Source organism: Actinoplanes awajinensis subsp. mycoplanecinus (genome assembly GCF_001509495.1).
GTDB lineage: Bacteria > Actinomycetota > Actinomycetes > Mycobacteriales > Micromonosporaceae > Actinoplanes > Actinoplanes palleronii.
This window is the reverse complement of the sequence record NZ_LLZH01000234.1, coordinates 1-52,644: the sequence shown is the minus strand read 5'-3', so window position 1 is coordinate 52,644 and position 52,644 is coordinate 1. Positions and strand designations below refer to the sequence as shown.

Sequence of the window (52,644 nt, the reverse complement as noted above, 5' to 3'; positions counted from 1 at the left end):
CTGGCTGCGCGGGCGGGAACGATAGATCGTCGACGGTATGAGCGACAAGAGCAGACTCGTGGTCATCGTCGGTAGCGTGCGTGAGGGCCGGTTCGGTCCGGTCGTCGCCTCCTGGGTGGCGGATCAGATTCAGGCACACGGCGGTTTCGACGTCGATCTCGTCGATCTGGCCGGCGTGGACCTTCCGCTGGCGCTGCCGGCCGCTCCGCCGAAGTTCGCCGGGGACGACTACCCCCGTCCCGAAGGCATGAAGGACCTCACCAGGAAGCTGTCGGAGGCCGACGCTTTCATCATCGTCACTCCCGAGTACAACCACAGCTATCCGGCGTCGCTGAAGGCGCTCATCGACTGGCACTTCACCCAGTGGACCGCCAAACCGGTGGCGTTCGTCAGCTACGGCGGTGCGGCTGGTGGTCGGCACGCGGTGCTTCACCTGGAGAACGTGCTCACCGAGCTGCACGCGGTGACCATCCGCGACGGACTGGCCTTCCCCAATTACTTCACCGCCTGGCAGGACGGCGTCCCGCTGGACGCCGCGGCAGCCGGCTACGCCAAGACGCTGCTGGAACAGCTTTCCTGGTGGGCGCAGGCATTGCGTGCCGCCCGTACCGCCGCCCCGTACCCGGGTGGGGCGTGACGATTCATGGACTACACCAGTCTGGGCTCGTCGGACCTGCGGGTGAGCCGGATCGCGCTCGGTTGCATGGGTCTCGCCCAACCCACCGACAGGCACCCATGGACGCTCGACGAGGACACCGCTCAGCCGATCTTCCGGCGAGCGGTCGAACTCGGCATCACGCTATGGGACACCGCGAACGTCTACGGGCACGGCACCTCCGAGGAGATCCTGGGCCGGGCTGTGCGCCGTTACACCCGACGTGAGGAAGTGGTCATCGCCACGAAGGTCGGCCTACCGATGCACGAGGGGTTGACCGGCTCCGGCCTGTCCCGCCAGGCGATCATGGAGCAGATTGACGCCTCGTTGCGCAGGCTCGGCACCGACTACGTCGACGTGTACCAGGTCCACCGCTTCGACCCGAAGACCCCCGTCGAGGAGACGATGGAAGCCCTGCACGAGGTCGTCGCCGCGGGCAAGGCGCGTTTTCTCGGTGCCTCGTCGATGGCTGCCTGGCAGTTCGCCAAAATGCAACACGCTGCCCAACTACAATCCTGGACCGCGTTCGTCTCGATGCAAAACCAATACAGCCTCGTGCAACGCGAGGAGGAACGGGAGATGTTCGGGCTCCTCGCCGATCAGGCCGTATCAAGTCTGACCTGGTGCCCACTCGCCTCCGGCCGCCTTGCCCGCCCCTACGGCCAGCAGACGTCACGCTCGGCCAACGACCAGGTCGGCAAGCACTTCTTCGACGACGCCGACCACGCCATCATCGACGCGGTACAGACCGTCGCGAACGCCCATGACGTCACCATGGCGCAGGTCGCGCTCGCGTGGATCCTGAGCAACCCGGTCGTTGCCGCACCCATCGTGGGTGCCACCGCACCACACCACCTCGACGACGCCGCTGCAGCTCTGAAGGTCACCCTCAGTGGGCAAGAGCACGTCATGCTTACCGCTCCCTACACTCCACGGCAGCCGACCGGCTACTGAAGCGCCGGTGGTCGGAGTCCCCAAATTCGAATGTGTCTCGCGAGTAAGGCTGAGGGCGCAGCGACTCGGTCGCAGCGCCCTCAGTCCAATGTCCCCGCGCGTCAGCCCACCACAAACGATCGTCTGCGATAGACCCCATCCGGGTCATTCGCCGTCGAGCATCAGCCCAGCACCCATGCCTACCAAAACGCATAGCGAAAACAACGCATCACAACCCTGCTCCGCAGGTGACTTTCGATAGATTGCGACGGTGGGACACAAGATCGGGTACGCCCGGGTCAGTACGGCCGATCAAGATCCGCAGCTGCAGCTTGACGCGCTCGCCGCCGAAGGCTGCCTCAAGGTCTACAAGGACGTGGCCACCGGCACCAAGGCCGACCGCCCACAGTGGCAGGCGTGTCTGGAGGATCTGCGCCCGGGCGACACCCTGATCATCTGGAGGATCGACCGGCTCGGCCGAAGCCTCCGCGATCTGGTCGACATCGTCGCCGCCCTCGAAGCCCGCGGGGTCGGCGTTAAATCGCTGACCAACGGCATCGTCGACACCACCACCGCGCACGGCAAGCTCGTCTTCGGCATGTTCGCCCTCATGGCCGAATACGAAGCCGCCCTCATCAAAGAACGCACCCTAGCCGGCCTCGCCGCCGCACGCGCCCGAGGCCGCACCGGCGGCCGCAAACCCAAGATGACCTCCGCTCTGATCAACAAGGCGCAACGCATGTACGACAGCCGACAGTTCACGATGGCCGAGATCGCCACTTCCTGCGGCGTCACCCCTATGACGATCTACCGCAACATCGCACCGACCGCACGGCCGCGTCAGAGCCGTCGTCGCGAGGCTGACCAGGCACGCTATGGCTTAGCGCCGGATCCACTGCCATTGGTCCCCATGGGCCGGTGTGTCACCGGGTCTGAGGCACCGCTGGGAGCCAGCCCGGGGGTGGGCGTTGGTTCTCGGCGGTGCCTCGAAGCGTGAAGCCCGCGCCGGATGTTTGAAGGTTCGTACGAAAAATCCCGGGTTTTGACCTGAAAAGCCTCAACGGGACGTTAACTGCCGGGTTTCGCCGATCGGGAGGTGCGGAGCAGGAAGCCGGGCATGGTGAGGCGCTCGCCGCCGACGGTGGCGAGCACGTCGACGTCTTTGATGCTGTTGTTGGTCCAGGTGGGTGCGGCGAACCATGCGGTGAGCAGCTCCCGGGTGACGCCCCAGTCGCCGCCGGCCGCGGCGGAGATGGCCAGCACGTAGAGGAAGCCGCCGGGTTCGACCAGGGTGGGCAGCTGGGTGAGGTAGGCGTCGAGGCCGCCGTGGCGTTGCAGGTTGTGCAGCAGGCCGCAGTCGAAGACGGTGTCGTAGTGGGCCTTGGGCAGCGTCAGCGCGGTGGCGTCCTGGACCTCGAACTTGGCGGTCAGGCCGTCGGCTTTGGCGCGGGCCTTCTCGATCGCGACGGGTGAGATGTCGACGCCGGTGACGTGGTAGCCGCGGCGGGCGAGGATGACGGCGAGGTCGCCGGTGCCGCAGCCGAGGTCGAGCACCCGGGGTCCGCGCACGCCGTGTTCGAGCAGCGCGGCGATGGCGGGCTGCAGCCGGCCGATCTCCCAGGGCGCGGTGCCGGTGCGGTACAGCTCGTCATAGTCGATCATCGGTCTCCCCCGTCTCGGTGTTGCGGGCATTGTCGCCGACGGCGAGCAGGTACTCCACGGCGAGGGTGACAACCTGGTCGCCGGTGACGCTCAGGACCCGCCGGGTGTCCGGGTGCAGGGGGAAGGTCCGGATCAGTTGCCCGGTGCGGAGCTCCCAGATCCGCAGGGTGCCGTCGGCGCAGGTGGTGGCGACGGCCGGTACACCGTGGCCGGCGGCCGGGCAGAGGTCGGTGACGGTGCTCGGATGGGGCAGGGCCGGTCCGGCCGGGTCTCCGGTGGCCAGGTCGTCGATGGTCACTGTGGTCCCGACGGCGGTGAGCAGGGTGGTGCCGGTGACGTGCAGGGCGCGGACGGCGTGCGCGCCGAGGATGTCGGCCGGGTCGGTGGTGACCCCGGTCGGGTGGGCGCGGGCGGCGAGCGGCCCGGGTGGGGTGAGTGCGGTCAGGTCGGTGCCGTCGTACCAGCGGATGCTGCCGTCGGTGAAGCCGACCAGGACGACGGTGCGGCCGTGCCGGTCGGCGAGGGCCACGTCGGTCGCCCGGCCGGTCTCCGCGACGGAGGTGCTGGCGCGCAGGGTGAGGGTGGTGGCGTCCCAGACGGCGACGGTGCCGCCGATGGTGACGGCGGCGATGAGTCCGTCGTGGGCGGCGAGCCCCCACAGGATCGAGCGGTCCGGCAGCCGGTCGGCGGTGGCGGTGCGGGTCGCTCCGGTGACCGGGTCGACGACGGTGGGCACCAGGTCGGTCATGACGACGAGCTGGGTGCGGCCGCTGACGGTGACGGTGGCCAGGTGCGGGTGCCCGCCTACGGCCTGGTACCTGCCGGTCGGTGTGCCGGCCGGGGCGGCGAGCGGCTGCCCGTCGTGAGTGGCGTACCGGTGCACGAGGCCGTGCGTGTCGAGCGCGACGAGGGTGTCCTGGCCGTCGGTGGTCGCGGTGAGCAGCCGTGGGTGGTGGCCAGGATCCGGAGCCGGCCGGTCGGTGAGGTCCAGCAGGTTGGTCCGCCCGCCGCTGTGCAGGCCTTGGACGGCGAAGGCGGTGCTGCCGTGCACGGCGACGTGCTCGATCCGGGTGGTGAAGTCGGTGCGGGCCGTGCCGTGCCGGGTGCCGTCGCGCACGTCGACGACGTGCAGCGTGAGGCCGTGGCTGCCGACGACCATCCGGGTGCCGTCGGGGGTGAACACCAGGTGCTTCCCGACGGAGCCGCCGCCGATGGTGACGCGCCACAGCGGCGCGGCGGCCGGGATCTCCCATACCGTGAGCAGTCCGTCGTCGTCGAGGGTCACGGCCCGCGGCTGCCCGTCCAGGACGGTCCAGCCGGCTGCGGTGATGCTCTGCGCGATCGGTTGTGCCGTGCCGAGTGGCCGCAGGCCGTCGAGGTGGTGGAAGTGGACCGTCTGGTCGTCGACGTAGTCGCCGCCGCTGCTGACGACGGCCGGGGTGCCGGTGGTGCCGATCGCGACGAGGTGCACGAAGCCGGTGTGCGCGGCGGTGCGGGCCAGCAGCCGCCCGTCGGTCAGGTCCCAGTGCAGCAGGTAGCCGGCGCGGGTCCCGGTGACCGCGGTGCCGGCGCCGACGGCGAGGCTGACCAGGTCACCGGCCGGGCCCGGGATGTCGTCGGGGTCGGTGGCCAGCAGCAGCCGGCCGGTGGTCATGTCCCACACGTACACGCGGGTGTCGTCGATCGCGGTGACGGTGCCGGCGGTGAACACGGCGTCGCGGCGGTAGCCGTCGCCGGGGATGGTCTGCAGCGGTGTCCGGTGCACGTGCCCGTCGGAGCGGGCGATCCGGAAGATGATGTCCGAGCTGAAGGCCCAGGCGTGGCCGGCGTCCAGGTGGGTGCCGTGCAACGAGTCGCGCAGTTCGTGGATCTGCCGCAGGTCCGGGCTCAGCGGGTTCCCAGCGGTCCAGCGGGGCAGCCGGTCTGGCGGGTTGGCGGCGCGCAGCCGGGCGGCGTCCGCGGTGCGGCCCTGGCGCAGCAGCATGGTGATGCGGTCGTACCGGTCCATGGGGTCCTCCTGGCGCTTTCTACGGCAGGGTAGTTTCGCCGTCATGGCGCGGATCGTGATCGTCGGGGATGTCGGGGGTTGTGCGGAGCAGCTCGAGCGGGTGGTGCTGCCTCTGGCCGACGATCCGGACACGGTCGTGGTGCAGGTCGGTGACCTGGTCGATCGGGGTCCGGACTCCTCGGCGGTGTTGCGGCTGGTCGAGGAGTGGTTGCCGACCGGCCGGTGGATCCAGCTGCTCGGCAACCACGAGGCGCAGTATCTGGGCGGCAGGAGGTTCTGGCCGCAGGAGCTGGCCGTCGACGACGCGGCGCGGTTGAACAGCTGGTGGTTGCGGGAGTGGCTGCGGGTCGCCGCGGCGGTGCGGACCGCCGACGGTGAGGAGTTGCTGCTCTGTCACGCCGGGCTGACCCTGGACACGTGGCGGGAGCTGGGTGCGCCGGTGACCGCGGCGACCGCGGCGGGGCTGTTGAACACCCGGCCGGAGCCGCTGCTGTGGGGTTATGACGGGCCGTTGTGGGCCGAGGCCGGGTCGCGGTTGTACCCGTCCTGGTTCGACGACATCGAGGCGTTGCCGTTCTCCCAGGTGCACGGTCATTCCTCGGTGGTGGACTTCACCACCGAGGGGTACGTCTGCGAGGAGCGGATCCGGGCCCGGACGACCGTCGACTGGGCGGCCCGGCACACGGTGACCCGGGTCAGCGGTGGCCGGTTCGTCGGTGTCGACCCGAAGCACGGCACCAGCGGCGCGCCGCGGTGGGCGCCGCTGGTGCTGCCGGACGCGGAGCTGATCGTCTAGTCGAGGCGGCCGACTCCCCCGTAGATGGCCACGTCGTGCGCGCTGGGCCGTTCACCGGCGGCCGGCTGCCCGTCGGTGACCGGGACGATGCCGGGTGCGAGCAGGTGCAGGCCGGTGAAGAACGCGGCGATCTGCTCGTGGTCGCGGGTGTACAGGTCGGTGCGGCCGCGGGCCTGGAGGTCGCGGGCGAACGCGGCTTCCGGCGCGGTCGCGAAGTCCAGGGTGGCGTGGGTCAGGGTCAGGTGGCTGCCGGGCGCGAGCGCGTCGCGATCCCCCGTATCGATGGTGGTGGAACTGTCCGGGGGCGACGGTAGCGCACCGGAAACCGGTTTCCCCGCGTCGTAGGGTGATCGCATGCGACTCGCGGTGATCTCCGATGTGCACGGCAATCTGCCCGCTCTGGAGGCGGTGCTGGCGGCGATCGCCGGTGACGGCGTCGACCTGACCGTCAACCTCGGTGACCTGTTGTCGGGTTATGTCCAGCCGGTGGAGACCGCGGACCGGCTGATCGGGCTCGGTCTGCCGACGGTGGCCGGTAACCATGAGCGGCAGGTGCTGACGCTGCCCGAGGACGAGCTGGGCCTGGCCGACCGGATCACCCGTTCGCTGATCGGCGCGGAGCACCGGGCGTGGATGGCGGGCCTGCCGAAGACCCTGACGCCGGCGCCGGGTGTCCTGGCGTTTCACGGCACGCCCACCGACGACCTGCAGTATCTGCTGCACACCGTGGATGCGGCCGGTACCCGCGACGCGACCCTGGACGAGGTCCTGGACCGGCTCGGTGACGCGCAGGCGCGGCTGTTCCTGTGCGGGCACACCCACCTGGCCGGGCAGTTGCGGCTGGCCGACGGCCGGTTGATCGTGAATCCGGGCAGTGTCGGCTGGCCCGCGTACACCAGCGACGAGCCGTTGCCGCACGTGATCGCGGCGGGCACCCCGCACGCGCGGTATGCGCTGGTCGACGACGTGTCCGGGCGGTGGGAGGCGGAGTTCCGGCAGGTCGTGTACCCGTGGGACGAGGCCGCCGCGCGCGCCGAGGGTTTCGGGCGTCCCGGGGTGGCGCACGCGCTGCGGACGGGGACCAACTGATGCTGCGGGTCCGCTCCTATGCCCCCGGTGAGCTGCGTGTCGAGGACGCGCCGGAGCCGGTGCCGGGTGAGGGTGAGCTGCTGATCCGCGCGCACGCGATCGGGGTGACGCTGCCCGCGGTGCGCCGGGTCGACGCCGGTGCCGGGCCGCTGCCGGCTCTGCCGGGCGGGGAGGTCGCCGGTGAGGTGATCGGTGTCGGTCCGGGCGTGTCCGGCTGGGCCGTCGGTGAGCGGGTCACAGCGCTGCCGTTCGGTGGTTCCTACGCGCAGGTGGTGACCGCTCCGGCCATGATGGCCGACCGGATCCCGGCGGGCGGGGACTTCACCCAGGGTGTCGCGCTGGTGCCCTGGAGGCCGCGAACGTACAGAAGAATGAATCGGTCCTGATCACCGCGGCCGCGAGCGCGTCGGACATCTGCTGGTCCAGGCCGCGCGCCACCGCGGCGCCGGCCGCGTGGTCGCGGCAGTGGCGGCGGCACGGTCCCCGCCCACGACCTCCTGGCCGGCGCGAAGACGATCACCGGTTTCGCGATGGCGCACTTCGCCCGGTCCCACCCGCAGCGCTACGCCGAGCACGGCCACGAGCTGTGGCAGCTCGCCCTCGCCGGGGCGCTCACCCCGCGCGTGCACGTGGCGGTGCCGTTGGCGCAGGCGGCGCGCGCCCATACGATCGTGGCGGCCCGCGAGAACTGCGGAAAGGTGGTGTTGTTGCCGTGACGGTGCACTGGGTGACCGGTTTCCTGGACACGCCGGCCGGGGACGCGCCGGTGTCCGAGCGGTTCTGGCTGGCGGTGACCGGCACGAGCCTGTCGGCGCGGCGCGGTGACGGCGCGTTCGCGACCCTGGTGCCGCCGTCCGGGGACGCCTGCCTGCGGGTGCAGGTGGTCGGCGACGCCCCGGCCCGCGGGCATCTGGACCTGCACGTCACCGACCTGCCCGCGGACACCGACCGGCTGGCGGCGCTGGGTGCGACGGTGATCAGCCGCGCGGACGACGTGGTGGTGCTGCGCTCCCCCGCCGGGATCGTGTTCTGCCTGGTCGCCTGGCACGGCGAGCGCACCGGTCCGGCCGCGCCGGTGTGGCCGGGCGGGCACAGCAGCCTGGCGGATCAGCTGTGCCTGGACATTCCCGGTGCCGCTTATGGCGTGGAGGTCGGGTTCTGGCGCGCGGTGACCGGCTGGGACCACGACCCGATGCCGGACTGCCCGGAGTTCGAACGGTTGTTCCCGCCGGGGCCGATCCCGGTGCGGTTGCTGCTGCAGCGCCTCGACGGCGCTGGTCCGGCGGGGGTGCATGTGGACCTCGCTTGCTCGGATGTGGCGGCGGAGGTGGCCCGGCACGTGGCGCTGGGCGCGACGGTGGTGCGGGAGGTCCCCGGGGACTGGACGACGCTGCGGGATCCGGCGGGCCGGGAGTACTGCGTGACCGCCCGGGCGCCTGGCCCGTAGCGCGCATCGCCGTCGGTGCCCGCCGGCGCGGCGACTCGATCCACGAGCCTCAGCCCAGCAGCCACCCGTTGTCGACGGCGAGGCGGACCGCTTCGGCGCGGGTGCGCGCGCCGGTCTTGCCGATCGCCGCGGACAGGTGGTTGCGTACCGTGCCGTCGGACAGGCGCAGCTCGCGGGCGATGTCGGCGACCGTGCCGCCGTCGCGGGCGGCACGCAGCACGTCGGTCTCGCGTTCGGTCAGCGGCGAGTCGCCGTGCGCGAGGCTCTGCGCGGCGAGGGCCGGGTCGACCACCCGCAGGCCCTGGTGCACCCGGCGGACCGCGTCGGCCAGCTGCCGGGCCGGGGTGTCCTTGACGACGAATCCGCTGGCCCCGGCGGCCATCGCCTGGCGCAGGTAGCCGGCCCGGCCGAACGTGGTCACCATCAGCACCCGGCACTGCGGCAGCGCGTCGGCGAGCAGCCGGGCCGCGGAGATCCCGTCCAGGCCGGGCATCTGCACGTCGAGCAGCGCCACGTCGACCTCGTGGGCGCGGGCCTGCTCGACGACCTCGTCGCCGCGGCCGACCTCGACGACCACCTTCAGGTCGGGTTCCAGGTCCAGCAGGGCGGCCATCGCGCCACGGACCAGGGCCTGGTCGTCGGCGAGCAGCAGCTTGATCACGGGACCTCCATGCGTACGCGGAATCCGGGCTCGTCACCACGGTGCCCGGCGGTCAGGTGCGCGCCGAGTGCGTCGGCGCGCCGGCGCAGGCCGACCAGGCCCTGCCCGGCGCCGGGGGCGGTGGCGGCGCCCGGGCCGTCGTCGACGATCTCGACGCTGTCCGGGCTCAGCCGGACCTCGGCGTTGCGGGCCCGGCTGTGCCGCACGATGTTGGTGACCGCTTCCCGGATGGTCCAGGCGAACAGCTCCCGGTTGCGGGTCGGCACGTCGTCGGCGGCGCCGGGCAGGTCGGCCTTGACGTTCGCGGCGGCCAGCGCGGCCCGCGCGGCGGCGATCTCGCCGGGCAGCGAGATGCCGCGCATGTTCAGCGCGGTGGCCCGCACGTCGGCCAGGGCGTCGCGGGCCAGGGCCTCCAGGTCGCGCAGTTCGGCGCGGGCCCGCTCGACGTCGACGTCGAGCAGCCGCTGGGCGAGTTCGGCCTTGACCGCGACCACGGTCAGCGAGTGCCCGAGGATGTCGTGCAGGTCGCCGGCGATCCGGGAGCGTTCCCCGGCGACGGCCAGCTCGGCGATCTCGCTCTGCGCCTGGATCAGCCGGCTCTGCCGTTCCAGGGCCAGCCGCATGCCCCAGGTCGCCGCGGCGGCGAGCACGACGGCGAGCGCGTAGCCCTGGCTGCTGCCGTGCCAGCCGGGCACGAACCGGATGGCGGTCTCGACGCTGACGGCGACGGTCAGGGCGACCGGCAGGCCCTGGCGCAGCGGCAGGCCCATCACCGCGGTGGCGCTGATGTAGACCGCGCAGGTCAGGGTGTGCTGTCCGGCGGCGGGCACCTGCAGCAGGGCCAGGACCAGCATGGCGAGCAGGCCCAGCCAGATCGGCAGGGCCCGTTCCGGGTACGCGATGTCGCGGCGGGTGCGGCGCATCGTGCCGAGCAGCACCACGTAGGTGATCGCGAACAGGGCGAGGGCGGCCAGGCCGGTGTCGCGCCAGGCGCCGTCCGGGTGGTCGAGCAGGGCGGTGAGGTTCTCGCCCAGGTAGAACAGCCAGATCGCGCCGAACACCCAGCCGCCGCGGGAGCGGCGGCTGAGCTCGTCGGAGGGTGTCGCGGTCATGAGGGGAAAGGTACGGGTCAGACCCGGGCGGTGTCGCGGCGGAACCGCCACATCGCGCCGAGGGCGAACAACGCGGTCCAGACCACCACGTTGAGGATCGCCACCCACACGTCACCGTCGTGGGTCAGCGGGTAGCGGGCCAGCTCGCCGACGCCGTACACCGGGGTGAACTTGGCGACCGTGGCGAACGTGTGCCCGAGCGTGTCCAGCGGCACGAACAGCCCACCGGCGAACGACAGGATCGCCAGGCCCGGGCCGAGGATCTGCATCACGTTCTCGCTGGGCAGCAGGTAGCCCATGAACAGGCCGAACGCGGCGAAGACCAGCGCGCAGACCCAGGCCAGCACGGCGCAGGCGATCCACGTGCCGACCGGCATGTCGGCGCCGAAGAAGATCCCGACGACGTTGACGGCGAGCACCGACACCGCGCCGATGATCATGGCGAGGGTGAGTTTGATCGCGACGTACGCGGCCGGTTTCAGCGGGGTCAGCCGCAACTGCCGGCTCCACCCGGCGGCCCGTTCGATCGACACCATCGCGCCGCCGGACGTGGTGGCCAGCATCGCGCCGTAGACGGCCATGCTGATCAGTATGTACGCGGTGACGTTGCCCTCGCCGACCCGCTCGGTCTTGTAGTCGCCGGAGCTGCCGAACAGCAGGAAGAACGCCGGCGGCATGATCACGCTGAAGACGACGGTGCGTTTGTTGCGCAGCAGCCGGCGCAGCTCCAGGGCGATCATGCCCAGGGAGAAGCCGCCGAACCTCGGCAGCCGGCGCTCGGTGCCCGGGATCGTGGTGGCGGTCATGCCGGGGTCTCCTCGTCGGCGGTCAGGGTGAGGAACGCGTCCTCCAGGTTCCGGGAGGTGATCTCCAGGTCCCGGGCGGCCGTCTGGTTGAGCAGGTAGCGGGCGATCGCGTCGGTGTCGCGCCCGTGCAGGTAGACGCTGTCCCCGCGGACCTCGGCGGACTCGACGCCGGGCACCCGGGTCAGGTCGGCCAGCTCGGCGTCGGGCAGGGTGGCGCGCACGGTGCGGCCGGCGGCCAGACTCTTGACCTCGCTGGCGGTGCCGTCGGCGACGATCCGGCCGCGGCGCACCAGCACCACCCGGTCGGCGTACGCGTCGGCCTCCTCCAGGTAGTGGGTGGCGAAGATGACCGTGCGCCCGCCCTGGGCGTCCTCGCGGATCGCGTCCCAGAACTCGCGGCGCCCGCCGACGTCCATGCCGGTGGTCGGCTCGTCCAGGATCAGCAGCTCCGGGTCGGGCAGCAGGGCCATCGCGAACCGCAGCCGCTGCTGCTGCCCGCCGGAGCACTTGCCGACCAGGCGGTCGGCGATGTCGGCGATCCCGGCCCGTTTCAGCGCGGTGGTCACGGCGCTGCGCGGCTTGCCGAACAGCACCGCGGTCAGCCGGACGGTCTCCTCGACGGTGTAGTCCTTGAGCAGCCCGCCGGACTGCATCACCGCCGACACCAGGCCCAGCGCGACCGCGTCCTGCGGGGAGCGCCCGTACACCTGGACCGTGCCCTCGGTGGGCTGCGAGAGCCCGAGCAGCATGTCGACGGTGGTCGTCTTGCCGGCGCCGTTGGGCCCCAGCAACGCGACCACCTCTCCGGGGCGGATGCGCAGGTCGATCCCGTCCACGGCGGTGACCGTGCCGAATCGTTTGACCACGCCGTCCAGGTGCACGGCCGGCTGCCCCGTACCGGCGGCCGTGACATCGGTTGAAGCGGTGAGCGTCATGCCATCAGTGTCGGGTCCGCCGGGGGTGGTGTCCCGGGCTAGGCGTCACGGCTGATCCATGACATCCGTCAGTATGTGCTTTGCCCGTTCGCGTGCATCCACCACACTTCGCGGATGGAGCCGACCCAGAGTGCCCTGATCGTCCCGATTCCGGAGGCCGAGCCGGCTGTTGCCGCGCTGCGGGCACGCCTGGACCGTTCGGCATCCTGGGGCGTGCCCGCGCACATCACGGTGATCTTCCCGTTCCTGCCGCCGGATCAGCTCAGCCCGCAGGTGCTCGCCGCGGTCGGGCTGATCGCCGCCGGGGTGCCGCGGTTCTTCCTGAGCCTGGACCGGGTGGGCTGGTTCGACGAGCGGGTGCTGTGGCTGTCGCCGAACCCGGCCGAGCCGTTCCGGGAGCTGACCAACCGGCTCGCGGTGCGGTTCCCGGCCGCGTTGCCCTACGGCGGGCAGTTCCGCGACGTGGTCCCGCACCTGACCGTCGGGCACGACCGGCCCGGGCTGGCCGAGGCGGCCGACGCGGTGGCGCCGGCGCTGCCGATCCGGGCCCGGGTCACCGCGCTGCGGCTGATCACCGGGCGGCCCGAGGCCGGTGACTCGTGGCAGACCCTCACTGACTTTCCTCTGGGCTAGCCGCCAGGACGGTCTGCTCGGCGGCGGCCTTGTCCAGGCCCAGCGCGGCCAGGCTGCCCTCCTCCAGCAGGGCGAGCAGCACGTCACCGGTGGTGATGTCGTCGTGCGACAGGCGCAGCGCCTCGCGGAAGGTGAGCTCCAGGGCCTTGCGGGAGCGGGCGTCGTAGGGGATCAGCGCCGGCACGTCGCCGCCCGGGGCGGGCAGGGTCGCGGTCAGCGCCGCGCGGACCGCGTCGACGGTCCGGTCCTGCGCGACGATCGCCGCGGTGGCCTGGTTGTCCGGGTTCTCCAGCAGCCCGAGCAGCAGGTGCGCCGGGGTGATCTCGGGGTTGCCGTGCGCCTTGGCCAGGTTCATCGACGCGACGAGCGCGCCGCGGGCCTGCGTGGTGAACCGGTTGAAGCCCTGCGACGCGTCGAGTTTGTCCTTGGCCACGAACCGTTTCTGCACGGCCTGTTTGCTCACCCCCATGCTCTGACCGATCTCGGTCCACGAGGCGCCGGAGCGGCGGGCCTGGTCGACGAAGTGCCCGATCAGGTGGTCGGCCAGCTCCCCCAGGTGGTCACTGAGCAGCACCGCGTCGGAGAGCCGGTCCAGTGGCTGGTCGGGGCGGTTCTTGGTGATCGCGGAGATCAGGTCGTCGAGGCGTACCGGTGGGGTCATCTGCGTCATGCCGTCAACCGTAGGTTGACGATCCGGGTTCGTCAACCTTGAGTTGACGCTCTAGGGTGGGTGCCATGGACCTGACCTTGCGGGCGTGGCAGCCGGACGACGCGGACGCGCTGCGGCCGCTGCTGGACGACCCGGAGATCCGGCGCTGGACCCGCGCCCTGCCCGCTGCGGCGTGGATCGCCGCCCAGCAGGACGGCAGCCGGCACAGCTTCGCGGTGCTGCGCGCCGGTGAGCTGGTCGGCAACGTGGCACTGAAGACGCCGGGCGCAGGCCTCGCCTACTGGACGGTCGGGTACTGGACCGCGGCGCACGCCCGCCACCAGGGTGTCGCCTCGTGGGCGCTGCGGGAGATCACCGCATGGGCGTTCGGCGCGTTCACCATGCCGTCGCTGTCGCTGCTGCACCAGGTCGACAACCCCGGCTCGTGCGCGGTCGCGAACCGCGGCGGCTACCGGCTCGCCGAGCAGCTGCCGCCCGGTGGCGGCTACCCCCGGCCGGGCCACCGGCACGTCCGCGATCGGGCATGATCACCGCCATGACCGTCAATCCGATCCGGCACATCACCGTCGACGCCCACGACCCCGTCACGATCGCCCAGTTCTGGGCGCAGCTGACCGGCTACGTGCTCGACGACGAGTCCGACGCCGAGGAAGCGCTGCTGGTGTCCCCGTTCCCGGCGTCGCCCGGCATCCTGTTCATCGCGGTCCCGGAGAGCAAGACCGTCAAGAACCGGCTGCACCTGGACATCGAACCGCCCACCGGCACCCGCGACGAGCTCGTCACGAAGATGCTCGGCCTGGGCGCCACCGTCCACGAGGACCACCGCAAACCCGACGGCGGCGGCTGGGTCACCCTGCGCGACCCGGAAGGCAACGAGTTCTGCGTCGAGCGCAGCGCCGCCGAGCGCCCCACCCCTTAACCCCTTCTCCGGTACGACCACCCGGCGCCCGTCCGCAGGCCACGCGCCGCGTCCCGCCCGTGAGGCCGCGCGCCACGCCGCTGCCACTGCGCGCCTCCCGCCCCCGGCTGGGCCTGACGGCCCGTAAGGCGGTCGGATAACGGCCGTCAGGGCCAGCCGGGGCCTGCGTACACGTACGAGAAAAGGGTTAACCGGAAGTTTTGGCAGCTTCCTTCTTGCCGCGTTTGCCGAGCGGGACCTCGGACATGTCCACGGTCTGCGAGGTCAGCTTCTTGTAGGCGTAGCCGTGCGCGTCGAGCCAGGCCACCGTCTTGGCCTCGGCACGCGCGGTGACCTGCGGGATGTCCGTCTCCGAGGTGACCTGCTCGGCGAAGCGGTACGTGAAGAACGGCCGGGCCGCGATGTCGTAGCTGAGGTGACCCTGCTCGGTGTACTGGACGGTCAGCAGGTCGTCACCGCCGTCGGCGGCCAGGGCGGCCTTCTGGGCGTCGGTCAGGGCGTCGAAGGCGCCACGGACGGTCACGCGGATCGTGCGGGTCTCGCTCATCCGGCCAGTATCGGCGCGCCCGCCGGTCCGGGGCATCCGATTATCGCCAGCAGGTCCAGGGGTGTGGCCAGCCGGAAGTCGGCGGGTTCGGCCGGGTCGTGCCGGTGTCCCCAGCCGGCCGCGGCGCTGCGGCTGCCGGCCGCCGCGGCCGCGCGCAGGTCCAGGAAGGAGTCGCCGACCAGGATCAGCCGGCCGGCCGTGGTGCCCAGCTCGGCGGCGGCCAGCAGCATCCCGTCCGGGGCGGGTTTCGGGTGTTCCACCTGGTCACCGCCGATGATCAGGTCGGTGTCGAGGCCGGCGGCGGCGAGCAGGATCCGCGCCGCACGGGTGCTGGCGCCGGTGAACACGGTGACCGGCAGCGCCGCGGCGCGCAGAGCGGCGAGGGTGGCGGCGACGTCCGGGTACGCGGTCACCGGCACCCCGTCGAGGTGCCGGTAGTACACGTCGTGCTCCGCGGCGCTCAGCGCCCGGCCGGTCAAGTGGTCGAGGATCACCTCCGGGGTGCCGCGCCCGTACGCGGCCACCACCTGCTCCGCGGTCACCGGCGGCGCGCCCAGCTCGGCGACGGTGCGCACGAACGCCGCCGGGACCACCCGCGACGAGTCGATCAGGGTGCCGTCCATGTCCCACACCGGCAGCATCAGGCGGCCAGGAACTCGTGGGCGCCCCGCAGCCGGGTCTGCAGCACCTGCGCGGCGCGGTCGATGACCAGCCGCACGTCGGTCGGGCGGTGCAGGCCCAGCGCGGCCAGCGAACCGGCCGGGATCGCGCCGGCGTCCAGGCCCTCCCGGCGGGCGACCAGCACACCCAGGTCGTAGCGGCTGACCGGGTCGGCGCCGGCCACGTTGAGCACCCCGGCGTAGCCGCCGGCGGCCAGCTCGAGCAGCGCGTCGGCCAGGTCGTCGACGTGCACCGGGGTGCGGACCTCGTCGGTGAACAGCGCACCGGTGGCCCGCCCGGCGATCAGGTCCCGGGTGAGGATCTCGTGGGCGCTGGTGCCGTCCCCGAGGATCAGCGACGTGCGCACGATCGCGGCGGTCGCGTCGACGGCGCGCACCGCGGTCTCCGCGGCGGCCTTCGCGGCGCCGTAGCGGTAGATCGGGTCGGGCAGCGCCGCCTCGTCGTAGTGCACCTCGCGGCCGGAGAAGATCGCGTCGCTGGACACGTGCACCAGGCGGATGCCGCGGGCCGCGACGGCCAGGTGCGCGGCGCCGTCCGCGGTCGACGGCCAGTCGTTGCGGTCCCGCCCACTCGCGGTGTGCACGATCGCGTCCGGGCGTACCTCGTCGAGGACCCGGCGGATGTCCGCGGGGTCGCGGATGTCCAGGCACACGTCCGCGGTCGCCGCCGGGGCGTGCAGGTAGGTGCCGATCGGCTCCCAGCCGGCCGCCGCGGCCCGGGCGAACACCCGCCGGCCCAGGGATCCGCTACCACCGGTGATCAACAGACGTCCCGTCACGCGGCGCACTCTATCCGGCGAATCTCAAAGCGGCCGCCAGGGAGGCGGGGGCGGCCGGGAGCAGCGGCAACCGTACGGATGGGGTCGGGATGCGGCCCTGCGCGTGCAGCACCGCCTTGATCACGGTGGGGTTGGGTTCGGCGAACAGCGCCGCGGACAGCGGGGCGAGCGCGTGCCCGAGCGCGCGGGCGGCCGGCACGTCGCCGGTGCGCCACGCGGTGGCCAGCGCGGCGAACCGGTCGGTGGCGACGTGCGCGGACGCCGTGATGCCACCGGCGGCACCGAGCGCGAGCAGCGGGGACAGGTACAGGTCGTCGCCGCCGAGGATCGCGAACCCGGGCGGCGGATCGGCGAGCAGGCTGATCATGTCGGCGTCCAGCGCGCCGGTCGCGTACTTGATCCCGATCACGCCGTCGATCGCGGCCAGCCGGCGCAGGGTCGCGGCGTCCAGGGCCTGACCGGTGCGGGCCGGCACGTGGTAGACGACCAGCGGGACGTCACTGGCCGCGGCCAGCGCGGTGAAGTGCGCGACCACACCGTCGGGGCCGGGCCGGACGAACGGCGGGACCAGGCTCACCACGGCATCGGCGCCCGGACAGGAGATCGCGGAGATCAGCGGGGCACCGAGGCGGGACAGCGTGGTCAGCACACCCTGCTGCTCATCGGGGCGGAGCGCGGACGGCTCGCCGGTGGTGCCGAGCGCGACCAGCCCGGTCGCGCCGGCGGCGAGGACCTCCTCGGCCAGGCGTTCCAGGGCCGGATAGGCGACCTCGCCGGCCGCGTCGAACGGGGTGATCATCGGGACGAAGATGCCGGTCAGTTCCATGACCATCAGGGTTCCCGGCCGTGAGCATCAGGTCCAGTTCACGTTTCTGGCGGTACTCGTAAGCTGAGCTGATGCTTGATGTGCGCCGGCTGCGGCTGCTCTGCGATCTGGACCGGCTCGGCACGATCGCGGCGGTGGCGCTGGCCCGGTCGTACACGCCCAGCGCGGTGTCGCAGCAGCTCGCCGCGCTGGAACGCGAGGCCGGGGTGGCGCTGCTGGAACGCAGCGGCCGCCGGGTCGCCTTCACCGCGGCCGGGCGGGTGCTGGCCACCCACGCCGCCGGGGTTCTCGCCGCGCTGGAGCAGACCGAGGCGGCCCTGGCCGCGGCGCGCACCGGGCCGGCCGGGCCGCTGCGGATCGGCGCGTTCCCGACCGCGGTGCGCACCCTGCTGCCGGCCGCGCTGGTCGCTCTGGGCCGGGCGTACCCGGCGCTGGAGCTGATGGTGACCGAGCTGGACCCGGCCGACGTGCCGGCCGCGCTGCGCGAACGGCGCCTGGACGTCGGGCTGCTCAACGACTACGACGCGGCGCCCGGCGAGGTGCACGCCGACCTGGACTCGGTGCCGCTGCTGGACGAGCCGGTGTTCCTGGCCGTGCCGGCCGGCACGCCCTGCGCCGGCCTGCGCGCGGCCGGCGACCTGGACTGGATCCTGGCCAGCGCCGGCACGCTGTGCCACGAGGTGACGCTGCGGGTCTGCGCGGCGCAGGGTTTCACCCCACGGGTACGCCATCGCGCCGACGACTTCGCGACCGTGCTCGCCCTGGTCGGCGCCGGCCAGGGCGTGTCGCTGGTGCCGCAGCTCGCGGTGCCCGCCGCCCCCGCGACGGTGCGCCTGATCCCCCTCGCCCTGCGGCGGCGGACCCGGATCGCGTACCGCCGCGGCGCCGCGGCCCACCCGGCGATCAGCGCCCTGATCGCGGCACTGACCTAGCTCTCCTGGTCGCGGCGGTCCAGTTTGCGTTCGCGTTCGTTGGCCAGGTCCTCGCGCAGGTCCTCCCACACCTGGTGCGCCTCGACCCGGTCGCGGCGCTCGTCGAGCAGCCGGTCACGTTCGTCGGCGAGCAACTCCCGGTCCCGCAGGCTCTGCTCGCGCTCGGAGATGTTGTCGGTCACCGAGCGCAGCAACCGGGTGGCGCCGGCCAGCCCCAGCAGCCAGCACAGGTGGTCCGGCGGGTTGCGCAGCGTGAACGACGCGCCGTGCTCGCGACTGACCGTGAGGGTGTGCGCGAGCAGGCGCAGCCCGGTGGCGTCACAGAAGCCGACCTCCGCGACGTCGAGCACGACGTGCCGCACCTGGGCGGTCAGCCACCGGCCGGGGATGCCGTCGAGCACGTCGCGGGCCTCGAAGGCCAGGTCCCCGGCGACCGCGATGTGCAACGTGCGGCCGATGACCTGGGCGCTCACCGTCACCGAACCTGCCGGCGGCGCCGGGCCGTCGTCCGCGGCGCTCACCGCGCGTCGACCGCCAGGGTGGCCCAGACCACCTTGCCGGCCCGGCTCGGCAGCGAACCCCAGGCGTGCGCGATCGCCTGCACGAACCGCAGCCCGGCGCCCCGCTCGATGAACGCCGCCGGCGGATAGCGGTACGGGTCGATCAGCTGCGGCATCGCCGCGTGCTGGTCCTGCACGGCCAGGTGCAGGTAACCGCCGCGGCTCGACACCGCGGCGCGCAGGTCGGAGCCGGCGTGCCGGACCGCGTTGGCCACGAACTCCGACATGATCAGCTGGGCCGGGCCGCGGTGCCGGGGCAGCCGCAACAGCTGGCAGGCGTCGTCGATGAGCAGCCGGGCCCGCCGCGCCGAATCCGGGTGGGCCGGCAGGTCGAGGTGCTCGTGGTACGCCCACGCCGGCCGGTGCAGCCGGGCCCGGGCCTGCGGGATGCTCATCGCCAGCCCGATCGCCCGCCCGGACGGGGCGCCCTGCAACCGGTGCAGCACCGCGGCCGGTGTCTCGCACAGGACGAGCACCGAACCGGGGCTGCGCGAGGCCGCGAACCGGTGCCCGGTGCACCAGGTCGCCGCGGAGTCGCCGTCCGGATCGGACAGCTGCGCCAGGTCCACGATCACCGCCTGCGGGCTCTCGGCGAAGCAGGCCCGTAACGCCCGCGCGGTCGCGGCGCGCAACTCACCGCCCCACCGGCCTCGCACCCGCACCTCGGTCACCCCTGTCGCTACGTCGTTGCTGACCACCAGCTGCGTGGTGTTCACGACGAGGAACGTGTTGTCCGCGCCGGTGACGGGCTCCATGCGATGCTCCTGGCTCGGGCCAGGCCGCGATGGCAGCGTGGCACCCACCCGGGGGCCCGGCTTCCTGAGCACCACCGTGTACGTGTCCCACGCTACCGGCGCGGCGGGGCCCGGCGCACCGGCGGCAGGTGCGCAAACAGATGGTGCCAAGGCTTGCCGGGTCGGCCGGGACGCTCCGACAATGAGGGATTCGGCGCTCCCCCTCGTCGCGCAGATCGGCTGGCACCCCATGACCAGCGACACCGCCGGCCAGCCCCGATGGCTGGCCGAGTTCCAGGAACTGCTGCTCACCACCGGCACCCTGCAACAATTCCTGCAGGAGGCGGCGACCCGCACGGTCGCGGCGATGGCCGGCGTGTCCTGCGGCATCACCGTGCGCACCACCGTCGAGCAGTACACGATCGCCAGCAGCGACGCGTATGCCAGCGGCATCGACCAGATCCAGTACCACCACGGCGAGGGCCCCTGCCTCGACGCGATCACCACCGGTGTGATCCACCCGATCCCGGACCTGGCCCGCGAGACCCGCTGGCCCCGGTTCACCGCCGCCGCCCTCGCCCGCGGTGTGCGCAGCTCACTGTCGCTGCCGGTCGGCGGCACCGATCCGGTCGGGGCGATCAATTTGTACGCCCGCAGCCCCCGCGCGTTCGCCGCCGGGCAGCGCGCCCAGGCGATCGCGTTCACCAGCACCATCACCGGCGCGATCACGCTGGCGATCCAGCTGGCCCAGCAGCAGCAGCTCAGCGCGGACCTGTTGCAGGCCCTGGAGACCCGGGCGGTGATCGACCAGGCCATCGGGGTGCTGATGGCCCGGCAGCGCTGCACCCCGGCCGAGGCGCTGCGGATCCTGCGCCGCGCGTCGCAGGACCGCAACGTCAAACTGCGCGCGATCGCGGCGACCATCGTGACCGGGATCAGCGGCACCCCACCGGCAAACGCCCGGTTCCACCCGCGCTGATCCCGCACGCCCGCCCGTCACGCCTTGCCGCCCTCGGCCTGCACCACCAGGCGGCGCAGCAGGTCGGCGAGCAGTCGCTGCTCGGCGGGGGTGAGCGGGGCCAGCAGGGCCGCGTCGGAGACGTCCTCGGCGCCGGACTGGCGTTCCCACGCGGCCAGACCGGCCGGGGTCAGCTGGACCCGGACCCGGCGCCGGTCACCGTCGCCGGCGCTGCGAGTGATCAGACCGTCCGCTTCCAGCGGCCGCAGGCGCGCCGAGAGAGCGCCGCGGGTCAGCGCGAGGTGGTCGGCCAATTCCGAGGGGCTTGCTTCGTACGGCGGGCCGGCGCGCCGCAGCATCAGCAACACCTTGAACTGCCAGCGCTGCAGCCCGCCCGCGTCGAGGATCTCCCGTCGCCGCTGGGTCAGGTACCGGCCCAGCACCGACAGCCGGCCCAGGACCGCCTCCCGGGTCGGGTCGAGCGTGGCGAGTGTGCCCGCCCACCGGTCGAGATGGTCGTCGATCGAGTCACGCATCCGCTGCCTCGCTCCCCGGCGTACAAAAATGGTTTTCTTGTGGATAGTTTTTTCGATAACTACCGTCGCCGAGCATGACCGATCTCGATGAGATTCTCGAAGCGGCCCGTGAGTTGTCCCGGGCCGGACGCTGGTCGCGGGCGTTGTCCCTGCTGGACGCGGCCGGGGCGGGCGACACGTTCCGGGTGGCGCTGGCGGCGGCCGAGGTCGCGGCCGAGTCCGACTGGTTCGGTGGCACCGAGCTGTCCGCCGGGCGCATCGCCGTCGCGGCCGGGCTCGGTGAGCACTGGGACCTGGACTTGCTGCGGCTCAAGCAGAGTTACGCGCTCGCGATCCGGAGCGACGGCGCGGATCCGGCGGTGTCGGCGCAGGCCGGGCAGCTGCACGATCGGGCGCCCGACGACGTGCGGCGCGGCTGGGCGCGGATGTATCAGGGGCTGATCGCGGACAACCTGCTCGGCCGCCGGGATCTGGCACCGGGGCACTACGCGGCGGCCCTGCGGGCCGGGGTGGACGGCGCTGACCCGCTGCTGGAACGGGAGGCGCTGCGACACCTCGGTGATCACGACCGGGACGGCGGGGATCGGGCGGCGGCGCAGACGAAGTGGGCCCGGGCGACCGAGCTGAGCAGCCGGGCCGGGCTGGTGCCGGGGCTGCTCAGTCAGCAGATCCTGCTCGCGGTGCTGGCCCGCGACGCCGGTGACGAGGCCGGGGCGCGGATGCTGGCCGGTGAGGTCGCCCGCAGCGCCGGGGCGATCGGCGCGGACCGCCTGCACGCCCAGGCCACCGCGTTCCTCACCGCCTGACCGCTCCGGCTCGTGTGGGGCTTTTCGGTGCGCAGCGCGCCCAAACTTCACACGCTCGGTGCTGACCGCGGTTGCGTGGGGACTTTGGGTGCGGAGCGCGCCGCAACTTCACACGCTCGGCTTGGTGGCGGTGATCAGGAAGCGGCGCGAGTGCGCGACGAACGGCCCGGCCGTGCGGATCTGCTCGTGCAGCGCCCGCAGCCGCTCCCGGTACCCGTCCACGGTGAACCCCGGCACCGTCCAGATCACCTTGCGCAGGAAGACGATCACGGCGGCGACGTTGGCGAACTCCATCCGCAGCCACGCGTCGCGCAGCTCGGTCACCCGCAGCCCGGCCGCGACGGCGGCCGCCCGGTGCCGGTCCGGGGCGCGACCCGCGCCGATCACCTGCGGACCCATCATGAAGTCGATCAGCTCGTGCACCGAACCCGCGCCGACCTGCTGCGACAGGTAGGTGCCGCCCGGCGCGAGCACCCGGGCGATCTGCGCCCAGTCCGTGCTGACCGGGTGCCGGCTGCTGACCAGGTCGAACGACCCGGCCGGGAACGGCAGCGGCGCGTCCTCGGCGACCTCGACCACGGTGCCGCCGAGCGGGGCGAGCCGCTGCCGGGCCAGCGCGACGTTCGGCGGCCAGCCCTCGGTGGCGCTCAGCGTGGCCGGCCGGTGCCCGTCGGCGGCGGCGGCGAGCACCTCACCGCCGCCGGTCTGCAGGTCCAGGGCGTGCCGGGCGGTGGCCAGCCGGGTGCTCAGCAGCCGGGCGTAACCCCAGACCGGGCGCTGCTCGGTGGCCCGGCCGGCGAACCAGGAGAAGTCCCAGCCGTCGACCGGAGTGGACTCACCCTCGGCCACGAGATCGTCGAAAGTCGCCATGCGGATGATCGTCGCGGCTGGAGCACCCGCGCGGCCAGCGTTTTTCCGCCCGTACCAAAATGGGACGGTGACCGTCGCCGATGTCTACCTGGAATTCGCGCAGCGCGAAGCGCGCGGTGTGTCGGACGCCTACGAACGTCTCGCCTACCACGTCGCGTCCGATGCTGATCTGCTCGACCGATTAGCCGAGCTGCCCGGGCCGAAACGCCAGCCGAACCTGCTCTTCGCGGTGGTGCGGCTGCTCGGCGGGCCGGTCACCGACGCCGCCGACTTCCGCGCCTTCGCGGTCGAGCGCTGGGACGAGATCGCCGCGCAGCTGCGGGTCCGGGCCACCCAGACCAACGAGGTCGGCCGGTGCGCGGCCCTGCTCCCGGTGCTCGCCGCCCTGCCGCAGCCGCTGGCGCTGATCGACGTCGGCGCGTCCGCCGGGCTGTGCCTGTTCGCCGACCGGTACGCCTACCGCTACGGCGCCCGGACCGTCGGCGCCGGACTGCCGCTGCTCGACTGCACCGCCACCGGGTTCACCCCGCCGAGCCGGCTGCCGCGGATCGTCTGGCGGGCCGGCCTCGACCTCAACCCCCTGGACGTGACCGATCCTGACGACGTCGCCTGGCTCGACGCGCTGATCTGGCCGGAGCACGCCCACCGCCGGGAACGGCTGCGCCAGGCCATCGAGGTGGCCCGCGCCGACCCGCCGCACCTGGTCCGCGGCGACGCGGTCACCGGCCTGCCGGCCCTGGCCGCGCAGGCACCGACCGGCGCGACCCTGGTCGTCTACCACACCTCGATGCTGTATCAGCTGCCCGATCCGCAGGCGTTCGTCGCCACCGTGCGCGGCGTCGGCGCCCGCTGGATCGCGGTCGAGGGCCCGGAGGTCGTCGACCCGGCACACCCGTTGCCCGCGCCGCCGTCGCAGGCGCTGCACAACGTGCTCACCCTGGACGGCGAACCCCTCGCCTGGGTACGCGGACACGGCCAGACGGTCACCTGGTTCGGCCGGATACCATCCGCCGATGGCTCTGCAACCCGCTGATCTCACCGGATACGTCACCCGTGACCTGGACGCCGACCTGGCCCGCTGGCTGGCCGGCGAACCCCGCGTCACGCTGCCCGCCGCCGTCGCGCTGGTGACGCCGTTCCTGTCCCTGCTGCCCGCGAGCGACGCCGCCGCGCTGGCCGGTTTCGATTCTCGGGTGCGGTCCGGGGCGCTGCCGCAGTTCCTGGACGTCTACGACTGGTCGTACGGCTTCGACTTCGCCGCCAACGACTGCGCGGTGCACAACGCCGAGCAGGTCTGGTCGCTCGGCGCGGACGGTGGCGGCAACCTGTACTGCGTGCTGCCGGACGGCGAGATCGGCATCTGGTTCCACGAGGAGGAGCTGATCGAGGACGGTACCCGCTTCGACAACCTCGACGTGTTCCTCTGGTCGGCGGTCCGCTACCGCGCGATCCAGCTCGGCGTGCTGGCGCTGGCCGACGTGCGCGACGACTTCGTCAGTCTCGGCCAGGGCGGGGTGCTGCACCCCGAACTCGGGTTGATCCATTCACTGACGTAAACCCAAATGATCGAAATCTTTCGATAGGTTGCAGCTGATTGCTCTTACCGATCGGAAGGAGTTCGACTGTGCGACGACTGCTCGTGGCCACCCTCGCCACCGCGTTGACGCTCGCCGGGACCGGCGTGGCCGCCCAGGCCGCGCCGGCACCGGGCGCGCCGGGCATCGGCGACTCGTACTACCCGGACTACGGCAACGGCGGGTACGACGTCTCCCACTACGACATCCGCCTGCGCTACACCCCGGCCACCGACAAACTGACCGGGACCACCACCATCCTGGCCGGCGCCACCCAGGACCTGAGCCGGTTCAACCTGGACTTCGTCCTGGACGTGTCGTCGATCCAGGTCAACAACCGGCCGGCCACGTTCGCCCGCCAGGGAGACCACGAGCTGGTCGTCACCCCGGCCCGGACCATCGCCGCCGGTGCCGCGATCACCATCGTGGTGCAGTACTCCGGCGTGCCGTCCAGCAAGGTCGCCGCCGGTTTCACCGCGTGGACCCGCACCCCGGACGGCGCCCTGGCCATCGGGGAACCGCAGATCGCCTGGTGGTGGTACCCGAGCAACGACCACCCGTCGGACAAGGCCACCTTCGACGTGTCGGTGTCGGTGCCGGACGGTGTCGAGGCGATCAGCAACGGCGTGCAGCCGCGCCCGCCGGTGCGCGAGACGCTCGGCTACACCCGGTGGAGCTGGCGCTCGCTCAAGCCGCAGGCCACCTACCTGACGTTCCTGACCGTCGGGCAGTACGACGTCACCACCGACACCACCGCGGACGGCTCGACGGTCTACAACGCGTACTCGCAGTTGCTCACCCCGGACTTCCGGGACGCCGCGAAGGCCAGCGTCGAACGCACCGCGGAGATCACCGACTGGGAGTCCACGGTCTTCGGGCCGTTCCCGTTCGAGGCCCGCGGCGGCGTCGTCACCTCGCCCGGCACGCTCGGTTTCGCCCTGGAGAACCAGACCCGCCCGAACTACTCGTCGGCGTTCTTCCGGCGCGGCTCGAACACCTCGGTGGTCGTGCACGAGAACGCCCACCAGTGGTTCGGCGACTCGGTCTCCGTCCGGAACTGGCAGAACATCTGGCTCAACGAGGGCTTCGCCAGCTACGCCGAGTGGCTGTGGTCGGAGAAGAACGACGAGGGCACCGCGCAGGAGATCTTCGACTACCTGTACGCCACGTACCCGGACGACGCGGCGATCTGGACGACCGCCCCGGCCGACCCGGGCACCGCCGAACTGTTCGGCGACGCCGTCTACGACCGCGGCGCGATGACCCTGCACCAGCTGCGCCTCGCGGTCGGTGACGACGACTTCTTCACGATCCTGCGCACCTGGACCGCCGAGCACAAATACGGCAACGCCACCACCGAGGAGTTCACCGCGCTGGCCGAGAAGATCTCGGGCCAGGACCTGGACGCGCTGTTCCAGGCCTGGCTCTACACCCCGTCGAAGCCGGTCCTCGCAGCGTCGCTGGCCGCACCGGTGGCACCGAAGTCCTGGGCCCAGATCAGCCAGACCCACACCCTGCTCCACGAACACTGACCGATAGTGGTCACGGCGCGCTCCCGGCTTCCGGGAGCGCGCCTTTTCCTTTTGGTACGACTACGGAGCGCCCGCCCGCCCTCCCGACCCCGGGCCACCGTGGTGCGGAGTCGGGACGTAACCCTCGGCCGCGGCGGGCAGGGCGGCCACGCAGGCCGGCGAGCACGCGTTGACCAGCAGCGGGAGCACGTCGGTGCCGACCGGGCGGGAGAGCCACACCTGGTGCAGCTCCCCGGTCAGGGGCTGGTCGCAGACGCTGCAGCTGCTGATCGCGTCGGCGCCGTGGATGGCGGGGTCCGGCTCGGTCACCACGAACGGCGGGCGCAGGGCCGGGAACGGCGGGCGGTGCTTGTAGTTGCCGTACAGCGCCCGGGTGCTGACCGCGCTGGCCCGCAACTCCCGGCAGCGGGTCAGCTCATACGGGTACCAGTGCAGCCGGCGCGACGTGTACGGCTCGAACCGGCGCAGGTTCGCCATCGCCCCGATCTCGGCCGGCAGGCGCACCAGGTTCGTACCGTAGAGCACCAGATGCCGCACCTCGGTGAGCCGCCCGATCGACGCCGGCAGCGTGACCACCTCGCGGCGTTCCGCCGGGCTGAGCTCGGTGAACGGCTGGAACACCGGCCGCCCGTCGGCCACGGCCTCGTCGATCAGCGCGAGCAGGCGCAGCCAGCCCGGCGCCGACGTGTCCTGGCGCTCCCGATGAAAGGCGACGCTCTCGTGCCGCAGGCAGTCGCAGTGGTCCCGATCGGGCACACCCGGCGCACTGGGCCCCACCGCGTCAGCAAACCGGTTGGGCCACAGCCGGGGCTCCTCGGCATCCGTCGTCACCGCGCCACTGTATCGATCACGGTCAACGGGCCCACCTCCGCGCCGCGCTTCCCGATCGGCCACTGTCGGCAGTCCCGCTCCGCGCCGTGCGTCCAGCACCGGGCCGCGCCGCCCTGCCGCAAAGCCGGCTGGTCGTCAGGGGTGTCTCGCGGCGTTCGAGACACCCCTGACGACCAGCCGGGAACCGTGACGGGCCAGCGAACACTGCGCCGGGCCGGCGCTGCCGGTCAGGGGCGGACGGCGGCCAGCTGGGTGGCCTGAGCGACCAGGGCGCCTTTCGCGTCCCAGAGCTGGGCGGTCTCGTCCATCCGGCCGCTGGTGACCTCGGCGGACTGCATGGTCATGCGCAGCGGGCCGGGGGCCGGCAGGTGGCGCAGGTAGGCGGTCAGGCTGATGGTCGGGGCCCAGCCCTGGATGCCCAGGGTCAGCGAGATCGGCGGGCTCGGGTCGAGGGCGACCAGCAGGGCCAGCGGGTCCCAGTCGGTGCCGTCGGCCAGGCGCAGCCAGCCGCTGGTCTGACCGTTCTTGGACGGGTGGCCCGCGGCGAAGCCCAGGCAGGCCGGGTCGAGGCGGTGTTCGACGACGTCGAGCAGGTGGACGGTGAAGCCGGCGCCGGGCGGGTTCGCCGGGAGCAGGAAACAGTCGTCCTCGGCGGGGATCTCCGGGGCGGGCAGGGCCGACCACCACGGGGCGGCGTCGTCGAGCAGGCCCTGGGTGACCAGGGACTCCGCGCAGGTCTCGCCGGCCTGGGTGAGCCGGGCACGGAACTGCGAGGAGCCGCGGCCGGCCCGCAGCAGCTCGACCTCGACGGCCACCTCGCCCGGCCGCGGCGCCCGCAGGAACGTCGTGGTCATCGCGATCGGGTGCGGGTGGAACCCGCCGGCCGCGTCCCGGTGCCCGGCGGTGGCCTGGGTGGCGACCGCTCGGGCGATCACGGCCATCAGGTAGCCGCCGTGCAGCTTGTCGCCGACGCCCCACTGCGGGTCCAGGTCGGCGCGGAAGCCGCCGGGGGTCTGCTGCACGGCGGTGGCCTGGGCGAAGCTCTGCATCGGGTCAGCCTAGAGCCGCTCGATGACGGTGGCGTTGGCAGTGCCGCCGGCCTCGCACATGGTCTGCAGGCCGTAGCGGCCGCCGGTGCGTTCCAGCACGCCGAGCAGGGTGGTGGCCAGCCGGGCGCCGCTCGCGCCGAGCGGATGACCGATCGCGATCGCACCGCCGTCGATGTTGACCTTGGTGGGGTCGGCGCCGGTCTCGGCCTGCCAGGCCAGCACGACCGAGGAGAACGCCTCGTTGACCTCGAACGCGTCGATGTCGGCCATGCTCAGGCCGGCGCGCTGCAGCACCTTGGCGGTGGCCGGGATGATGCCGGTCAGCATGTGGATCGGGTCGTCGCCGACCGCGACCGCGGTGTGGATGCGGGCGCGCGGGCGCCAGCCGTGCCGGGCGGCGTTCTCACTCGTGGTGATCAGCAGGGCGGCGGCGCCGTCGTTGACCGGGCTGGAGTTGCCGGCGGTGACCTTCCAGTCGATCGCGCCGAACCGCTGCTCCCAGCGGTCGTCGGCGAACGCCGGGCGCAGCCCCGCCAGCGCGGCCGGGCCGGTGTCCGGGCGCACGGTCTCGTCGGCCAGGAGAAGGAAATCGGCCCGCGGATCGAGGCCGGGCCGCTGCGACAGTGACGCACCGGAGCCGGGCAGCGGGGCGATCTGGGCCGCGAAGTGCCCGTCCCGCCAGGCTCGCGCGGCGTTCTGGTGGCTGAGCAGGGCGAACTCGTCGAGCTGGGTGCGCGACAGCCCCCACTTGCGGGCGATCAGCTCGGCGGCGACACCCTGCGGGATCAGGCCGCCCGGGTAGCGCGCCTCGATCAGTGGCCCGCCGATGTCGCGGCCCAGGGTCTGGCTGCCGATCGGCACGTGCGACATGGATTCCGCGCCGGACGCGATGACCAGGTCGTACGCTCCGGAGAGCACGCCCTGGGCGGCGAAGCTGAGCGCCTGCTGGCTGCTGCCGCACTGCCGGTCGACGGTCACGGCGGGGACCGCGTCGGGGAAACCGGCGGCGAGGGCGGCGAGCCGGGTGGTGTTGCCGGACTGCTCCCCGACCTGGCCGACGGCGCCACCGATGACGTCGTCGATCGTGGCCGGGTCGAGGCCGGGCACCCGGGCGGTCAGGGCGCGCAGCACGTGGGCGTGCAGGGTGACCGGGTGCACACCGGCGTACGCGCCGGTGGGTTTGCCCTTGGCGACCGGTGTGCGTACCGCGTCGACGATGACGGCGTCTCGCATGGTGTTCCTCCGCTCGAGTGATGACGGACCGATCGGTCCCACTCTAGCCGAGAGCCGGACCGATCGGTCCGTTAAGCTGGTCACCATGGCCCGCCCTCCCGCACCCGGCACCCGCGACACCATCCTGCGCGCCGCCAGCGGGCTGTTCTACCGGCACGGGGTGCGCGCGGTCGGGATGGCCCAGGTGATCGACGCGGCCGGGTGCGGCAAGAACCTGCTCTACCGGCACTTCCCGGCCAAGAGCGACCTGGCCGCCGCGTATCTGACCCTGGTGCGCGGCGAGCGGATGCGCGCGATCGAGGCTGCCCTGGCGAGCGCCGGCGACCCGGCGGGACAGCTGATCGCGCTGGTCACCGACGTCGCCGAGCTGGTCGGTGCGCCGGCGTACCGCGGGTGCGCGTTCCGCAACTACCTGACCGAGTTCCCCGGCGAGGACGACGAGCCGGCCCGGATCGCCCGCGCCTACCTGCGCGACACCCGCGCCCAGATCGACCGGCTGGCCGCCGCGCTGCCGCCGATCGACCCCGACCGGGTCTGGCTGATCATCGGCGGGTTGCACGGCGGTCCCGCCGACCAGGGCCCGGTCGCGGTCGCCTGGATCACCGAGATGGTCGCGGAGCGCAGGGTTCTCAGGGGTGTCTCCGCACCGCGGAGGCACCCCTGAGAACCAGCCGGCCACCGGGCGGCGCGCTGCGGGCCGGGAGTGGCCGCGGCCCCGCGGCGGCCTCACGGGCGGGACTCGGCTCGTAGCCTGCGGACGAGCGCTCCGTAGTCGTACCCAAGATGGGTTTTCATGGGCGGGCATCGATGGCACGCTGCGGTGGTGGAGGTAGCGGTCTGGGTGTGGGTGGTGACCCTCGTCGGTCTGGTCGGGTTGATGCTCGTCGACCTGTACCTGGTGGGGCGCCGCCCGCACGAGCCGTCCGTCCGGGAATGCACCTGGTGGGTGATCGGCTACATCGCGCTGGCGCTGCTGTTCGCCGCGTTCGTCGGGCTGCGCTTCGGCGGTGCGGCCGCCGGGCAGTACCTGGCCGGGTGGCTGACCGAGTACAGCCTGTCGGTCGACAACCTGTTCGTCTTCGTGATCATCATGGCGCGGTTCCGGGTCGAGCGGCGCTACCAGCAGACGGTGCTGCTCGCCGGTATCGTGCTGTCGCTGCTGCTGCGCGGCGCGTTCATCGCGCTGGGCGCGGCCGCGATCAGCCGGTTCACCTGGGTGTTCTACCTCTTCGGCGGCTTCCTGATCTACACGGCGGTCAAGGTTTTCGGCTACGACGAACAGCCGGAGTACGCCGAGAACGCGCTGGTCCGCTGGGCGCGCCGGGTGCTGCCGATGACCGGCGAGTACCACGGCGCCCGGATGCTGACCCGGGACGCGTCCGGGCGGCGCCGGCTGACCCCGCTGATCGTGGTGTTCATCGCGATCGGCACCACCGACCTGATCTTCGCGCTGGACTCGTTGCCGGCCATCTTCGGGCTCACCGACCAGCCCTACCTGATCGTCACGGCGACCGTTTTCGCCCTGATGGGCCTGCGCCAGCTGTACTTCCTGCTCGGCGGGCTGCTGGACCGGCTGGTCTACCTGTCGGCCGGGCTGAGCGTGGTGCTCGGCTTCATCGGGGTGAAACTGGTCCTGCAGGCCCTCGCGGAGAACAACCTGCCGTTCCTCAACGGCGGGCGCCCGGTCGGCTGGGCTCCGCACATCGGCATCGCGGTGTCCCTCGCGGTGATCGCCGGCACCCTCGCGGTCACCGCGGCCGCGTCCCTGATCCGGACGCGGGTCACGGACCGGTCCTACTCCGGCGGTGGGCGGTAGCCGAGCAGCACGGAGATCCGGCAGAGCCGCAGCAGGGTGTCGAGCTGCGGGTGGGCCGCGACGATCCGGACCGGGGCGCCGAGCGCGTGCAGGGCTCGCAGGCCGGCCAGGTCGCAGAACTGCACCGCGGCCAGGTCCAGCCGCACGACGCTCGCGGACTGCTCGTGCAGCGCGGCGCTGACCTGCTGATCGAACGCCGGCACCGTGCCGTGGTCCAGGTCGCCGGCCACGGTGAGTACGACGGTGTCCGGATCCGGCCGGCTGATGATGATCGTGATGCGCTGCTTGGCATGGTCCACGCCGCCGCTCCTCACCGTCAGGTTTGTGTTGTCACGTTTACCAGACGGTGGTGCTCACGGCACCCGCAGTCATGCCCCGATCGTCGATGGCAGCGGATAGCTCAGCCGCAGCCGGGTACCGGTCTCGTCGGTGGTGACGTCCACACTGGCGCAGACCTGGCGGATCAGCCACAACCCGCTGGGCTCGCCGGACCCGCCGGCCGGCCAGACCGTGCCGAGGCCCGGCCCGTGGTCGCTGATCTCGCACCACAGCCGGTCGGCGCGCCGCCACAGCAGCAGCTGGCCGTGCCCGCCGCCGTGCTGCACCACATTGGTCATCGCCTCGTGGACGGCGAGGACGAACCGGAACGTGTCCGGGCCGGGCAGTCCCCGCTCGACGCAGATCGCGTTGACCTGCCAGCGCAGCGAGGCCACGGTGTGGCGGGTGAACCAGCGGGCCACCGGCAGCGTGGGCAGGTCCTCGGCCAGGCCCGGCCGCACGTCGACCAGCGCGCCGCCGGCCAGGTCGAGCACCACGTCGCCGAGGCGCTGCTCGGCGAAGCTGTCGGCCAGGTCCAGGTCGAGGTGTTCCAGGGTGAGCAGCTCCGCGGCGGCCGCGGCGAACGCGGTCGCGGCCGGTTCGCTGTACGTCCACTCGCCGGGCGTACGGCGGTACAGGTCGACGGCGCCGTCGTGGTGCACCCCGCCGGCGTGCAACGGCACGGCGCAGACCGCGCGCACCCCGGCGTCCAACGCGGCCGGGGCGAACCGGGGCCAGCGCAGCAGCCACTGCGGGTCGTCCAGGTCGGTGGCGCGCACCGTGCCCCCGGTGGCGGCGTCGCGGCACGGCCCCTCGCCGAAGTCGAGCTGGGCGGCCTCCAGCCGGGCGCTGACCGGGTCGCTGGTGAACCGGGTCCGGGGCGCCTGCCCGCCCGACCTGGCCGACACACCGATCCCGGCGGTCTCGGCGATCAGCGCGGGACCCGCCTGGCACAGCGTGGCCAGGTCCGGACCGTACGCGCTGACCAGATCGAACACCTGGTCCAGGGCATCGCCGTCCCGGCGCTGCGTCTCAGCCATGCCTCCATGAGGCCATCACTTCGGGGGAGCACACCAGTTGATCTCTTTCGATGTTCGTTATCTGGATATACCGTGCGGGAAATGCATAGAGAAGAGGCTTGGCATGACGGCCGCACCTGAACACGCACCGGTCGAGCGGACCGAGCTCGAGCTGCGGGAGCTGACCGAGGTCCAGGACCTGATCGGCAGCCGCTACGTCGACGTCCGGCCACGACCCCTCGACACCGCCCGTGACCTGCTGTTCCAGTCGGCGACGGCGACGGCCGGGCCGCTGGTGGTCGACTCGGTGACGCTGCGCGCCGCGATCGAGTTCGACACCGACCCGATCGCCGACCCGACCGTGGTGTGCCTGTTCGACGGCCGGTACGCCGCCGGGCGCCGCGGTGACCTGCGCCGGGTCGGCAGCGGCGAGGCGGTGCTGTTCCCGCCCGGCGCGCCGGTCACCACCCGGATCGACCGGATCAAACACCACGTGGTGAAGTTTCCGGCCGCCACGATCATCGCGACTGTCGGCCGGCTCGGCGTGGAACCGGCCGCGTTCCGGTTCCACGGCACCGCCCCGGTGTCCGCGGCGATGAACCAGCACTGGCTGGCCACCGCCGCCTATCTGACCCGCGGGCTGGCCGGCCCCGAACCGCCGCTGGCGCATCCGCTGGTGCTGACCGCCGCGATCGCGACGGCCGCGGCCGCGACCGTCGCGGTGTTCCCCAACACCACGATGACGGCCGGCTACACCGCCGGTCCGGGCGCGGCCGCCCCGGCCGTGGTGCGCCGGGCGGTCGCCTACATCGACGCCCACGCCGGCGAGCCGATCACCCTGGCCGACGTGGCCACGGCCGCCGGGATCGGCGTGCGGGGCCTGCAGGCGGCGTTCGCCCGGCACCGCGACAGCAGCCCCACCGGCTACCTGCGCCGGGTCCGGATGGAACGCGCCCACCGCGACCTGCAGCACGGCGACCGGGCCCGCGGTGACACGGTCGCCGCGATCGCCCGCCGGTGGGGGTTCGCCACCCCGGGCCGGTTCGCCGCCGACTACCACCGGCTGTTCGGCCAGCCCCCCAGCCGGACCCTGCGCACCTGAGCCCTACCCGACGTGTCCCTGCCGCTCGTCACCGGTGTCGAAGAACGCGCTCAGGTAGTCGTCGGGCGCCAGGGCGCTGGTGCGCATCAGCGAGAACACCTCGGCGCCGGCGCCCGGCTCGTCGTACAGGTGGTAGGCCTGCAGCAGGCCGGTGAAGACGCAGTCGTCGAGGCCGCCGGCATAATCCGCGGCGTCCGCTTCGGCCAGGGCGATCGCCGCGACGAGATCGTCCGCGCGCCACAGGGTCACCCGTTCCTCGTACGTCGTCCTGCCCGGCCCGTCCCCGAACCCGAACGCGAAAACGGCCCGCACGCTGTACCAGTCCATCGGCCCAGCCTGCCTCACCACGCCAGCTCGGGCCCGTCCAGGGACAGGTACCGCGGCGAGCGCGGATCGGCCTCGTCGAGCAGCCGGGCCAGCCGCGCGGCGGCCTCCTCCGGCCGGGTCGCCGCGCCGGGCACCCCCATCGCCGTGGCCAGACTGCCCGGGTGCACCGCCCAGCACCGCACCCGCCCGGCGAACTCCTGCGCCAGCGCGACCGTCAGCATGTTCTGCCCGGCCTTGGCGATCCGGTACGCGTAACTGGTCCGCCGGTCCGCGAACTCCCCGGCGGCCTGCGCGGACACCGACCCCAGCCGCGACGACACGTTGACGATCAGCGGGTCCGGGACCGGCGCCGTCGCGCACGCACGCCACCACCTGCCAGCCGTCGGCGGCCAGCCGCGCGGTCAGCGCCGCCCCGAACCCGCGCCCGGCACCGGTGACCACCGCCCGGCGGGCCGGGGCCGGATCGGGCGCGCCGGTGCTGTCGTACCCGGGAATTTTCATGATCCGAGCGAACCCGGCGGCGACGCCGGGCCGCAAGCGCGGGTGCGCCGGTTCACATCGCCTGGTCGTGCTCTTCGGTGATCGGCTGGTCTGACGAATTACTGAGCTCAGCTCCCGCACGATGATGCCGAACACAGGGTGTTCGTCAGCGCAGACGTGAACGGAGATCAGGATGCCCAGCCGACGTGCCGCGCTCACCGCGGTGGCGTGACCCTGCTGGTGGCGTTGCCGATCGACCAGCCGTGACCGGGCCCGCCGGGCTCACAGGTGCCGCTGGAAGAACCGCAGCGCGGCGTCGTGTTCGTGGCCGGGCACCTCGCCGTGCCGGCCCGGGTTGGCGTGCAGCGTCTTCTGCGCGGCGCCGAACGCGTCGAACAGCGCCAGGCTCTGCCCGCGCGGCACCCGCTCGTCGTCCCACTGCACCAGGAACGCCACCGGCACGGTGATCGCCGCGGCGGCCGCCGCCAGGTTCGGCGCGCCGCCGTGGCCGAGCACCGCGGCCCGCACCCGCGGTTCGGCGGCGACGAACGGCACGCCCAGCCCGCAACCGAGCGAGATCCCCCAATAACCGACCGGTCCGGCTCCGACGTCCGCTTGCTGTCGCAGGTGGTCCAGGACCGCGCGCCATTCCGGTACGGTCCGGCCGGCCATCAGCGCCTGCGCCTCCGCGATCAGCGCGGCCCGGTCCTCACCGGCCGCGATCCGTGCCGGGAAGTCGGCCACCACCCGGTCCAGCTCCGCGTCGGCCGGCCGGTCGCCGTGGTTCGGCGCGTCGGCGCAGGCGACCGCGTAACCGCCCTCGCCGACCAGGCGCGCGGCGAGGGCGACGAGCTCGGGATCCTGCTTGTGCCGGCCACCGCCGTGTCCGAGCAGGATCAGCGGCCGGGGTCCGGTGGCGTCATCGTCGGGAGTCCACAGCACGACGGGGACGTCGCCGACGGAGAAAAGAGTGGTGCGCATGGCGGAACGGCCTTTCGGAGCATGCCCTGCGGGCGCTCCCTAGACCGTGAGTGGGAGGGAGCCCCGACCTGTCAGTGCGTTGATCGGTCTCACCTCCTCGGTCCGCGGTTGCGGCGACCCTATCAGGCCGGCATCGGCGGGTCTGCGCTACCGGCCGGTGGACTCCAGCTGGTCGAAGGCCATGGTCCACCAGGATTCCGGGTCGGTGAACGCGGACGGGTCGACACCGTGCAGGTCGGCGCGGATCGCCGCGGCCCGGACGGCACGGTCCCGGCCGCCCGGGTCGTTCTCGATCAGTTGCCCGAGCCGGTAGAGGAACTCGACGAACGCCGCGTAGGTGGCGTTGACCGGCTCGAAGTTCGGTGTCTCCAGGTCCAGCAGCACCACCGCGCCGGTCAGCGCGTCCATGCAGAACAGCATGTACGCGTCCTCGGGCGAGCTGCCGAGCACGATGTAGATCCGCGGACCGGCGTCCCCGATCTCGATCTTCAGTTTGCTGAACAATTCCAGGCCCTCGACGGTGACGTCCACGGTGAACAGGATCGGCACGTCCAGCGGGAGCGCGCCGGAGGGTGAGAACACCTCGGGGCGCAGCGGGCCGAGCACGTCGTCGAACTGCTCGACCGGGAAGTAGATCATCCCGTCGGCGCCCCAGAGCGCGGTGAGTTCCTCGTGTGTGACGCTCACGCGCCGCCCTCCTCGTCCTCGTCGCCCTCGCCGGGCACGGTGGTCAGGTCGTGCTCGTCGAGGAAACCCCACCACTCGTCGTCCTCGAAACCGACGTCGGCGTACCCGGGGCCGAAGACGTAGTAGGCCAGGAAGTACTCGAGGTTCGGCATCAGCTCCTCGAACTCCTCGCGGGCGTAGTACGGGTCGCCGCTGGTCTGCGGGAACCACCACACCGCACCGGTGTCGCGCCGCAGCAGCACCGGTTCCTCCATCAAAGTGCCGAGGAAGTACCACGCGGCCGGCGCGGCGCCCACCCCGGTGAACGCCGGCAGGTCGGCGAGCATGGCCTGCCGGTAGGCGATGTGCGCCGTCCCGGCCAGGTCGAACGCACCGGCCAGGATGCCGTCGGCGACCGCCAGCAGGTCCCGGACCGGTTCCGGCACGTCGGCCGGGATCCGGGCGTCCGGCGCGCCGGCGTCGATCTGCGCCCACGACAGGGAGGCCGGCTGGTCCGCCTCCAGGTCGGTGCGCAGCTCCTCGATGAGCTCGCGGAGATCAGGGTTCACGGCACCAGCTCTATTCGGATCGGGGTTCCATCGGGCAGGTCCTTGATCTGCTGCCAGATCTCGTTACCCATGTCCTGGTTCGTATGGGAATCCAGCAGCCTCAGGTTACTGGCGTGGTCCGCGCCGCCCAGCTGCGGATCCCACACGTGGTCGGCGTCGGTGTTGCGCAGCCGTTCCAGGAGCTTGTTCGCCATCGCCTTGCCCTCCGGGGTGGCCCGGCCCCCGTCCGGCCAGTACTTGGCCAGGATCGCGTCGCGCACCCGTTTGCGGTACGCCTTGGTGATCTCCGGGTCCTTGTCCAGCGGGTTCGCCTGCTTGAACAGCTTGCCGTCGTCGCTGAGCTTCTTGAGCGCGTTGAACTTCCGCTGGAACGGCCCCTTCTTGTACGAGGCCTTCTGCTTGATCCGCAGGGTGAACTCGGGCAGGTCGTTGTTGCGGGTCACCGCCGGTGCCGGCAGGCGTTTCTTCGGCTTCTTCGCGGCCGCCTCGACCGCGGCGCCGACGAGTTTGCCGACCTTCGGCTTCCCGGCGCCGCCGCGGGCCCTCGTCCCCTTCGGGCCGTGGCTAGGCATCGAGCAGCTCCGTGATCACCTGGTCGATCAGCAGGCTCACCAGCTCCCGGGTGATCGTCTGGAAGATCGGGATCTCGGCCAGCGACGCGCCGAAGGTGGCGACCGCGGTGGCGACGGCCTGGGCCACCTCGAACGCCAGGATCGCCAGCTGCACGATCACCTGGATCTTCAGGGCGAGCACGATCGCCCCGCAGATGATCATCCCGGTGCCGACCAGCATGGCGGCCTGCGCGTAATCCGGCAGCGAGCCCGGCCCGCTGTCCGGGTCGGCCCACCACTGCTGGAACGCCTGCAACGCCTCGCCGCTGTGCCCGGCCACGACCGCGGATGCGGCCGACCCGGCCTGCCCGACGGCCTGCCCGACCGTCCCGGCGAAGTCGATCCACGCCTGGCCCATCTCGACGAGCTTCTCCTCGTCGGCCTCCGGCCAGCTCAGACCGATCCAGCCCAGCGCGGTGACCAGCTCACCCGGCAGCTGTAGTCCCATCGCGGTCAGCCCAGCTCGTTCTGGAGACCCCGCAGCCCGGTGACGAGGTCCTCCTCTGCCGACTCGTAGTTGTCGGCCATCAGCGTCAGATCGCTGCCGGCCGACCCGATCTCCTCGGCGGCCACCGCGATGCAGTCGAGCACCCACGCCGACACGGCGGTGTACGCGATCCCGATCAGCGACCCGATGTCGTCGCCGCCCCACGGCTCGCCGTACCCCTGCATCTGGGCCTCGAACGTCTCCACCTGCCCGATGAAGTCCTGCGCCACGGTGATCACACCGTCGCCGCCGGCCCGCAGCGCCGCCGGGTCGACCGCGAATCCGCTCATCGGCCACCGCCGCGGGCCATCCGCTGCTGGGCCTCGGTCAGCGTCTGCAGGAACGCGCCGAGCCGCGGCACCGCGGTGTCGCGCACCTCCTGCAGCTGCTCGGTCAGCTGCGACAGGTCCCCGGCGGCCGGGACCGGCGCGGCGCCGGCGCGCATCGCGTCGATCGCCGCGTTCACCGCCGCGACCACGTGCTCGCCGATCTCCTGCGTGCCCAGGCGCAGCAGCCGCGGGTCCAGCGTCACCGCCGCCAGCCGCCCGTCCGCGCCGAACTCCGCGCGGACCTGCCCGTCGGCGGACTCGCCGAGGCGCTGCTGGCGCGCGGTCTCCTCGTCCTGCGGCGCCGGGCTCGCCGCGCGCAGCGCGCCGACCGTCGCGTCCAGCATGCGAGCGAACTCCCCGCTCACCGATCCATTCACCGTCATGGGCCCTCCCCGATCACCGGAGAGCATAGTCAAATCGACCAAACGGCATGGGAGCACGCGCCGGGACGTGAACCCGGCGGCCGCGGCCGCCGGGTCACCCGCTACTTCTCGGCGTCCGCCGGCACCGCCGACTTCTTCCGGCGGTGCAGCGTCACGCTCAGCACGAACACGACCACCGCGCCGACGATCAGCCCGGCGATCGCACTGGCCACCGTGTTGACCAGCCAGCCGATCACCCCGCCGAGCGCGCCGGTGGCGTCGTGCGCCGCCTCCTCCAGGTGGTGCACCGCCGCGTAGAGCGCGTGCAGGCCCAGCTCGTCCGCGCCGACCAGCAGGATGTGCCCACCGACCCACAGCATCGCCGCGGTGCCGATCACGGTCAGCCCGGTCAGCACCTTCGGCATCGCCTTGACCAGGCCACGGCCGAACTTCGCGATGCCGGTGCCGGTGCGCTCGGCCAGGCTCAGGCCCAGGTCGTCCATCTTCACGATCAGGCCGACCACACCGTAGACCAGCACCGTCATGAACAGCGCGACGACCGCCAGGATCACCAGCCGGGACAGGAACGGCTCGTCGGCGACCTCGTTCAGCGAGATCACCATGATCTCGGCGGACAGGATCAGGTCGGTGCGGATCGCGCCGGCGACCAGCGTCTTCTCGTCCGGCTGCGCCTGCTCACCGGCGCCGTGCGCGTCGTGATGGGCGAGCTTGGCCCACACCTTCTCGGTGCCCTCGTAACACAGGTACGCGCCACCGATCATCAGCAGCGGGGTGAGCAGCCACGGCACGAACTGGCTGAGCACCAGGATCACCGGCAGGATGATCAGGAACTTGTTGCGCAACGACCCCACGGCGATGCGCTTGACGATCGGCAGCTCACGCTCGGCGGCCAGACCACGGACGTACTGCGGGGTGACGGCGGTGTCGTCGATGACCACACCGGCCGCCTTGGCACCGGCTTTCGCGGCGGCGACCCCGACGTCATCGACGGACGCGGCGGCCGCACGGGCCAGGACCGCCACGTCGTCCAGCAGTGCTGCGAGTCCAGCGCTCAAGAAACTTCCTCTCACATCGGCGGGCAAACATGTGTGCGGACCATTGTCGTCCAGGTCCGCCGCCCGCGCACGACCACCCACCTCCCTCCCGGTCGGATCAACCCCTATGCGGTACGGGATCGGCCTTCGACCTGGTCCTGCAGGAAGACCAGCAGTGCCGGGCCGTCGAGCTTGCTGGCCTGCTCCCGGGTGCGCCGGTCGGTCACCGTGTACTCGATCGCCGGCTCACCGCCCGGGTTGGTCACCGCGGTGACCGCGAAGCCGTACCCGGCCTGGTCGGTGACCGGCTCGGTCACCGGCGGGCGGGCCGGTTCACCGACCGGCACGACGTACCCGGCGCCGTTGTCGTCGTCGGCGCTGACCCAGCCGTCCGCGGCGACCTCGACCGCGCACCGGTGCCGACCGGCCGGCAACCCGGACAGGTCGAAGCGGTGCACACTCGCCGGGCCGGCCCCGTCGAGCGGCGCCGCGCCGCGCACCAGCAGCCGCGCCGTGGTGGCCACGTCGGTCTTCACCACGACCCGGGCCCCGTCGGCCTGCACCGCGACGATCCGCGGGAACACCGCCGCGCGGGCCAGCGCCACCGCGGCGGCCACGTCGAGCTTGCCGGCACCCCAGCCGGCGTCCGGGCCGGCACCGACCGCCGCGTCGGTGCGCACCGACCGGCGCAGCACCTGGCGCACCTGTTCCGCGGTGAGCAGCGGCACGGCCTGCAGCACCAGCGCGGCCGCCCCGGCCACGTGCGGCGCCGCCATCGACGTGCCCGGCAGCGCGACGTGCCCGCCACCGGCCTGCGCCGACACGATGTAGTCGCCGGGCGCGGCCAGCTCGGGTTTCTCCCGGCCGTCGCGGGTCGGGCCCAGCGAGCTGAACCCGGACAGCGTGCCGATCGTCTCCGGGCGCGGCGACTTCGTCACGTACGACCCGACCGTGATGACCCGCCGGGCCGTACCGGGGATGGTGACCGTGCGGGTGGCGTCGCGGGCCCGCGACGCGAACCGGCTCTGTTCCGGCGCGCCCAGCCCGCCGCGCGGCGCCCGTTCGATCCACGCGTCGAACCGGCCGTCGGCGACCACCCCGGCGCGCAGCACGATGCTCCACCGCCCGGCCTGGATCTGATCGGCGGTGCCGCGGCGCAGGATCAGCGACGCCCGCCGGTCGCCGGTGCCGTCGGCGTCCTCGTCGACGTCGATGCGGACCCGGTTGCCGGCCCCGGTCTCGTAGGACAGCGACTCCCCCGCCCGCACCTGCCCGGAGGTGGAGCCGCCCGGCGTCGTCAGGCTCACCGCGACGTCGTCGCCGGCACCGAACCACACCTCGATGACGTCGTCGTCGAGGTCGCCGCTGACCACGTCGAACGCGACGTAGTGGTCCTCGGCGGGCGAGAGCATCCCGCCGGCGTGCACCCCCCACTGCCGTTCGTTGCCGGCCGACTTGACCACCACGAAGCCGGGCCGGCGGCTGAGCTCGTCGATGCGCCGCTCGAGCAGCGACTCCCCGCCGTGCCCGCCGATGTTGGTGCCCTGGCTCAGGTTCACCACGGCCGGGCGCCCGCCGGCGCGCTGGCGGACGAAGTCGAGCGCGGCCACCACGTGGGTCGAGGTGCCCAGCGACGCCCCGTCCGGGCGCAGCGCCACCACGATCAGCTCGGCGTCCGGGGCGATCCCGGTGAACAGGTCCCGGCCGCGTTCGTCACCGGCCAGGATCCCGGCGACGTGGGTGCCGTGCCCGTGCGGATCCGCGTCGTCGTGCGGCACGACCGCGCGCGGATCCGGCGAGCGCAGCGCCTCGTCGAGCTCGGCCCGGGCGTACTCGCGGCCGAACGCCACGGCGCCGCCGGCCACCGCGTCCGCGGCCTGGTCCCACAGCGCCAGGATGCGGCTGCTGCCGTCGGCGTGCCGGAACGCCGGGTGGGTGTAGTCGATCCCGGAGTCGATCACCGCGACGACCACGCCGGCGCCGGCGATCGCCGGTGAACCGGCGTGCAGGTCCTGGGCCCGGCACTCCACCCGCGACCAGTTGAGCTCGGGGAACAGCGGCCGGGACGCCTCGATCCGGGCGACCGCGGCGTGCCCGGCCAGCGCGGGCAGCGCCGTCACCGGCAGGCGGACCGGCCGGACCGTGCCGGCCGGGCCGATCTGGGCGCCGGTCACCGTCGTAGCGATGTCGTCGAGGTCGCCGTCCGGGACCGCCTCGACCAGGACCTCGATGGTCGCGCCGTCGGCGCGGCCGTCCCAGCCGATGCGCGCGCCGAGCGGCACGTCGGCGGCCGGTGCGAACGCCGCTCCGGGCCGGTCGGTGAGCTCGTCCATCACCAGGCGCAGCCGCGGGTCCACCTTTGCCATTGTCGGATCTCCTTCCCGCCTCGCAGGGTTGTCCGGTGCACCGCATCGGGCGCCGGCGTCGTCGACGCCGGCGCCCGATGGCCGATCAGGAATAGATCAGAACGCGGACCGGGGTGTCCTGCACGAAGCTCGGGACCAGACCCGGAACCACCACCGGACCATCCACGTACGGGATGTACGGGAAGCAGAACGGCGCGTACGCGTCGAGCTGCAACCACTGCGAGGCGTACCCGGCGAACGGCGGCAGACCCGACGCCACGCTGCGCACGTCGATGGTCAGGCTGATGTCCAGCAACCGCGGCGCGCCGTCCTGCGGCGCCGGTACCGACGGGATCCGCAGCACGTGGAAGTCGAGGAAGCCCCCGCCGAACGTGCCGGTCACCGGGCCGAGGTCCGGCCCGTTCGCCACGTCGTTGACGTTGACCGTCTGCCCCCGGACCACGTAGGACTGCCCGGCCATCACGTCGGCCGCCGACGGGTTGCCGGGCGAGAAGCCCAGCGGCGTCGGGTTGCGCCAGATCGCGGCGATCAGGAAGGCCCGCTCACCGGCCCGGATGATCCGGTTCGGCCGGAACGGCCCGCCGCCGATCGGCTGGAACGGCCCCACCGCGATCATGTCGAAGAACTGGTAGGGCACCCCGCCGAACACGGCCGTCGGTTCCGCGATCTCGGCCGTGCCGCTCTTGCTCCGGCCGTTCTGCGTGGCCGAGGACTTGCGGTTCTGCGTTTCGATCTGCTTGAGCTGACTGCGGTAGACCGTGGTGCTCTGCACCAGCTTTTCCCCGAGGTCCTCCACCGTCTGACGGATCTCATCACCGAGGTCCAGCAATTCCTCGGGGATCTTGAGCTCCTCCGCATGCTTCATCGTCGTCTCGGTCATCTTTGACCTCCATGAACCAGCACTGTGAGTCGGAGAGTCACTGCAGTGTCCTCGGCCCCAGAATTGCGCTTTGCGTACACAGATCACTACGGACTGTGCCTGTCGCGTGTCGCATTGACGCCGACGAGCTGATCTGCTAACTGTCCGACCCCGCGCCGGGTGTGCCGCGCCGAGCGCGCAATCAGACGACCCGGTCGGCGGGCGCAAAAGACCCAAGTCCCCGCGCCGCCCGCACCGCGTCCAGGATCAGCCCGGCCAGCTGCTCGTCGGTGCCCTCCCGGCCGGTCGCGCCGGCCCGGGCCGCCGCGCCCAGCTCCACCGCCACCGGGTCCGGCACGATCCGTTTCGCCGACGCGTGCACCGCGGCCACCCCGGTGCCCACCAGGCCGGCGACCAGCTCCGGGCGTACCCCGCCACCGGCCATGATCTCGATGCGGCCGGCCGCGGCGCGCACCAGGGCGGCCAGCCCGGCCAGGCCGGCGGCCACGGTGCCCGGCCCGCCCGCGGTCAGGATCCGGCACACCCCCAGCCCGGCCAGCACGTCGAGGCCCGCCACCGGATCGGCCAGGCCGTCGAAGGCCCGGTGGAAGGTCACCGCCGCGCCACCGGCCGCCTCGACCGTCCGGGCGATCAGCGCGGTGTCGACCCGCCCGTCGCGCAGCCCGCCGACCACCACCCCGGCCGCGCCCGCCGCGACGGCGTGGCGCACCTCGCGGACCATCAGCGCGGCCTCGTCGGCCGGGTAGTCGAAGCCACCGGCCCGCGGCCGGATCAGCACGTGCACCGGCGGCATCCCGGGATGCCCGACCGCCGCCTCGATCAGCGCCTGCGACGGGGTGACACCGCCGAGGGCGAGCGCGGAGCACAGCTCGACCCGGTCGACGCCGAGGCGTGCCGCCACCGCGATGCCGCCGGTGTCCTGGATCGCGAGTTCGAAGGCAACCATCCGGTCAGCCTTCCCTGCCGGGCCGTGCCGCGCCTGCGGACGAGACGAAGACCACCGGCGATTTCGCCGATGCGTGGCCATCTTTATGCACTGAGGATGCAGAGATCCCCGTTTCACCCCTGGAGGTCTCATGCGTCGTCTCATCGTCCTGTTCACCGCCGTGCTGGCCGCGCTCGCGCTGAGCCCGGCCCTGCCCGCGGCCGCCGCCCCCGGCACCCCGGTGATCTTCGTGCACGGCTACACCGGCAGCGCCTCGAACTGGACCACCGCCATGGCGGTGTTCCGGGCCGGCGGCTACGCCAGCAGCGAGCTGTTCGCCTACGAGTACAACTCGTACGGCAACAACATCACCAACGCGCAGGGGCTGGCCAGCTACGTCAGCCAGGTCCGGTCGCGCACCGGCGCCGCCCAGGTCGACATCGTCAACCACTCGATGGGCGGCCTGGTCAGCCAGTGGTACCTCAAGCAGCTCGGCGGCGCCGCGTACGTGCGGCACCTCGCGTCGATCGCCGGCGCCAACCACGGCACCACCTACGCCAGCGCCTGCCTGATCTACGTCACCTGCCAGCAGATGTACCCCGGCTCGTCGTTCATCACCACGATCAGCGCCGGTGACGAGACACCGGGCGCGACCAGGTACGCGACCTGGTACTCGCCCTGCGACGGGATCATCATCCCGTACACCAGCACCGTGCTCAGCGGGGCCACCAACAACTACGTGGCCTGCCAGACCCACATCGGCTACCTGACCGACACCGGCACCCTCCTTCAGATCCGGACGTTCCTGGCCAGCTGACCCGGCCGGCAGCGCGGCCGCGTGCCCGGTGGGGGCACGCGGCCGCACCCGGTCACCGCAGGTCAGAGCAGCCCCAGTTCACGAGCGCGCAACGCCGCCTGGGTCCGGTCCCGGGCACCGAGTTTGGCCAGGGCACCGGTCACGTGGTTCTTCACGGTCCCCTCGGCCAGGAACAGCACCGCAGCGATCTCCCGGTTGCTGCGCCCACCGGCCAGCAACCGCACGACGTCGAGCTCGCGCCCCGACAGCGGTGCGACGAGCGGATCGGGGACCGGTGCCGGCAGCTGCGCGACCCGCGACACCAGTTTGGCGGCCACGCCCGGTTCGAGCACCGACTCACCGCGCACGGCAGCCCGCACGGCCTCCATCAGCCGTTGCGACGAGGCGTCCTTGAGCAGGTACCCGATCGCCCCGGCCCGGATCGCGGCGAACACGTCGGCGTCGTCGTCGAACGTGGTCAGCGCGATCACCTGGACCCGCGGGTGGTTCGCGCGGATGTGCCGGGTCGCGGTCGGCCCGTCCATCACCGGCATCCGCAGGTCCATCAGCACCACGTCCGGTACCGTCCGCCCGGCCAGGTCGACGGCCTGCGCGCCGTCGGCCGCCTCGCCGACCACCCGGATGTCGTCCTGCACCGACAGCAGCAACGCGAGGGCCTCCCGGAACAACCGCTGGTCGTCGGCGAGCAGCACCCGGATCACGCCGGAGCCGTCACGGTGAGCGTCGAGCCCTGACCGGGCACCGAGTCGAGCACCACCGTGCCGCCCAGCCCGGTCACCCGTTCGCGCAGGCCGGTCAGCCCGAACCCGCCAGACGGACCGGGCGCGTCCCCGCACCCGTCGTCACCGACGACGACCCGGACCTCGGCGGGGTCGTACTGCAGCAGCACCTGCACCTGGGTGGCCTGGGCGTGCCGGCGCACGTTCGTCAATCCCTCCTGCGCCGCCCGGAACAGGGCCTCCTCCACCTCCGCCGGCAGCGCCCGGCAGGCGCCGCGCGCCAGGCTGGTGGTCGGCAGCCCGGACTGCGACGTCTCCCGGGCCAGCCGCTCCACCCGGTCCGGCAGCGGCAGCCGCGGTGCCCGCAACGCCGACACCGACCGCCGCACCTCCGACAGGGCCTGCTTCGCCTGCTCCTCCGCCTGGGCCAGGACCGCGTCGGCGCGCTGCGGGTCGCGGCCGAGCAGTGCCCGGCCGGCCCGGACCTGCATCTGCACCGTCGTCAGGTAGTGCCCGAGTCCGTCGTGGATGTCGCGGGCGACCCGGTTGCGTTCCTCGGCGGTGGCCAGTTCCGCCAGTTGTCCGTGCGCCCGGACCAGGGCGAGCCGGGTCTGCCGTTCCCGGCGCAGCAGCCGGGTCACGACCAGCGCCATGAGCGCGGCCACCAGCATGCCGACCCCTTCCCGCAGACCCTTGCCGAGCTCCATGCCGGCATGTCCGAACGGGACCACGAGCGCCACGGCGACGGCGACACCCAGCGGCAGCAGCTCCGCTACCTGGACCACCAGCACGATCAGCAGCAGGGTGCCGCCCCACAACGCGTGGGCGGCGCCGAACATGACCAGTCCGAGCCCGATCTGCACCAGCACGTACCCGGCCCACCAGCCCCGGGACCGCCCCGGCAGCAGCCACCACCCGGCCACGACGAGCGCGGTGAACACGGCGCCGGTCACGATCGCCGGCCACGGGTCGGCACCGGCGACGGCCTCCAGGACCAGCACGGAGTACGCACTGACCGCCAGCATCCACAGGAAACGTTCCACGCCTGCAGCGTGCCGGGGCCCGTCCGCGGAAGTCAATCACGTCATGACCCCGGCCATGACCTTCGGCACGGGCACCGTGACCCGGCCGGCGGACACCATCGGCGGCATGCACATCCGTCGTTCTCTCGCCGTCCTGTTCGCCGGGCTGGCCGCCGCCGCCACCGTGGGCGTGATCCACGGGGTCGGCGCGGTCGACGCCGTCTACCCCGCGCCTCGCTCGGTCCCGCTGCCCCCGCCGGCCGCCGCGGCCGCGGACCCGCGACCGACCGTCGCGGTGCTGCTCGGACCGGCCGGCGCCAACGCCGCCGACGTGCTCGCCCCGTTCGAGACCCTCGCGGTGTCCGGCCGCTACCGGGTGGTGACCGTCGCCGAGAGCCGTGCCCCGGTCCCGTTGACCGGCGGGCTCGACCTGGTGCCCGACCACACGTTCGCCGACGTCGGTGACGTCGCCTGGATCGTCGTGCCGGAGGTGCAGCAGGCCGGCTCCGCGCAGCTGCAGCCGGCCGTGGACTGGCTGCGGCAACGCCACGCCGCCGGCACCCGGATCCTGAGTGTCTGCGCCGGCACCGGGCTGCTGGCCCGCACCGGCCTGCTCGCCGACCGGCCCGCGACGAGCAGCTGGCTCGCCCTCTACGGACTCGAACGGCAGTACCCGGACGTGCGGTGGACCCGCGGCGTCCGCTACGTCGACGACGGCCGCATCATCACGACCGCCGCCGTACTGTCCGGGATCGACGGCGCGCTGCGCATCATCGAGCGCGACCACGGCGCCGACGTCGCCCGGCAGGCCGCCGCCGCCGTGCAGTGGCCGCACTACCATCCGGGCGGCCCCGCATCGATCGACGCCGCTCATCCCGCACCGGCGGACGCGGTCGCCCTGCTCAACGCGGGTTTCCGCACCCCGGTACGGGCCGGGGTGCTGCTGACCCCCGGCGTCGGCGAGATCGAACTGGCGTCGGTGTTCCGCACCTACACCCAGCTGTCGTACGTCGCCCGGCTCACCTCGGTCACCGCCGACGGGCAACCGATCCGGTCCCGGCACGGACTGACGTTCGTCCCGCGAGCCGCGGTCACCACCGGCTACGACCGGCTGCTGGTTCCCGGCCACGACGCCGCCCGCACCCACACGGTGGACGCGACATGGCAGCCGGTGTACGTCCACCGCCGCGCCGGGTTCCCGTTCGACGGCACCCTGCGCGACCTGGCCGCCACGACCGACACGCCGACCGCCCGGTGGGTGACCAAGACCCTCGAGTACCGGCCCGGCGACCTGACCGGTCCGGGGGTCCCGTTCTCCCCCGTCCTGCTGCTGGCCCTGGCGCTGGCGGCCGGCGGCATCATCTACGCCGTGGCCCGGGCCGGCCTGGCCCGGGCGCCGCGGCTGCGCACCTGGCTGCGGCACCTGGCCGAGATGCTCGTCGCCATGTTCGCCGGGATGCTGCTGCTGGGTCCGCTCTCCGATCCGCTCACCCACCACCGGCCGACGGTGGCGACCCTGGTCATGGCCCTGGACATGGCGGCCGGCATGGCGGTGTGGATGGCCATCCGCGGACACGGCCCGCGGATGATCGGCGAGATGACGGCGGTCATGGTGGCACCGTTCGCGCTGCTGTCACCGTGGCTCGGCGGCACCGCCCTGACGGCGACCGGCCACGTGCTGATGCTGCTCGCGATGGTGGCGCTCATGCTCGTGCGGTGGGAGCACTACGCGGCGGACCCGACCTGGGTCTTCCGGAAACGGCGTCCTGCCCTGGCCGAGCCCACGACGTAGCCGCCCCACGGTGCGGCCGCGCGCGTTCACCGCACCGTGGCCGTGCCCCGGGCGAACCGCGGCACCTGATCGACGACCTCACCGTCACGACCGTTCCGGATCAGCTCGAGCACGGCCACCGGATCGGCGTCAGACCGATCGACAACCAAACACATCATCCGTACGCCGTCGCGCGCGCCCTGCGCCGCCTCCGTGGTGAACCGGATCAGCCGCGCGGCGTCGGCGGACACCGCCGGCACCACGGCGACGATCGCCCCGCCGCCACGCTGCCGCATCGACGCGCGCACCAGGTCGCTGAGGCACATCTCCGCGGTCCGCTGCGGCACCGGGCTCGGCCAGCCCCCGGCACCCGCGGTGACCAGCACACTGACCCGCCCCCACTGCTCGGCGAAGCCCACGATGCGCGCCAGGTAGTCCGGGTCGCGCAGCTCGGCCCGCACCGCCTGAGCCGGCACACCGTAGGCCCGGGCCTGCCCGGCGCAGGCAGCCGCACCCTCCTCATCGAAGTCGACGGCGAGGATCCCGTACCCGGCACCCGCCAGCGCCACCGCGACCGCCCGGCCGATCCCCGCCCCGGCCCCGGCGACCACGGCGATCCCGGCCGGCATCTCCGCCCCGGCCGCCGGCACCCCGCCCGCCCCGCGATAGCCGCCGCCGTCGACCGGCGCACGCGCCACGACCCGTCGGTTGTCCGGCGCGGGCTGTGCTGCCGGCGCCGATGCCTGGCCGGCGCGGTACTCACCGCGGTCCCCGGCCGTCGCCCGGCGCGGCTGATCGTCGGGGCGGCCGCCCGTGGCCGCACCGCTCTGACCAGCGTTCCGATCCGCGCCGGGCCGCCCGGCCGCGTCCGGCTGCCTCCGGGCGGGCTGCCCGGCCGCCATCGCGTTGTTCTGCACCAGCTGGGCCTTGTTCTCCCGGCGGCTCTGCTTCTTCTCCCGCCGGCTCCTCCTCGTTGCCGCCGGCGGGGTCGCGCCTCGCCCGTTGTTGCTGGCCGAGGGTTGGCTCGCGCCCGCCGGTGGTCCGGCGGCCTGCGCCTTCTTCCCCCGGGCGGACCGGATCAGGACGATGACCAGCACCGCCACCAGGACCAGCACCACGACCAGCAGCAGGCGCGGCCGGTCGAGCAGGTAGTCCGCGAGCGCCGCGGGCTGCCCCTGCGCCCCCTCCACCATTGCGGCCAGCCGGCCGCCCGAACCGGTCGGCACCTCGATGTCCAGCACCCGGTTCAGCCGGATCGCCCCCACCACGAGCACGGTCCCGGCAACGAGCGCCGTGGCCCCGATGTGGATCAGCGCGATCCGGGCCAGCGGCAACTGCCCACCGAACGCCCCCAGCAACGTCGCCGCCAGGCACATCCCGGCGGCGAACAACACCGGCACCGCGACGACCACGGCGAACGGCACCGCCGCCGCGGCGAGCACCAGCAGCACCACCTCAGCGCCGATCACCAGCCCGGCACCGACCAGCACCCCGATCGGCGCCACCTGCCAGGCGCGCCCGACCCGCCCGGCCAGCCGCTCGATCCCCGGCCGCGGCACCGGCCCGTCCCCGCCACGGCGCGCCCGCACCGCCCCGATCAGCACCACGACCTGCACGATCGCCAGCATCCCGAGGACCACACCGAGATAACGGCCGGGCACCGCGAACCACCACACGACCATCGCCGCCACGAGCGTGACAGCCGCGACGGTGCCGGCGAACCCCAGCGCGAACCAGAACCCGCACGAGATCCCCCGCCGCCCGAGCTGCTCGAGCCGCTGCCCGGCCACATCGGTCACCACGACGTTGCCGGGCGCCACCGCCCACCGCAGCCCCAGCAGATAGGCGACGACCAGCACCACCCGCCCACCCGGCGGCGCCGCGTAGAGACCCCCGATCCCGAACAGATGCAGCAGCACAACGACGCCACCCATCCCAGCCAGCGCCCGCCGCGGTGTACCGGCCATCTCGACCTCCGCTCCCCCGGCCGCCGCCCACGCGCACGACTCGGTGCCAGCGATTCGCCGCCGCCCGCCGCCCGGATGACCCCCCACCCGAAATCCGCACACTGTGCCCCAACCCCTATTCGGTACGACCTGGGCGCCATCACAGCAGCAGCTGCCCCGTCCCGGGCCTCCCCGCCAGGCAGCCCCGCTCAAGACCGCTGAGCGCCGCACGGGTGTGTCCCGGGGTCCGCGACGCCGTCCCACCACCGGACCGTCAGGCGCGCGCCGGGTCCCCGGCTGGCTCCCCGGGGTGCTTCGCACCCCGGGAGACACCCCCAAGAACCAGCCCACAACAGAAAGTCGCGCCTCTGCCCGGAGTCAGGCGGGCATCGCGTGCCCCGGGACACACCCGTGCGTCGCCGGGCGGTCCGGGGCAGGACTGCCTCGCGCGGAGGCCCGGGACTCCGCTGGTGCTCCTGTGCCGGCCCGAGGTCGTACCGAAGGAAGGTCTTGATCCGAAGCGGTCGCGGCATAACCGGGGAACTCTTCGACTACAACAGAACTGTCACTATGGTGTAGTTGTCATTTGTCCGTTTCCAGCGTCTCGGTGGATTAACGGATTACTGATAATGGCAATCCGATAATGCAGGTAATCGGAGGCCGGGAATCCGGGCCTGGGCGCGCGGTGGAAGATCAGGACGGTTCTGTCAGAACGATCCTCCTGGGATTTGCCAACCGTCGCCGAAACCGGCGTCGCGGTTGGCGACGGGTTCGGCAACGGCGCCGGAGCAGAGTTGCGCTACCCGCGGGGCCAGGCGTCAACGAAGCGGGCCAGCAGGGTGGCCAGGGCGCGGGACTCCTCGGCGGAGAAGCCGGTCAGGGCTTCGGCCACGCCGCGGCGGCGGTTCTCCTGGGCTGCGGCCACGACGGCGCGGCCGGCAGCGGTCAGCTGGATCAGGATGTAGCGGGCGTTGCCCGGCTGTGGTTCGCGGGTGATGAGGCCGTCGGTGAGCAGGGCGGTGGTGAGCCGGCTGGCGCGGGGGCGGTCGACGCCGATCCGGTCGGCGATCGCCGAAATCGGCAAGGGGCCACCAGCCTCGTCCAGTGCGTCCAGGTAGCGGAAGCTGGCGGCGTCCGGTGCCGCGGCACGCTTCTGCAGGTGCCCGGCCTGCTGGTCGCGGCGGATGCGGACCAGGGCGCGCGCGATGAGCTCGTCCGGTTCCGCCGTCATGCCGCCCACCCTACAACAGTTGTTACTTGACAACCGGCAGCGCCGGCGCGCCAGAATAGTTGTATGAGTACAACTGATTTTCGGCCGATCGGGCTGCTGTTGCGCCGCCTCGATCAGCTGATCGAGGAGCGGTTCGACGCCACCCTCGGCGCCCGGGGCGTGACCCGCCGGCAGTGGCAGCTGCTGCGCACCCTTGAGGCCGGTCCTGGATCGTCGGCGACGCTGACCGCGAGCCTCGCGCCCTTCCTGGCCCCCGGCGAGCCCGTCGAGACGCACCTCTCGCCGCTGCTCGGCGGCGGGTACGTCGAGGACCGCGCCGGCGTCTACACCGTGACCGCGGCCGGGCGTGACCTGCTGGCCGACCTGGGTGCCGCGGTGCGGGGCATCCGTGACGTCAGCACCGCGGGCATCACCGCCGACGACTACACCCGGACCCTCGACACCCTGGCGGCGATGATCGCCAACCTGGAGCCGGCCCTGGGGACTGACGTGGTCACGTCCGATCGGTGAGGATGTCGGGGCGGCGGAGCCCCAGCCAGGCCAGCAGCGCTTTCGCCTGGGCCCGCTGGAAGTCCCGGACGGCCGGTGCCGCCGGCGGTGGTGCCAGCAGCGAACGGCTGACGAAGTAGCCGGCGCCGGCTACCAGGACAGTGTCCAGGTCCTCCCGGTCGACCGTGCGGGTCAGCGGGTGCACGTCGAGCAGGTGTTCGACGTCGACGCCGTGCATCGCGAGGCTCGGGGTCATCAGGGCCAGGTCGACCCAGCCGGCGCCGGTGCACGCGTGGGGCCAGTCGACGATCCGGACCCCGTCGGCCGTCAGGATCATGTTGTCCAGGCGCAGATCGCCGTGGACCAGGGCTGTTCCGTCGGCGGCGGCCGTCCAGCGTGTCTCCCGGGCCGCGAGCGCCTCGACCGAGGCACCGGCGAGTTCCGGGTAAGTGGCGGTGACCGCTGTCCACGAGGCGGCGCCGGCGATGTCGCGCCAGCCGGTGAAGGCCTCGGCGAACTCGTCGACGAGCCGGGGCAGCCCCCGCGGTCCGGGCGTCTCCCCCAACGCGGCCACCGCTGTCATCACCGGGTCGAGGTCGGCGATGTCCGGGGTACGACCATCAACGTGTTCGAACAGCATGACGATCCAGGTCCCGTCGTCGTGCCACCAGAGCAGGCGAGGGCTCGGTGTCCGCGGCGGCAGCAGCTCGGCGATCCGGGCCTCCCGCAGGTAGGCCTCGGCGACCTCGGACGTGTGCCGGGCGATCGCCTTGACGAAGAACCGGGTGCCTGAATCGCCGGCCACGGTCGACGCCACACCGGGGGTGAACCCGCCGGAGGCACTGGCGATCTCGTGCAGCGGGGTGGCCGCAGCCTGCTCGGCGCGACTCCGGAGCAGGCCCGGGATGTCGGACCAGCGCAGCCGGGTCAGGTTCATGCCGTGGCACGCTACTGCCGGGCTTCCCGACCGGCACCGCATTTAGGGCCGGGCCCGCAGGCGCTGCGGGTCAGGGTGCGGTGTGCCGGTCGGCGAGCAGGCCGGCCACGAACCCGCGGGCCATCGCGCTGGGCATCGCCGCCTACTGCCCCAGCCGCGACCCGGCTCCGGCGCCACGCCGCGCCGGTCCCGCAGGTGGGCCCGTCCTCGTTGTCGCTGCTTGCCAGGTTCAGCCACCAGGCGGCCGGGTGCCCACGGACGTGGGCGCGACGATGCTGGTGGCTGCACGCCCCGGGAGTCACGTTAAAGAAACTTTAAGGAACGCTTGCTCAGCGTCATGAACTGCTGCCACATCACTGCTCGTATATCTCGGCACAAGCAGTACCGAAACAAAGAGGAGCTGTGCATGTATCGACGCGGAATCAGCAGCCGGACGCGCAAGCTGGTGATTGGAGGTGTCGCCGCAGCGCTGCTCGGCTCGGCGCTCGCGGTTGGCACGGGGATGGGTCAGGCCGCCGTCCAACCCGGAGCCGGCTCCGGTGACATCAACGCTTTGGTGCCGGCGCTGGGTTTCAGTCCGGGTGATCCGAATGCGACGGCTGACCGGGTGGGTCCCACTGGGGTTAAGGTTCCCGGTCGCTGCCCG

At 72.7% G+C, this 52,644-nt stretch carries 62 protein-coding genes and 1 pseudogene; 24 read left to right on the top strand and 39 right to left on the bottom strand.

What is annotated here, in order from left to right:
• Positions 1–37 precede the first annotated feature (37 nt).
• The 3 genes from ADL15_RS23115 (at position 38) to ADL15_RS23105 (ending at position 2,585) form a co-directional block, all read left to right on the top strand.
• Entirely contained in the window at positions 38–637 is a 600-nt protein-coding gene (locus ADL15_RS23115) for an NADPH-dependent FMN reductase (RefSeq protein ID WP_067694858.1), read from the top strand.
• Between the two features lie 6 nt (positions 638–643).
• Positions 644–1,609 (top strand): aldo/keto reductase, encoded by a 966-nt coding sequence (locus ADL15_RS23110; protein ID WP_067694855.1) that lies wholly within the window; start codon positions 644–646, stop codon positions 1,607–1,609.
• Between the two features lie 250 nt (positions 1,610–1,859).
• Positions 1,860–2,585 carry a recombinase family protein gene (locus ADL15_RS23105; protein ID WP_067694852.1) on the top strand — a complete coding sequence of 242 codons (726 nt, stop codon included), beginning with the start codon at positions 1,860–1,862 and terminating at the stop codon, positions 2,583–2,585.
• Positions 2,586–2,656: 71 nt separating this feature from the next.
• Here ADL15_RS23105 and ADL15_RS23100 read toward each other — a convergent pair whose 3' ends face one another.
• Positions 2,657–3,250, bottom strand: coding sequence for a class I SAM-dependent methyltransferase (locus tag ADL15_RS23100; RefSeq protein WP_067694849.1), 594 nt, complete (start codon positions 3,248–3,250; stop codon positions 2,657–2,659).
• A complete protein-coding gene (locus tag ADL15_RS23095; protein WP_067694846.1) occupies positions 3,237–5,258 on the bottom strand; it encodes a WD40 repeat domain-containing protein in 2,022 nt (673 codons plus the stop codon). The genes ADL15_RS23100 and ADL15_RS23095 overlap by 14 nt, the downstream gene beginning before the upstream one ends.
• Before the next feature lie 43 nt (positions 5,259–5,301).
• On the opposite strand from ADL15_RS23095, the gene ADL15_RS23090 reads away from it, so the two are divergent.
• Positions 5,302–6,054 carry a metallophosphoesterase gene (locus tag ADL15_RS23090; protein WP_067694843.1) on the top strand — a complete coding sequence of 251 codons (753 nt, stop codon included), beginning with the start codon at positions 5,302–5,304 and terminating at the stop codon, positions 6,052–6,054.
• Here the strand turns inward: ADL15_RS23090 and ADL15_RS23085 are convergent.
• On the bottom strand, positions 6,051–6,410 hold the full coding sequence (locus tag ADL15_RS23085; protein ID WP_067694840.1) for an SAM-dependent methyltransferase: 360 nt from the start codon (positions 6,408–6,410) through the stop codon (positions 6,051–6,053). The two genes, ADL15_RS23090 and ADL15_RS23085, sit on opposite strands and share 4 nt — an antisense overlap.
• Here ADL15_RS23085 and ADL15_RS23080 point away from each other — a divergent pair.
• The 4 genes from ADL15_RS23080 to ADL15_RS23070 all read left to right on the top strand — a co-directional run bounded on the left by ADL15_RS23080 (position 6,409) and on the right by ADL15_RS23070 (position 8,590).
• Positions 6,409–7,143 (top strand): metallophosphoesterase family protein, encoded by a 735-nt coding sequence (locus tag ADL15_RS23080; protein WP_067694837.1) that lies wholly within the window; start codon positions 6,409–6,411, stop codon positions 7,141–7,143. The genes ADL15_RS23085 and ADL15_RS23080 overlap by 2 nt on opposite strands.
• Entirely contained in the window at positions 7,143–7,529 is a 387-nt protein-coding gene (locus tag ADL15_RS54375; protein ID WP_198170974.1) for an alcohol dehydrogenase catalytic domain-containing protein, read from the top strand. The genes ADL15_RS23080 and ADL15_RS54375 overlap by 1 nt, the downstream gene beginning before the upstream one ends.
• Positions 7,530–7,673: 144 nt before the next feature.
• Entirely contained in the window at positions 7,674–7,859 is a 186-nt protein-coding gene (locus ADL15_RS54370) for a zinc-binding dehydrogenase (RefSeq protein WP_198170973.1), read from the top strand.
• Positions 7,856–8,590 carry a VOC family protein gene (locus ADL15_RS23070; protein WP_067694834.1) on the top strand — a complete coding sequence of 245 codons (735 nt, stop codon included), beginning with the start codon at positions 7,856–7,858 and terminating at the stop codon, positions 8,588–8,590. Before ADL15_RS54370 ends, ADL15_RS23070 begins: the two co-directional genes overlap by 4 nt.
• A gap of 49 nt (positions 8,591–8,639) precedes the next feature.
• Here ADL15_RS23070 and ADL15_RS23065 read toward each other — a convergent pair whose 3' ends face one another.
• From ADL15_RS23065 to ADL15_RS23050, 4 genes are read right to left on the bottom strand one after another with little or no spacing between them, the layout of a single operon-like run.
• Positions 8,640–9,251, bottom strand: a complete 612-nt coding sequence (locus ADL15_RS23065; protein ID WP_067694831.1) for a response regulator transcription factor — start codon at positions 9,249–9,251, stop codon at positions 8,640–8,642.
• Positions 9,248–10,363 (bottom strand): sensor histidine kinase, encoded by a 1,116-nt coding sequence (locus ADL15_RS23060; protein ID WP_067694828.1) that lies wholly within the window; start codon positions 10,361–10,363, stop codon positions 9,248–9,250. Before ADL15_RS23060 ends, ADL15_RS23065 begins: the two co-directional genes overlap by 4 nt.
• A 17-nt stretch (positions 10,364–10,380) precedes the next feature.
• Entirely contained in the window at positions 10,381–11,169 is a 789-nt protein-coding gene (locus ADL15_RS23055) for an ABC transporter permease (RefSeq protein WP_067694825.1), read from the bottom strand.
• Complete coding sequence (locus ADL15_RS23050; RefSeq protein WP_067694822.1) at positions 11,166–12,104, bottom strand: ABC transporter ATP-binding protein; 939 nt, start codon at positions 12,102–12,104, stop codon at positions 11,166–11,168. Before ADL15_RS23050 ends, ADL15_RS23055 begins: the two co-directional genes overlap by 4 nt.
• Positions 12,105–12,218: 114 nt before the next feature.
• Between ADL15_RS23050 and ADL15_RS23045 the strand changes: the two genes are divergently transcribed.
• Positions 12,219–12,737: a 2'-5' RNA ligase family protein gene (locus ADL15_RS23045; RefSeq protein WP_067694819.1), complete on the top strand. Its 519-nt coding sequence runs from the start codon at positions 12,219–12,221 to the stop codon at positions 12,735–12,737.
• On the opposite strand, the gene ADL15_RS23040 is transcribed toward ADL15_RS23045, so the two are convergent.
• Positions 12,715–13,398: a Clp protease N-terminal domain-containing protein gene (locus ADL15_RS23040; RefSeq protein WP_067695367.1), complete on the bottom strand. Its 684-nt coding sequence runs from the start codon at positions 13,396–13,398 to the stop codon at positions 12,715–12,717. The genes ADL15_RS23045 and ADL15_RS23040 overlap by 23 nt on opposite strands.
• Positions 13,399–13,472: 74 nt before the next feature.
• Between ADL15_RS23040 and ADL15_RS23035 the strand changes: the two genes are divergently transcribed.
• The gene (locus tag ADL15_RS23035) at positions 13,473–13,934 is read left to right on the top strand and encodes a GNAT family N-acetyltransferase (protein WP_067695362.1); all 462 of its coding nucleotides are present in this window, start codon (positions 13,473–13,475) and stop codon (positions 13,932–13,934) included.
• Between the two features lie 8 nt (positions 13,935–13,942).
• The gene (locus ADL15_RS23030) at positions 13,943–14,326 is read left to right on the top strand and encodes a VOC family protein (protein ID WP_067695365.1); all 384 of its coding nucleotides are present in this window, start codon (positions 13,943–13,945) and stop codon (positions 14,324–14,326) included.
• Between the two features lie 187 nt (positions 14,327–14,513).
• Here the strand turns inward: ADL15_RS23030 and ADL15_RS23025 are convergent, their stop codons facing one another.
• Genes ADL15_RS23025 through ADL15_RS23010 form a run of 4 tightly spaced genes read right to left on the bottom strand, consistent with a single transcriptional unit; the run spans position 14,514 to position 17,158 of the window.
• Positions 14,514–14,873, bottom strand: coding sequence for a DUF6204 family protein (locus tag ADL15_RS23025; RefSeq protein ID WP_067694816.1), 360 nt, complete (start codon positions 14,871–14,873; stop codon positions 14,514–14,516).
• On the bottom strand, positions 14,870–15,496 hold the full coding sequence (locus tag ADL15_RS23020) for an HAD family hydrolase (RefSeq protein WP_232344293.1): 627 nt from the start codon (positions 15,494–15,496) through the stop codon (positions 14,870–14,872). The genes ADL15_RS23025 and ADL15_RS23020 overlap by 4 nt, the downstream gene beginning before the upstream one ends.
• Positions 15,497–15,513: 17 nt before the next feature.
• Entirely contained in the window at positions 15,514–16,332 is an 819-nt protein-coding gene (locus tag ADL15_RS23015) for a sugar nucleotide-binding protein (protein WP_067695350.1), read from the bottom strand.
• Positions 16,333–16,342: 10 nt separating this feature from the next.
• A complete protein-coding gene (locus tag ADL15_RS23010) occupies positions 16,343–17,158 on the bottom strand; it encodes a dihydrodipicolinate synthase family protein (RefSeq protein WP_067695353.1) in 816 nt (271 codons plus the stop codon).
• 71 nt (positions 17,159–17,229) lie between these two features.
• On the opposite strand from ADL15_RS23010, the gene ADL15_RS23005 reads away from it, so the two are divergent.
• A complete protein-coding gene (locus ADL15_RS23005; RefSeq protein WP_067694810.1) occupies positions 17,230–18,090 on the top strand; it encodes a LysR family transcriptional regulator in 861 nt (286 codons plus the stop codon).
• On the opposite strand, the gene ADL15_RS54365 is transcribed toward ADL15_RS23005, so the two are convergent.
• A complete protein-coding gene (locus ADL15_RS54365) occupies positions 18,087–18,611 on the bottom strand; it encodes an STAS domain-containing protein (RefSeq protein ID WP_067694807.1) in 525 nt (174 codons plus the stop codon). The genes ADL15_RS23005 and ADL15_RS54365 overlap by 4 nt on opposite strands.
• Positions 18,608–19,405 carry an ATP-binding protein gene (locus ADL15_RS54360; protein WP_067694804.1) on the bottom strand — a complete coding sequence of 266 codons (798 nt, stop codon included), beginning with the start codon at positions 19,403–19,405 and terminating at the stop codon, positions 18,608–18,610. Before ADL15_RS54360 ends, ADL15_RS54365 begins: the two co-directional genes overlap by 4 nt.
• Positions 19,406–19,586: 181 nt before the next feature.
• Here ADL15_RS54360 and ADL15_RS54355 point away from each other — a divergent pair, with 181 nt between their 5' ends.
• Entirely contained in the window at positions 19,587–20,363 is a 777-nt protein-coding gene (locus ADL15_RS54355; RefSeq protein WP_198170972.1) for a GAF and ANTAR domain-containing protein, read from the top strand.
• 17 nt (positions 20,364–20,380) lie between these two features.
• On the opposite strand, the gene ADL15_RS22985 is transcribed toward ADL15_RS54355, so the two are convergent.
• Entirely contained in the window at positions 20,381–20,878 is a 498-nt protein-coding gene (locus tag ADL15_RS22985) for a MarR family winged helix-turn-helix transcriptional regulator (RefSeq protein ID WP_067694797.1), read from the bottom strand.
• A gap of 74 nt (positions 20,879–20,952) precedes the next feature.
• Here ADL15_RS22985 and ADL15_RS22980 point away from each other — a divergent pair, with 74 nt between their 5' ends.
• On the top strand, positions 20,953–21,684 hold the full coding sequence (locus ADL15_RS22980) for a hypothetical protein (RefSeq protein WP_067694794.1): 732 nt from the start codon (positions 20,953–20,955) through the stop codon (positions 21,682–21,684).
• A gap of 108 nt (positions 21,685–21,792) precedes the next feature.
• Here ADL15_RS22980 and ADL15_RS22975 read toward each other — a convergent pair whose 3' ends face one another.
• A complete protein-coding gene (locus ADL15_RS22975) occupies positions 21,793–22,554 on the bottom strand; it encodes a class I SAM-dependent methyltransferase (protein WP_067694791.1) in 762 nt (253 codons plus the stop codon).
• Positions 22,555–22,621: 67 nt separating this feature from the next.
• On the opposite strand from ADL15_RS22975, the gene ADL15_RS22970 reads away from it, so the two are divergent.
• The 3 genes from ADL15_RS22970 to ADL15_RS22960 all read left to right on the top strand — a co-directional run bounded on the left by ADL15_RS22970 (position 22,622) and on the right by ADL15_RS22960 (position 25,660).
• Positions 22,622–23,587: a DUF2332 domain-containing protein gene (locus ADL15_RS22970; protein ID WP_067694788.1), complete on the top strand. Its 966-nt coding sequence runs from the start codon at positions 22,622–22,624 to the stop codon at positions 23,585–23,587.
• Positions 23,568–24,110, top strand: a complete 543-nt coding sequence (locus ADL15_RS22965) for a hypothetical protein (RefSeq protein ID WP_067694785.1) — start codon at positions 23,568–23,570, stop codon at positions 24,108–24,110. The genes ADL15_RS22970 and ADL15_RS22965 overlap by 20 nt, the downstream gene beginning before the upstream one ends.
• Before the next feature lie 68 nt (positions 24,111–24,178).
• On the top strand, positions 24,179–25,660 hold the full coding sequence (locus tag ADL15_RS22960; RefSeq protein ID WP_067694782.1) for a M1 family metallopeptidase: 1,482 nt from the start codon (positions 24,179–24,181) through the stop codon (positions 25,658–25,660).
• 60 nt (positions 25,661–25,720) lie between these two features.
• Here the strand turns inward: ADL15_RS22960 and ADL15_RS22955 are convergent, their stop codons facing one another.
• From ADL15_RS22955 to ADL15_RS22945, 3 genes are all read right to left on the bottom strand, one after another.
• The gene (locus ADL15_RS22955) at positions 25,721–26,491 is read right to left on the bottom strand and encodes a leucine-rich repeat domain-containing protein (protein WP_198170971.1); all 771 of its coding nucleotides are present in this window, start codon (positions 26,489–26,491) and stop codon (positions 25,721–25,723) included.
• 227 nt (positions 26,492–26,718) lie between these two features.
• On the bottom strand, positions 26,719–27,540 hold the full coding sequence (locus ADL15_RS22950) for a thioesterase family protein (RefSeq protein ID WP_067694779.1): 822 nt from the start codon (positions 27,538–27,540) through the stop codon (positions 26,719–26,721).
• 9 nt (positions 27,541–27,549) lie between these two features.
• The gene (locus ADL15_RS22945; protein WP_067694776.1) at positions 27,550–28,773 is read right to left on the bottom strand and encodes a thiolase family protein; all 1,224 of its coding nucleotides are present in this window, start codon (positions 28,771–28,773) and stop codon (positions 27,550–27,552) included.
• A gap of 85 nt (positions 28,774–28,858) precedes the next feature.
• Between ADL15_RS22945 and ADL15_RS22940 the strand changes: the two genes are divergently transcribed.
• Positions 28,859–29,437: a TetR/AcrR family transcriptional regulator gene (locus ADL15_RS22940; RefSeq protein WP_067695343.1), complete on the top strand. Its 579-nt coding sequence runs from the start codon at positions 28,859–28,861 to the stop codon at positions 29,435–29,437.
• Positions 29,438–29,566: 129 nt separating this feature from the next.
• The gene (locus tag ADL15_RS22935; protein ID WP_198170970.1) at positions 29,567–30,589 is read left to right on the top strand and encodes a TerC family protein; all 1,023 of its coding nucleotides are present in this window, start codon (positions 29,567–29,569) and stop codon (positions 30,587–30,589) included.
• Here the strand turns inward: ADL15_RS22935 and ADL15_RS22930 are convergent.
• Together ADL15_RS22930 and ADL15_RS22925 are read right to left on the bottom strand one after the other, a co-directional pair.
• Entirely contained in the window at positions 30,568–30,888 is a 321-nt protein-coding gene (locus tag ADL15_RS22930) for an STAS domain-containing protein (protein ID WP_067694773.1), read from the bottom strand. The two genes, ADL15_RS22935 and ADL15_RS22930, sit on opposite strands and share 22 nt — an antisense overlap.
• Before the next feature lie 69 nt (positions 30,889–30,957).
• Positions 30,958–31,947, bottom strand: coding sequence for an ATP-binding protein (locus ADL15_RS22925; RefSeq protein WP_067694771.1), 990 nt, complete (start codon positions 31,945–31,947; stop codon positions 30,958–30,960).
• Between the two features lie 103 nt (positions 31,948–32,050).
• Between ADL15_RS22925 and ADL15_RS22920 the strand changes: the two genes are divergently transcribed.
• Entirely contained in the window at positions 32,051–33,028 is a 978-nt protein-coding gene (locus tag ADL15_RS22920) for a helix-turn-helix transcriptional regulator (protein WP_067694768.1), read from the top strand.
• A 3-nt stretch (positions 33,029–33,031) separates the two neighbouring features.
• Here ADL15_RS22920 and ADL15_RS22915 read toward each other — a convergent pair whose 3' ends face one another.
• The 13 genes from ADL15_RS22915 to ADL15_RS22855 form a co-directional block, all read right to left on the bottom strand.
• Positions 33,032–33,355, bottom strand: a complete 324-nt coding sequence (locus ADL15_RS22915; RefSeq protein ID WP_067694765.1) for a hypothetical protein — start codon at positions 33,353–33,355, stop codon at positions 33,032–33,034.
• A 14-nt stretch (positions 33,356–33,369) separates the two neighbouring features.
• A complete protein-coding gene (locus ADL15_RS54350; protein ID WP_067694762.1) occupies positions 33,370–33,675 on the bottom strand; it encodes a Rossmann-fold NAD(P)-binding domain-containing protein in 306 nt (101 codons plus the stop codon).
• Between the two features lie 442 nt (positions 33,676–34,117).
• Entirely contained in the window at positions 34,118–34,816 is a 699-nt protein-coding gene (locus ADL15_RS22905) for a dienelactone hydrolase family protein (protein ID WP_067694759.1), read from the bottom strand.
• 147 nt (positions 34,817–34,963) lie between these two features.
• Positions 34,964–35,503, bottom strand: coding sequence for an SUKH-4 family immunity protein (locus ADL15_RS22900; RefSeq protein ID WP_067694756.1), 540 nt, complete (start codon positions 35,501–35,503; stop codon positions 34,964–34,966).
• Complete coding sequence (locus ADL15_RS22895) at positions 35,500–36,051, bottom strand: hypothetical protein (protein WP_067694753.1); 552 nt, start codon at positions 36,049–36,051, stop codon at positions 35,500–35,502. Before ADL15_RS22895 ends, ADL15_RS22900 begins: the two co-directional genes overlap by 4 nt.
• Positions 36,048–36,623 carry a hypothetical protein gene (locus ADL15_RS22890; protein ID WP_067694751.1) on the bottom strand — a complete coding sequence of 192 codons (576 nt, stop codon included), beginning with the start codon at positions 36,621–36,623 and terminating at the stop codon, positions 36,048–36,050. Before ADL15_RS22890 ends, ADL15_RS22895 begins: the two co-directional genes overlap by 4 nt.
• Positions 36,616–37,110: a WXG100-like domain-containing protein gene (locus ADL15_RS22885; protein ID WP_067694748.1), complete on the bottom strand. Its 495-nt coding sequence runs from the start codon at positions 37,108–37,110 to the stop codon at positions 36,616–36,618. Before ADL15_RS22885 ends, ADL15_RS22890 begins: the two co-directional genes overlap by 8 nt.
• A gap of 5 nt (positions 37,111–37,115) precedes the next feature.
• Complete coding sequence (locus ADL15_RS22880; RefSeq protein ID WP_067694745.1) at positions 37,116–37,439, bottom strand: WXG100 family type VII secretion target; 324 nt, start codon at positions 37,437–37,439, stop codon at positions 37,116–37,118.
• On the bottom strand, positions 37,436–37,861 hold the full coding sequence (locus ADL15_RS22875; protein WP_067694743.1) for a YbaB/EbfC family nucleoid-associated protein: 426 nt from the start codon (positions 37,859–37,861) through the stop codon (positions 37,436–37,438). The genes ADL15_RS22880 and ADL15_RS22875 overlap by 4 nt, the downstream gene beginning before the upstream one ends.
• Before the next feature lie 101 nt (positions 37,862–37,962).
• Positions 37,963–38,916, bottom strand: a complete 954-nt coding sequence (locus ADL15_RS22870; RefSeq protein ID WP_067694740.1) for a DUF808 domain-containing protein — start codon at positions 38,914–38,916, stop codon at positions 37,963–37,965.
• Between the two features lie 104 nt (positions 38,917–39,020).
• On the bottom strand, positions 39,021–41,261 hold the full coding sequence (locus ADL15_RS22865; RefSeq protein WP_067694737.1) for a S8 family peptidase: 2,241 nt from the start codon (positions 41,259–41,261) through the stop codon (positions 39,021–39,023).
• An 85-nt stretch (positions 41,262–41,346) separates the two neighbouring features.
• Positions 41,347–42,141 (bottom strand): hypothetical protein, encoded by a 795-nt coding sequence (locus ADL15_RS22860; protein WP_067694734.1) that lies wholly within the window; start codon positions 42,139–42,141, stop codon positions 41,347–41,349.
• Between the two features lie 181 nt (positions 42,142–42,322).
• Complete coding sequence (locus tag ADL15_RS22855; protein WP_067694731.1) at positions 42,323–43,087, bottom strand: copper homeostasis protein CutC; 765 nt, start codon at positions 43,085–43,087, stop codon at positions 42,323–42,325.
• Positions 43,088–43,217: 130 nt separating this feature from the next.
• On the opposite strand from ADL15_RS22855, the gene ADL15_RS22850 reads away from it, so the two are divergent.
• On the top strand, positions 43,218–43,883 hold the full coding sequence (locus ADL15_RS22850) for an esterase/lipase family protein (RefSeq protein ID WP_067694728.1): 666 nt from the start codon (positions 43,218–43,220) through the stop codon (positions 43,881–43,883).
• 62 nt (positions 43,884–43,945) lie between these two features.
• Here the strand turns inward: ADL15_RS22850 and ADL15_RS22845 are convergent, their stop codons facing one another.
• On the bottom strand, positions 43,946–44,584 hold the full coding sequence (locus tag ADL15_RS22845) for a response regulator (RefSeq protein WP_067694723.1): 639 nt from the start codon (positions 44,582–44,584) through the stop codon (positions 43,946–43,948).
• Positions 44,581–45,645 (bottom strand): sensor histidine kinase, encoded by a 1,065-nt coding sequence (locus ADL15_RS22840; RefSeq protein ID WP_067694718.1) that lies wholly within the window; start codon positions 45,643–45,645, stop codon positions 44,581–44,583. Before ADL15_RS22840 ends, ADL15_RS22845 begins: the two co-directional genes overlap by 4 nt.
• A gap of 55 nt (positions 45,646–45,700) precedes the next feature.
• Here ADL15_RS22840 and ADL15_RS22835 point away from each other — a divergent pair, with 55 nt between their 5' ends.
• Positions 45,701–47,416, top strand: a complete 1,716-nt coding sequence (locus ADL15_RS22835; RefSeq protein ID WP_198170969.1) for a DJ-1/PfpI family protein — start codon at positions 45,701–45,703, stop codon at positions 47,414–47,416.
• A 26-nt stretch (positions 47,417–47,442) separates the two neighbouring features.
• Here the strand turns inward: ADL15_RS22835 and ADL15_RS22830 are convergent, their stop codons facing one another.
• Both ADL15_RS22830 and ADL15_RS22825 read right to left on the bottom strand, forming a co-directional pair.
• Complete coding sequence (locus ADL15_RS22830) at positions 47,443–49,362, bottom strand: SDR family NAD(P)-dependent oxidoreductase (protein ID WP_157441548.1); 1,920 nt, start codon at positions 49,360–49,362, stop codon at positions 47,443–47,445.
• A 778-nt stretch (positions 49,363–50,140) separates the two neighbouring features.
• On the bottom strand, positions 50,141–50,572 hold the full coding sequence (locus ADL15_RS22825; RefSeq protein WP_083971617.1) for a MarR family winged helix-turn-helix transcriptional regulator: 432 nt from the start codon (positions 50,570–50,572) through the stop codon (positions 50,141–50,143).
• A gap of 63 nt (positions 50,573–50,635) precedes the next feature.
• Between ADL15_RS22825 and ADL15_RS22820 the strand changes: the two genes are divergently transcribed.
• Positions 50,636–51,082 carry a winged helix-turn-helix transcriptional regulator gene (locus tag ADL15_RS22820; RefSeq protein ID WP_067694708.1) on the top strand — a complete coding sequence of 149 codons (447 nt, stop codon included), beginning with the start codon at positions 50,636–50,638 and terminating at the stop codon, positions 51,080–51,082.
• Here the strand turns inward: ADL15_RS22820 and ADL15_RS22815 are convergent.
• Positions 51,066–51,998: a phosphotransferase family protein gene (locus ADL15_RS22815; protein WP_067694706.1), complete on the bottom strand. Its 933-nt coding sequence runs from the start codon at positions 51,996–51,998 to the stop codon at positions 51,066–51,068. The two genes, ADL15_RS22820 and ADL15_RS22815, sit on opposite strands and share 17 nt — an antisense overlap.
• Positions 51,999–52,404: 406 nt before the next feature.
• On the opposite strand from ADL15_RS22815, the pseudogene ADL15_RS55575 reads away from it, so the two are divergent.
• Positions 52,405–52,644: pseudogene (locus ADL15_RS55575) on the top strand (hypothetical protein); the annotation flags it as partial.

Excerpts from the sequence above, each read along its gene's own strand:
- ADL15_RS22925 (WP_067694771.1), bottom strand. The coding sequence starts at position 31,947 with ATGGCTGAGACGCAGCGCCGGGACGGCGATGCCCTGGACCAGGTGTTC.
- ADL15_RS22880 (WP_067694745.1), bottom strand. The coding sequence starts at position 37,439 with ATGAGCGGATTCGCGGTCGACCCGGCGGCGCTGCGGGCCGGCGGCGAC.
- ADL15_RS22830 (WP_157441548.1), bottom strand. The coding sequence starts at position 49,362 with ATGGCCGGTACACCGCGGCGGGCGCTGGCTGGGATGGGTGGCGTCGTT.
- ADL15_RS23020 (WP_232344293.1), bottom strand. The coding sequence starts at position 15,496 with ATGGACGGCACCCTGATCGACTCGTCGCGGGTGGTCCCGGCGGCGTTC.
- ADL15_RS54370 (WP_198170973.1), top strand. The coding sequence starts at position 7,674 with ATGGCGCACTTCGCCCGGTCCCACCCGCAGCGCTACGCCGAGCACGGC.
- ADL15_RS22860 (WP_067694734.1), bottom strand. The coding sequence starts at position 42,141 with ATGACCGAGACGACGATGAAGCATGCGGAGGAGCTCAAGATCCCCGAG.
- ADL15_RS23005 (WP_067694810.1), top strand. The coding sequence starts at position 17,230 with ATGCTTGATGTGCGCCGGCTGCGGCTGCTCTGCGATCTGGACCGGCTC.
- ADL15_RS23045 (WP_067694819.1), top strand. The coding sequence starts at position 12,219 with ATGGAGCCGACCCAGAGTGCCCTGATCGTCCCGATTCCGGAGGCCGAG.
- ADL15_RS22945 (WP_067694776.1), bottom strand. The coding sequence starts at position 28,773 with ATGCGAGACGCCGTCATCGTCGACGCGGTACGCACACCGGTCGCCAAG.
- ADL15_RS23110 (WP_067694855.1), top strand. The coding sequence starts at position 644 with ATGGACTACACCAGTCTGGGCTCGTCGGACCTGCGGGTGAGCCGGATC.
- ADL15_RS23090 (WP_067694843.1), top strand. The coding sequence starts at position 5,302 with ATGGCGCGGATCGTGATCGTCGGGGATGTCGGGGGTTGTGCGGAGCAG.
- ADL15_RS22920 (WP_067694768.1), top strand. The coding sequence starts at position 32,051 with ATGACGGCCGCACCTGAACACGCACCGGTCGAGCGGACCGAGCTCGAG.
- ADL15_RS23085 (WP_067694840.1), bottom strand. The coding sequence starts at position 6,410 with ATGCGATCACCCTACGACGCGGGGAAACCGGTTTCCGGTGCGCTACCG.
- ADL15_RS22915 (WP_067694765.1), bottom strand. The coding sequence starts at position 33,355 with ATGGACTGGTACAGCGTGCGGGCCGTTTTCGCGTTCGGGTTCGGGGAC.
- ADL15_RS23095 (WP_067694846.1), bottom strand. The coding sequence starts at position 5,258 with ATGGACCGGTACGACCGCATCACCATGCTGCTGCGCCAGGGCCGCACC.
- ADL15_RS23080 (WP_067694837.1), top strand. The coding sequence starts at position 6,409 with ATGCGACTCGCGGTGATCTCCGATGTGCACGGCAATCTGCCCGCTCTG.
- ADL15_RS22985 (WP_067694797.1), bottom strand. The coding sequence starts at position 20,878 with ATGCGTGACTCGATCGACGACCATCTCGACCGGTGGGCGGGCACACTC.
- ADL15_RS23040 (WP_067695367.1), bottom strand. The coding sequence starts at position 13,398 with ATGACCCCACCGGTACGCCTCGACGACCTGATCTCCGCGATCACCAAG.
- ADL15_RS22820 (WP_067694708.1), top strand. The coding sequence starts at position 50,636 with ATGAGTACAACTGATTTTCGGCCGATCGGGCTGCTGTTGCGCCGCCTC.
- ADL15_RS22835 (WP_198170969.1), top strand. The coding sequence starts at position 45,701 with ATGACCTTCGGCACGGGCACCGTGACCCGGCCGGCGGACACCATCGGC.
- ADL15_RS22865 (WP_067694737.1), bottom strand. The coding sequence starts at position 41,261 with ATGGCAAAGGTGGACCCGCGGCTGCGCCTGGTGATGGACGAGCTCACC.
- ADL15_RS22980 (WP_067694794.1), top strand. The coding sequence starts at position 20,953 with ATGACCGATCTCGATGAGATTCTCGAAGCGGCCCGTGAGTTGTCCCGG.
- ADL15_RS22885 (WP_067694748.1), bottom strand. The coding sequence starts at position 37,110 with ATGGGACTACAGCTGCCGGGTGAGCTGGTCACCGCGCTGGGCTGGATC.
- ADL15_RS22975 (WP_067694791.1), bottom strand. The coding sequence starts at position 22,554 with ATGGCGACTTTCGACGATCTCGTGGCCGAGGGTGAGTCCACTCCGGTC.
- ADL15_RS22850 (WP_067694728.1), top strand. The coding sequence starts at position 43,218 with ATGCGTCGTCTCATCGTCCTGTTCACCGCCGTGCTGGCCGCGCTCGCG.
- ADL15_RS23060 (WP_067694828.1), bottom strand. The coding sequence starts at position 10,363 with ATGACCGCGACACCCTCCGACGAGCTCAGCCGCCGCTCCCGCGGCGGC.
- ADL15_RS23025 (WP_067694816.1), bottom strand. The coding sequence starts at position 14,873 with ATGAGCGAGACCCGCACGATCCGCGTGACCGTCCGTGGCGCCTTCGAC.
- ADL15_RS23050 (WP_067694822.1), bottom strand. The coding sequence starts at position 12,104 with ATGACGCTCACCGCTTCAACCGATGTCACGGCCGCCGGTACGGGGCAG.
- ADL15_RS22815 (WP_067694706.1), bottom strand. The coding sequence starts at position 51,998 with ATGAACCTGACCCGGCTGCGCTGGTCCGACATCCCGGGCCTGCTCCGG.
- ADL15_RS54355 (WP_198170972.1), top strand. The coding sequence starts at position 19,587 with ATGAGGGATTCGGCGCTCCCCCTCGTCGCGCAGATCGGCTGGCACCCC.
- ADL15_RS23035 (WP_067695362.1), top strand. The coding sequence starts at position 13,473 with ATGGACCTGACCTTGCGGGCGTGGCAGCCGGACGACGCGGACGCGCTG.
- ADL15_RS22905 (WP_067694759.1), bottom strand. The coding sequence starts at position 34,816 with ATGCGCACCACTCTTTTCTCCGTCGGCGACGTCCCCGTCGTGCTGTGG.
- ADL15_RS23115 (WP_067694858.1), top strand. The coding sequence starts at position 38 with ATGAGCGACAAGAGCAGACTCGTGGTCATCGTCGGTAGCGTGCGTGAG.
- ADL15_RS54375 (WP_198170974.1), top strand. The coding sequence starts at position 7,143 with ATGCTGCGGGTCCGCTCCTATGCCCCCGGTGAGCTGCGTGTCGAGGAC.
- ADL15_RS54360 (WP_067694804.1), bottom strand. The coding sequence starts at position 19,405 with ATGGAGCCCGTCACCGGCGCGGACAACACGTTCCTCGTCGTGAACACC.
- ADL15_RS23100 (WP_067694849.1), bottom strand. The coding sequence starts at position 3,250 with ATGATCGACTATGACGAGCTGTACCGCACCGGCACCGCGCCCTGGGAG.
- ADL15_RS23055 (WP_067694825.1), bottom strand. The coding sequence starts at position 11,169 with ATGACCGCCACCACGATCCCGGGCACCGAGCGCCGGCTGCCGAGGTTC.
- ADL15_RS22935 (WP_198170970.1), top strand. The coding sequence starts at position 29,567 with ATGGGCGGGCATCGATGGCACGCTGCGGTGGTGGAGGTAGCGGTCTGG.
- ADL15_RS23030 (WP_067695365.1), top strand. The coding sequence starts at position 13,943 with ATGACCGTCAATCCGATCCGGCACATCACCGTCGACGCCCACGACCCC.
- ADL15_RS22855 (WP_067694731.1), bottom strand. The coding sequence starts at position 43,087 with ATGGTTGCCTTCGAACTCGCGATCCAGGACACCGGCGGCATCGCGGTG.
- ADL15_RS22965 (WP_067694785.1), top strand. The coding sequence starts at position 23,568 with ATGGCTCTGCAACCCGCTGATCTCACCGGATACGTCACCCGTGACCTG.
- ADL15_RS23010 (WP_067695353.1), bottom strand. The coding sequence starts at position 17,158 with ATGGAACTGACCGGCATCTTCGTCCCGATGATCACCCCGTTCGACGCG.
- ADL15_RS22875 (WP_067694743.1), bottom strand. The coding sequence starts at position 37,861 with ATGACGGTGAATGGATCGGTGAGCGGGGAGTTCGCTCGCATGCTGGAC.
- ADL15_RS22890 (WP_067694751.1), bottom strand. The coding sequence starts at position 36,623 with ATGCCTAGCCACGGCCCGAAGGGGACGAGGGCCCGCGGCGGCGCCGGG.
- ADL15_RS22825 (WP_083971617.1), bottom strand. The coding sequence starts at position 50,572 with ATGACGGCGGAACCGGACGAGCTCATCGCGCGCGCCCTGGTCCGCATC.
- ADL15_RS22950 (WP_067694779.1), bottom strand. The coding sequence starts at position 27,540 with ATGCAGAGCTTCGCCCAGGCCACCGCCGTGCAGCAGACCCCCGGCGGC.
- ADL15_RS22940 (WP_067695343.1), top strand. The coding sequence starts at position 28,859 with ATGGCCCGCCCTCCCGCACCCGGCACCCGCGACACCATCCTGCGCGCC.